This window comes from Baekduia sp. (genome assembly GCF_035685985.1).
GTDB lineage: Bacteria > Actinomycetota > Thermoleophilia > Solirubrobacterales > Solirubrobacteraceae > Baekduia.
Genome location: NZ_DASRZV010000008.1, coordinates 109,842 through 166,997, shown reverse-complemented (window position 1 = coordinate 166,997; position 57,156 = coordinate 109,842). Strand labels below are relative to the sequence as shown.

Genomic DNA, 57,156 nt, shown 5'->3' with positions numbered 1-57,156 from the left:
ATCGAGGTCTCCGACGCCATCGTCGGCGACGCCGCCATCGCGGCCAAGCTCCGCGAGGTCTGCCCCGTCGACATCTACGGCGACGCCGACGGCTCCGTCCAGGTCGTCCAGGGCAACGTCGACGAGTGCGTCCTCTGCCGCCTCTGCATCGACGCGACCTCGCCCGAGCAGGTGAAGGTCCTGAAGTTGTACGACAACGAGGCCTCGCTGGCCTAGCTGCGCATCCGTGTCGTCTCGTGGTGAGCAGCTCACCACGAGGCGACACGCGTCGTCCTGGCGTCGGCGCATCGACGTCCTAGGATCGACGGCCATGAACGCGCCGCGCTTCTTCCACCCCACGCCCGCCGGCTACAGCCACGCGGTGCGGATCCCCCGCGATCGCGAGATCGTGTGGACGAGCGGGCAGGTCGGGTTGACCGAGGACGGCGTGGCGCCGCGGACGGTCGAGGCGCAGACGCGGTTGGCGTTCGAGTCGGTCGGCCGGGCGCTGGACGCCGCGGGCGCCTCGTTCCACGACGTGGTCAAGTTGACGTTCTTCATCACCTCGACCGACGAGCTGGAGACGATCCGGCGCGTGCGCGACGAGTTCGTGGACACGATCGCGCCGCCGACGTCGTCGCTGGTCGTCGTCGCCGGGCTGTTCCGGCCCGACCTCTTCGTCGAGGTCGAGGCGGTGGCGGCGGTCGCCTAGGCGGTCGCCGCGACGCGGCCGCGCTCGGTCGCGAACATCTTCAGCGCGTGGCGCCCGGCGGGCGTCTCGCGGTGCTCGCGGACGACGTCGGCGGTCCGCGGCGGCAGGTCCTCCACGAGCGGCAGCGGCACCGCGTACTCGGCGGGCCCGATGAGCGGCGCGGCCAGCGCGGCGAACGTCAGGTCGGCGATCGAGAACGCGTCGCCGGCCAGGTAGGGACGGCCGTCGGCGAGGCGCTCGTCGACGTCGGCGAAGATCGCGCGGAACGTCCGCTCGGCCTCGACCGCCGTGGCGTCGTCGATCTTGAGGACCTTGGTCACGGCGAAGGCGATCGGCCGGTGGCCGAAGCGCCAGAGCGTCTTCTGCCAGTCGCTGACGCCGGCGGTGATCGCCCCGGTCGTCAGGCTCGGCCGGCCGAGCAGCGCGTGGTAGATCCACAGCCGGGTCGCGGGGCCGAGGCGGTCGTCGTAGGCGTCGGCCAGGCCGCGCGCCTCGGGGTCGTCGCAGACGATGCGCCCGCCGCGGGCGTCGGCGTACTCCACGATGTCGGCCGACTCGCGCAGCGTGCCGACCTCGTCGCCGATCAGCACCGGCGTGGTGAGCGCGCCGTGGCGGCGGATCATCGCCCGGTGGACCGCCGGCAGGTACCGGCGCTCGTCGTAGGCGATCCCGGCCCGGTCCAGCGCCCACCGCGCCTTCTCGCAGTAGTGGCTGACCGAGATCGTGAGAAGCACCGGCTGTCCGCTCATGAACACCATCATCTCCTACTCTGGAGATCTATGCCGGAGCTTCCCGAGGTCGAGTCCGCTCGCGCCCTGATCGCCGAGCACGGGCTCGGTCGAGAGATCGTCGCGGTCGACGACAGCGACAGCTACGTCTGCCGCCCGCACGCGCCCGGCGAGATCGCCGACGCGCTGGTCGGCCACAGGCTCACCGAGGCCCACCGCCAGGGCAAGGCGATGTGGATCGAGACCGACGGCGGGCCGGTGCTCGGCCTGCACCTCGGCATGGCCGGGCGGATCGTCATCGACGACGAGGCCGCGGGCGACTACTGGTCCGACGGCGGGCGCAAGCACGTGCCGGTGTGGGATCGCTTCACGCTGCGCTTCGCCGACGGCGGGTGGCTGGCGCTGCGCGACAAGCGCCGCCTCGGCCGCGCGGTGCTCGACCCCAAGCTCGACCGGCTCGGGCCGGACGCGGCGGAGGTCTCGCGCGACGCGTTCCGCGAGCGCGTCGGCCGCGGCGACGCGCCGCTGAAGGCCAGGATCATGGACCAGGCGGTGATCGCCGGCGTCGGCAACCTGCTGGCCGACGAGGCGCTGTGGCGCGCGAAGCTCGACCCGCGCCGCCCGGCGAAGGCGCTCGACGACGACGAGCTGGACCGCCTGCGGCGCGAGATCCGCGCCGCCACCCGCCGCGCGATCGAGCGCGGCGGGGTCCACACCGGCGACATCATCGACCACCGCACCCGCGACGGCGTCTGCCCGCGCTGCGGCGCCGACATGGCGCGGGCGACGATCGGCGGGCGCACCACGTATTGGTGCTCGGCGGAGCAGGGCGGCGCGGGCGCCTGAGCGCGTCGCGTCACAAACCACGGGCCTGACGACACCCTCATCCCCGAATGAGGGACGCCGACGCGTTCGCCGCGCTCTATGACCGGGAGGCCCGGACCGTGCTGGTCTTCATCGCCCGTCGCACGCTCGACCCCGAGGTCGCCCTGGACCTCACGGCCGAGACGTTCGCGCAGGCGTTCCGGGGCCGCCGCCGCTTCCGCGGGACGACCGCGATGGAGGAGCGGGCCTACCTGTTCACGATCGCCAAGCGGCAGATCGCGCGCTACCTCCAGCGCGGGACCGTCGAGCGGCGCGCGCTGGAGGCGCTGGGCGCCGAGCTGCCGGTCGCGCACGAGGACGACCTGCGCGAGATCGAGGAGGCGGCCGGGCTCGACGGGCTGCGCAGCGCGCTGGGCGACGAGCTGGCGCGGCTGAGCGCCGAGCAGCGCGCGGCGCTGCAGCTGCGCGTGGTCGAGGAGCGGCCCTACGAGGAGGTCGCGTCGGTCCTGGGCGTGTCCGAGCAGACCGCGCGGGCGCGCGTGTCGCGCGGGCTGCGCGCGCTGGCCGCGGCGCTCGAGCCCAAGCTGGCGGCGGGTGAGGACCGATGAGGATCCTCGACGAGCTGGGCGACGAGCTGGTCCGCGCGGCGCGGGCGGACGAGGCGCGCGAGGCCCGCGCGCCTGGACGCGCGCGGCGCCCGCGCCCGCGCCCGCGCCTGTCCGGCGCGCGCCGCCCCCTCCCCCGCGCGGTCGTCGTCGGCGTGGCGTCGGCCGTGCTCCTGGCGGCCGTCGCGGTCGCCGCGACGCTGGTGATCGGCCGCGGCGCCCCGATCCCCGCCGCGCCGCCCGGCGCGGTCCCGCGCGAGCTTCAGCCGGTCCCGGGCACCGCCCGCCTCAGCGGCCTGGACGTCGCCGACCCCGACGGCGGCCCGGCCTGGGACGTCCGCACCTCGCGATCGCGGACCGGCGCGATCTGCGCGACCGTCGGCCAGGTGCTCGACGGCCAACTCGGGATCGTCGGCCTCGACCACGACTTCCACGCGCTGCCCGCCGGCGCGGCCGACACGTGCGCGATCACGCTCGGCGGCGACGACGCGATCATCGCCGGGGCCCGCGCGTTCCGCGGCGGCGACGGGCTGACCGCGCTCACCGTCGTCTCCGGCGTCGTCGCGCCGGGCGTGCGCGGCGCGACCGCCACCGCGGGCGGCGCGACGACGACGCTGCGCCTGGCGTCCACCGGCGCGTTCCTCGCGGTCTTCCGCGGGTTGCCGCAGGACCTGCGCCCGCGCGTGACGCTGACGACCTCCACCGGCGCGCACCGGACGCTGCGCTTCGCCGACACCGGCGAGTACCTCGCCGACGACCCGTCCGGCGGCGCGCCGTGGACGCTGAAGCGCACGACCTACGCCACCCGGCACGGCCTGCGCTGCATCGCCGTCCAGCGCGAGCGCGGTCCCGACTCGCCGCAGCCGATCCCGCGGGGCATCATGCTGCCGCGCTTCCAGACCGCGTCGCCGCCGCCGCGGTGCGCGCCCGACGGGACGGCGTTCGCGGCCGTCCAGCGGTTCGTGCCGTCCGCACGCCAGTCGGTCCTCAACTCCTACTGGGGACCCAACCCGGCGCGGACGATCGCGTGGGGCGCGGTCGCGCGGCCGGGCGCGGTCGTCACGGTCAGCGCGCCGGGCCTCGCCGCGCGCCGCGTCGCGGTCGACGCCACGTCGCTCGGCTACGCCGTGATCCTCGACGGCCACGTCGACCCCGGCGCCGTGCGGATCACCGTCGACGGCCGGGCGATGGCCCCGTTCGCCGGCGTCACCAACCACGGCGGGCACGCGATCGCGCGCCCGGCGACGCCGCCGTGGCGGTCGGTGGCCTCGGCGCTGGCCGACGCCCCGCGCGTCTCGGACCTCGAGCGCCCGGGCCGCGACGTCGCGATCGTCGCCCGCGCCGCCGATCCCGCCGGCGGCCCGGCGTGGGCGCTGCGCACCTGGCGCTCGGTCCTGACGCGTGCGGCGCGCGCCCCGAAGGTCGACCACGACCTGCGCTGCGTGCAGGCCGGGATCGAGCGCGACGGCCGGCTCGTGCTGCCGCTGGCCGGCGGCCGGACCGAGACGCTCCTGCCCCGCGGGCCCGACGCGAGCCTCGGCGGCGGCTGCATCGACACGCGCTGGCTCTCGACCCACGCCGCGACGCCGACCGTCCGCACGACGCTCGCCGACCCGACCGCGCCCGCGCCGCGCGCCACGCGCGTCGTGGTCTCCGGCCTGGTCGGCCCCGGCGTCCGCTCCGCGCAGCTGCTCGGCGCGAGCGCGCGCCCCCAGCCGCTGACGCTGCACCGCGACGGCACCTACCTGACCGTGCTCCCCGCGCGCCTGGCGGGCCGCTCGCTGCGCGTCCGGATCGTGCGGTCCGACGGCCGCGCGCAGACGTCGCCCCCCAGCGACACCCACGCCGGCGGCGGCCAATGCCGGTTCGATCTCGCCAAGGGCATGAAGGTCGCCGACCCCGACGGCGCCGCGCCGTGGGCGGCCGTCGCCTCCCGCTCGGGCTCGCTCGTGTGCCGGACGCTCGACCAGGTCGTCGGCGGCCGCCTGGCGACGATCGACGCCGTCGAGGGCACGGTCCGCTACGGCACGGGCTGGCTGTCCTCGCACACCGCCGACCTCCCGGGCCGCGGCCCGCTGACGGTCGAGGTCGACGGCCCCGGCAACGAGTTCCTGCTCGGCGGCCCGGACGCGACGGCGCCCTCGGCCGCCTCCAACGTCCGCCGCACGCTGCCCGGCCGCACGCTCGTCACCGGCGAGGTCGCGCCCGAGGTGACGTCGATCACGCTGCGCACGCCGCGCGACATCCGGACGATCCGGCCGGTCGGCGGCACGTTCCTGGCGGTCTACGACGGCGCGTTCTACAGCGGCGAGATCGTCGCGACCGCGCACATCAAGAACGCCATGGACGTGACGGTGCGCACGCCCGCGGCGTTCCTGGCGCCGGTCGGCTAGGCATCAACCATCTAGACCGGGTAGAAGCGCTTCATCAACGGCAGCAGCACCGCGCGCGGCGTGTAGCGCCCGCTCAGCGTGACGCCCTTGATCGCCAGGCCGGGGACGACCACGCGCTTGTTCTTCTCCAGGCCCTCGATCGCCGCCTTGGCGCAGTCGGAGCTGGAGACGCGGGCGAACCTCGGCACGCCGTCGAAGGCGTCGGCCAGGCCGGCGCGGGCCGCGAACTCGGTGTCGACCGGGCCCGGGCACAGCGCGGAGACCGCGACGTCCAGGTGCGACAGCTCGGTGTGCAGCGCCTCGGCGAAGCTCAAGGCGAAGGCCTTGCTCGCCGCGTAGGTCGCCTGGCCCGGGATCGGCTGCATGCCCGCGCTGGAGGCCACGACGAGGATCGCCCCGCCGCCGTCGCGCGCGATCAGCTTCGGCACGTAGGCGCCGCTGAGCCGCACGACCGCCTCGCAGTTCAACCGCACCATGTCGGCCTCGCTCTGGACGTCGAGGTCCGAGAACTGGCCCGCCGATCCGTAGCCCGCGTTGTTGATCAACACGGACACCTCCAGCCCGAGCGCCTCGATCCGGCCGGGCAGCGCGTCGGTGGCGTCCGGGTCGGTCAGGTCGCAGGCCAGCGCCTCGGCGCGCACGCCGTGGGCGTCGCGCAGCTCGCCGGCCAGCGCCTCCAGGCGATCGGGGCGGCGGGCGACGAGCACGACGTTGTGACCGCGCGCCGCGAGCTGCCGCGCGAGGTCGGCGCCGATGCCCGACGACGCGCCGGTGACCAGCGCGGCCGTGGTCGACGAAGGTTCGGGAAGTGCCATGTGAGCAACCCTAACCGGTCGCGCCGCTCAGGACAGGCGCGCGCGGTACTTCACCATGAACCGCCGCGGCCAGTCGCCGTGCGTCTGGGTCCTCAGCCGCGCGACGTTCTCGTGGTGGTACGGGCTGCTCAGCGACTCGGCGTGACCGATGACGTTCTTGTCGCTGATCCCGTACTTGGCCTGCAGCCAGCGGGTGAGCTTCAGCGACGCGCCGATCATCTTCCTGTTGCTCAGCACGCCCGCCTCGCTGAAGCCGACGTGCTCGATCCCGATGGCCGTGTAGTTGAGCCCGACCGTGTGGCGGCAGATCCACTTCAGCGAGACCAGCTGGTGGATCTTGCCCGCCGGGTCGATGACGAAGTGCGAGCACGTCGCGGGCAGCTCGTGCAGCTCGCTGTCGGCGACGTCGGGCGCGAACGTGTTGAACGTCGCGCCGAACGACGCGTTCTCGGTCATGTGCTCGACGATCACCTTCGGCGCGATCAGCCGCGCGCGGTGCAGGCCGTAGTGGCGCGTCGCGTAGGCGCGCGTCTCGGCGATCCGGCGCGAGCCGAACGGGATCGGGTCGTGGACGATCGGGGGCATGGCGGCGAGGGGCATCGCCGCACACGTTTACCCCAACAGGTGCCTCCACGACAGCGCGACCTCGTCGACCGGCTCGATGCCGACCCGCTCGCCGTCCACGCTGACCCACGACGCGTCGGGCGCGACGTCGACCTCGGCGCGCACGTCGTTGCGCACCATGTCGGCTGCCGTGACGTCGCGGCAGCCGCGCACGACCGACCGCACGCGCTCGGTCGGCAGCTCCACGTGCGCGGAGGCCGCCGCCGTGAACGCCACCGACAGCCGCGCCGCCGCGCGCCCGTGCCCGCCGACCTGCGGCCGCACGACCACCGGCTCGCAGAGCATCGTGGTGGCGTTGGGATCCCCGGACGCGCCCCAGGCCGCGACGCCCATCTTGACCACCAGCTCGGGCCGGACCGCGAAGTTCTGCGGCAGCCACAGGACGCAGTCGGCGATCCGGCCGGGGGTGAGCGCGCCGACGTCGTGCGACAGGCCGTGGGCGATCGCCGGGTTGATCGTGACCTTGGCCAGGTGGCGCAGCACGCGCTCGTTGTCGGCGAGCGTGCCCGGCGCGTAGCCGGCGCCGCCCCGCGCGCGCTTCATCACGTCGGCGTTCTGGAACGCCCGGCGCACGACCTCGCCCGCGCGGCCCATCCCCTGCGAGTCGCTGCTCAGCATGTGGATGATCCCGAGGTCGTGCAGGACGCCCTCGGCCGCCATCGTCGCGGGCCGCACGCGCGCCTCGGCGGCCTGGCGGTCGCCCGCCACGACGCCGGGCTGCAGGACGTGCACGGCCGCGACCATCGACGTGTGCTCGGCCGCGGTGTCGACGCCGAACGGCACGGTCGGCGAGGTCGACGACGTCAGGATCCGCTCGCGCCCGGCGAGCTTCATCAGGTCCGGCGCGTGGCCGCCGCCGGCGCCCTCGATGTGGAACGCGTGCACGCTGCGGCCGCCGAACGCGGCGAGCGTGCCCTCGACGCTCAGCACCTCGTTGAGCCCGTCGGTGTGGATCGCCAGCTGGACGTCGTGGGCGTCGCAGACGTCCAGCGCCGTGCGGATCTGCACCGGCCCGGCGCCGACGTCCTCGTGGATCTTCAGCGCGGCGCCGCCGGCGCGCAGGCCGTCCTCGACGCGCTCGCGCCGCGACGACGAGCCGCGCACGAACAGCGCGGCGTTGATCGGCCAGTCCTCCAGCGCGGCCCACGTCGCGGCCAGGCCGGCCTCGGGGTTGGTGCCGAGGTTCCAGATCGGGCCGTAGTCCTGGGAGACCATCGTGGTGATGCCGCCGGCCAGCAGGGCGTCGGTCACCTGCGGCGAGAGCCAGTGGACGTGCGTGTCGATCCCGCCCGGCGTGACGATCATGCCGGTGGCGTCGAGGACCGCGGTGCCGACGTCGAGCACGACGTCGACGCCGTCCATCGTGTCCGGGTTGCCGGCGCGGCCGACCGACACGATGCGCCCGTCGGTGATCCCGATCGACGCGTAGCGGACGCCGAGGATCGGGTCGAGGATCAGCCCGCCGGTGATCGCGATGTCGACGCCGCCGCGCGTGGCGCGCACGCCGAGGCCGTCGCGCATCGTGTTGCCGAAGCCCGGGACGAGCTGGTCGGGGCCGTGGACGTCGTCGCGCTCGGCGACGACCTCCAGCGACGTGTCGCCGAGGCGCACGGGCGTGGTGTCGGGCTCAAGCACCGCGGTATCCCTTCTCGCGCGCGGCCGCCAGCGCGGCGTCGCGGGCGCCCGGCTCGTCCAGCGGACCGTCGACCAGGTCGCCGTGGCCGCGCACGATCCGCGCGCCGCCGATCGGCGCCAGCGCGACCTCGCGCGGCTCGCCCGGCGCGAAGAAGACCTTGGTCCGCGCGGGGATCGCCAGGCGCGTCCCCCACGCCGCGGCGCGGTCGAAGCTCAGCACGGGGTTGGTCTCGAAGAAGTGCAGGTGGCTGGTCACGCCGACCGGGACCGCGCCCTCGTTGACGACCGTGACGCGCGCGACCGCGAGGTCCTCCAGCCACGGCACGTCGGGCTCGTCCTCCGGCGCGGCGTCGGGCGCCGGGCCGAGCGGGTCCTCGACCACGACCAGGTGGCGTCCGTCGCGGAACACGGCCTCGACCTCGATCCGCGTCACCAGCGCGCGGACGCCGTCGAGCACGTCATCCTCGCCCAAGATCTCATAGGCCTTGTCGACGACCTCCGCGTAGCGGCGCCCGTCGCGGGCCAGCTCGCAGATCCCGTCGGCGACGATCGCCGTGGCCTCGGCCTGGTTGAGCTTCAGCCCGCGCGCGCGACGCGCGCGGGCCAGCTCGGCGGCGAGGAACAGCAGCAGCCGGTCCTGCTCCTGGGGCAACAACCTCATGTCGCCAGCCTAGTCCCCGGCCTGGGCGCCAGGACGGCGAACCCGGACGCGCGGCGTTCACCCGGTCGGCGGGAAGCGGCGCCCCAGCTCGGTCAGGAGGTCGTCGAGGTCGTCGATGACGAGGTCGGCGCCCCAGGCGCGGGCCAGCTCGACGACCGGGCCGCGGTAGAGCGTGCCGCCGACGGCGATCAGCGGGCGCGGCCGGACGCGGTGCAGCAGGCCGACGGCCTCCTCGGCACCGGGGAGCCGGCCGACGGTGGCGGTCGACAGCGCGACGACGTCCGGGCACTCGTCGGCCACCAGCTGGGCGAGCGCGTCGGCGGGCGCGGCCGCGCCGAGCGCGATGACCTCCCAGCCCGCGCGCTCCAGCAGGTCGGCGAGCATCCGGGAGCCGAGCGCGTGCAGCTCGTCGGGCGAGGCGGTGACGACGGCCAGGCGCCCGCGCGTCGGCGGCAGGCGGCGGTCGGGCGCCAGGACGCCGAGCAGCCGCGTGGTCAGCTCGGTGGCGTAGTGCTCGTCGGCGACCGTCAGCCGCTCCAGCGACCAGAGGTCGCCGATCTCCGCCAGCGCGGGCGCGAGCACCAAGGTGTAGATGTCGACGATGCGCGCACCGCGGCCCGCGAGGTCCTCGACGATCGCGCGCGCCCGCCGCTCGTCGCGCCCCACGAGCGCGGCGCGGAAGCCCTCGCAGGCGGCGCGCAGCTCCTCGGGACCGGTCGGCTCGGGGACGAGGCGCAGCGTCCGCGCGTCGTCGCCGTGCAGCGCCCGGTCGACCGCGACGTTGACGAAGTGCGACAGGTCGCCGTCGGGGCCGAGCCGCGTCTCGACCTCCTCGAGCAGGCCATCCTGGAACCTGATCGGCCGCACTTTCGTCCCCATGGGCGGGATCTTAGGTGGCATCCTCCGGCCCTCTGATGACCGAGACGCCCACGCCCGCCGCCGAAGGACTGTCGATGCCGCCCGAGTGGACGGCGCACGAGCGCACGCTGATGGCGTGGCCGTGCCGCCGCGAGCTCTGGGGCGGGCAGCTGGGAGCCGCCAAGGCCGAGAGCGCGGGCGTGGCCAACGCGATCGCGGCCTTCGAGCCCGTGACGATGGTCGCGCGCGACGCGGCCGACGCCCAGGAGGCGCGCGCGGCGCTGGACGCCGACGTCGAGATCCTGACCGCGCCGGTCGACGACTCGTGGCTGCGCGACAGCGGCCCGATCTTCGTCGTCGACCACCACGACGAGCCGTCGCGGCGCGTCGGCGTGCACTTCGGCTTCAACTCGTGGGGCGACAAGTTCGAGGGCTATGAGAACGACGCGGCGATCGGCCGGCGGCTGACCGAGCACGTCGGCTCGGAGGTCGTGCGCGCGCCGCTGATCCTCGAGGGCGGCTCGATCGGCGTCGACGGCACGGGCACGCTGGTGACCACCGAGCAGTGCCTGCTGCACCCCAATCGCAACCCGGATCTGTCCAAGGACGAGATCGAGCGCCACCTGAAGGACTACCTCGGCGTGACGCGCGTGGTCTGGCTGGAGCAGGGCCTGGTCGAGGACCGCGACACCGACGGCCACGTCGATCTCATCGCCGCGTTCCTGGGGCCCGACCGGATGCTGCTGCAGCGCTGCGCGCCGGACAACCCCAACCACGACAACATGGCCCGCAACCGCGAGATCGCCGTGGCCGCGGGCATCGAGGTGGTGGACTTCGACCCGTTGGCCTACACCTCGGTCGACGGCGAGGAGATCGTCGCGTCCTACATGAACTTCTACGTCGGCTCGCGCTTCGTGATCGTCCCGACCGCCGGGCAGCCGGACCTCGACGCCGAGGCGCTGGCCGCCATCGACGCGGCCTTCGGCGGGACCAAGGAGATCGTCGGCGTGCCCGGCGTCGTCCACGCCTTCGGCGGCGGCGGCCCCCACTGCATCACGCAGCAGGTGCCGGCGCTGGGCTAGCGCCGGCGCCGCCGGGCTCGCGCGCCGGCGCTCAGCCGTGCGCGCGGCGCAGGCGCGCCCGCTCCCGCTGCTTCTCGACCACGCGGCCGATGAGCTGCAGGTACTGCTGGACGCCGGTGGCCTTCGCGCGGCCCTCGTGGAAGGCCTGCGCCCAGTCGTCGACCTTGGCGCCGTGCTCGACCATCAGGTTGAAGAAGTCGCGGCGCATCTCGACGCGGACGCGCGCGTCGGCGGCGATGTCCTTGGTGACCTTCAGCTCGGGCAGCTCCAGGCGGAACTGCTGGACGTCGCCCCGACCGTGGAGGTCGACGCCGACGACGAGCTTCATCGGCTTCAGCGCGGGGACCTCTTCGAGGACCCCGCGGACGGCGGCTTCGATCAACTGCGGTGCGTCGCTGCTCATCGAGCGAGACGTTATCGATTCCGGCGTCTACGTAGATCTAGGTAGCGAGGGAGGAACTCCACCCGCCACGGACTGCGCGCGCAAGTAGCTTCGCGCGCCATGCCGCGCCGCGTCCTCGTCTTCGCCCTCTCCCTGCTGGCCTTCGCGGCCTGCGCCGCCCCGGCCCGCGCCGACTACGTCGAGTTCCAACGCCCCAACGGCTACGTGGAGCCGCAGGGCGTCAACCGCGACGGCACCGTGCTGGCGATGGCCTCCTACGACCTCGGCAACCCGAACGAGACGCACGTGCCGTTCCTCTGGAACGGGACCTACACGCGGCTGTACGGCTCGCCGCCGGACTCGATCCGGACCAGCGCGTTCGACATCAACGACCAGGGCCGCAGCATCGGGATCAGCGCCTACAACAACCCGGCCTCGAACTGCTCCTACTGGCAGCCGCTGGTCCAGCGCGGGACCGTCTGGGCCGGCGCCGGCGTCCTGACCGAGCTGGGTGGGCTGCCCAAGAGCGACACCGGCTCGTGCGTGTGGACGCCGATCACGCAGCCCGTGGCCATCAACAACGCGGGCACCGTCCTCGGGATCTCCGAGGGCAGGACGGTCATCGCCGCGGCCGGGTCGACGAGCGTCTCCGAGGTCCCCGCGCCGTGCGCGGGCAACGGGATCTCCCAGCCGCCGTTGGACATCAACGACGGCGGCACGGTGCTGCTGCAGTGCAGTGGCGGCGCGCGGCTGGTGTCGCCGGTCGGCGCGATCACCGACATCCCGGGCTTCAGCGCCTCGATGCACGGCCTGACCGCCGCCGGCGTCGTGCTCGGCCGCAGCGCCAACGGCCTGCCGGCCAAGGCGATCGGGTCGACGATCGTCGAGCTTCAGCCGCTGCCGGGCTACCAGAGCGCCTACGCCAACGCGATCGCCGATGACGGCACGGTCGTGGGCCAGTCCAACGCCGCCGGCGGCTCGCGCGCCACGCTGTGGCGCCCCGACGGCACGCCGGTCGACCTCAACACGATGGCGCCGGGCGCCTCCGGCACGCTGGTGGTCGCGAACGCCATCTCCTCCGACGGCGCCTACATCGCCGGCCGCGTCGGCGCCGTCGGCGGGCAGACCGACGTGCCCGTCTTCCGCCTCGGCCAGGGCCAGGACACGCTCGACGTCGACATCACCGCCAACGCCGCCGACGGCCGCGCGCTCGGCGAGGGCGACCTGACCGAGGCGGACACCTTCGACGTCCACGTGACGCTCAAGAACACCAGCACGACCCAGGCGATCAAGGACCTGGACTACGCGGGCGGCTCGCCGCTGACGATCGACGGCCGCTCGATCGCGCACATCGGCGTCCCGGGCCGCCCGGCCGGCGCGGCGCCGACGACGCTCGGCCCGGGCGAGAGCAGGACCTTCGACTACCAGCTGGCCGCGCTCACCGACGGCGTGGCGGCGGCGACCGTCAAGGTCACCGGCAAGGCCGCCGACGGCGCGCCGCAGGAGGCCAAGGGCTCCCTGAAGCTGACGGTCACCCAGGCCGCGCGGCTGAACGCCGCGCTGGCGCAGTGGGCCCGCTTGCAGGGCATGGACCAGCTGATGCTGACGCTGGCGCGCAAGGTCTACAAGGGCTGGGACAAGCGCGGGGCCGCGATGCAGAAGCAGCTGCGCAAGGTGCTCAGCCCGGCGCAGCGCAAGCGCTGGTTCGGCACCGCGAAGAAGGACGTCATCGGCCAGATCGACGTCGCCCGCGCGCTGCTGATGGGCCGCGCGCCGAGCGCGACCGCCGCGCAGTTCCCGAAGGGGTCGATCGGCGGCGTCTCCGCCGACCAGATGTATGACGCCTACAACAAGGCGTTCAAGGAGCAGGTCGGCAAGGGTGCCGCCAAGTACGTCAAGAAGTGGGGCGACCTCGGCGAAGGCGCCAAGGACCAGGTCCGGCAGGCCTGGGGCGAGAGCGCCCTGGCGGTCAACTACATCATGAATTCGGCCTCGCAGGACCAGCGCCAGCAGGCCGAGGCGATGGTCATGACCTTCTCCGACGGCGTGGTCAAGGACACCGGCTCCTACGCGAGCTGGACCATGAACGAGGCGTCGAACCTGATGAACGACGGCCAGGCGGTCATCTACGCCCTGGCGAACATGGACCAGGGCGCCAAGGACTTCGCCGGCGCGGTCGCGCTGCCGTTCGAGCGCGACGCGGCCAAGCGGGCCTCGCTGGCCAAGCTGGCCGACACCCAGCCGCTGCTGTGGGAGCGCGAGATGGCCAAGCTCGACGCCGAGTGGCTCAACGGCGGCGCGGAGATCATCGCCGACACGTTCGTGGGCGGCGCGGTGGCCAAGGTGGTCACCTCGCCGGGCAAGGTGGTGGAGCTCACCAAGAAGGGCGCGGCCCTGATCAACTTCGCCAAGGCGACCGAGATCCTCGACGAGACCGGCAAGCTCTCAAAGGGCGTCAAGGCGTTCAACGGCGCCAAGAACGGGCTCGGCGTCGGGCTCTCCGGCGAGGAGTCCGCGGCGTTGTTGGAGGAGAACGCGCTGAAGAGCACCGAGGGCGCGACGCTCGTGCAGTCCTCCGACTACGGCAACGTGTACAAGCTGCCCAACGTCGGCGGCGTGCCCGAGGTGACGCTCGACGCCAAGGCGGCGATCCTGGAGGGCGTCGAGAGCGACTTCGCCCAGACCTTCGGCCGCGACATCGAGCTGGCCGAGGTGCTCAAGCCGTCGACCGAGCTGCGCAAGCCGGGGTCGGTCGCCAAGCTGGAGATGACCGGCCAGAAGACCGGCAAGCCCGCGATGGTCGACGCCGGCATGCCCGCCGACGCGCTCGGCGAGGCGGTGCTCTGGAAGCCGAAGGTCCCGCCGAGCAAGATCCCGGGCTTCAAGAACCTGTCCAAGGCGCGCCAGGCCGCGGCGGTCGAGGAGTACGAGAACGCGCTGAAGGCCAACGCCGACTGGAAGGCCCCCAAGCCCGACTCCAAGACCGCCAAGTTGAAGAAGCTGATCGGCAAGGAGGGCGAGGTCCCGCTGGACGACAAGCCGTGGCCCGGCGGCCCGAGCGACGTTCCCGGCCAGCCCGCGCCCGGCCTGCAGCGCTTCGTCAAGGCGGAGTTCGAGCTGGTGAAGGTCGAGGGCGAGTACGCCGACGCCTACCTCATCCGCGTCAAGAAGTACCAGATCGTCGTCAAGGACATGGGCCGCGGCGGCAAGGTCGTCAACACCAAGACGGTGGTCAACTCGACCAAGGCGTTGGCCCAGGGCGTCGACGCCGACGCGGTCGGCATGGCCAAGGTCATCGGCCGCGACGCCGCCGGCAAGCCGGTCCTCGGCCCGCTGACGGCCGCCGAGCGCGAGTTCGTCATGAAGCGCTACGTGGCCCGCAACGTCAAGGCCCGCGCCGCGGGCGTGACGACCGACCTCGCCGAGCACGGCGCGACCCTGGTCATGGACGACGCGGACGCCGCCCATGCCGGGTTCCTGCTGCCGAAGTTCGGCGTGCCGTTCCTGGCCTCCGAGGTCGGCATCCCGTTCCTGCAGCGCATCGCCAAGTTCGTCGCGCCCAAGGGCACGAGCCCCGAGCTGATGTTCCTGAACATGTGGGAGGCCGTCCACAAGGAGGGCGGCTTCGGCCAGCACGCGGTCGTGCTGACCAAGGACGTCCGCTACCTCGGCGAGGTGCCGATCGCCCAGTGGTAGGCGCTACACGCGGCGGTAGCGGACGTGCGTCGCGCCCGGCGACGTGGTCGCCTCGACGACCTCCATCCGCGGATCGCCCACGTCCACGAACAACCGCTCGCCGGCGCCGAGCACGACCGGCACCACGTGCAGGGTCAGCTCGTCGAGCACGCCGGCCGCCAGCGCCTGGTTGATCGTCGAGGCGCCACCGGCGATCGAGACGTTCCTGTCCGGCCCGGCCGCCTCCCGCGCACGGGCGAGCGCCGCGTCGAAGCCGTCCGTGACGAACGAGAACGTCGTCCCGCCCTCCATCACGACGTCCTCGCGGGGATGGTGCGTCAGGACGAACACCGGCGCGTGGTACGGCGGCTCCGGCCCCCACCACCCGCGCCAGTCCCCGGACCACTCGCCGCGGATCGGGCCGAACATGTTGCGGCCCATCACGTAGGCGCCGTTGCCCTCCAGGATCGCCTTCGCGGCCTCCTCGTCGACCGGATGGTGCTCACGGCCGGGCAGGTGCCACTCGTGCAGGCGCGGCCCGCCGAGGCCCAGCGGGTGCTCTTCGCTCTGGTCGGGGCCGGCGACGAACCCGTCGATCGACACCGCGACATGACCTGTGACCTTGCTCATGTGAGGGGGTCGGAGCGCGGGCGCCCGGTTCGACATCCGGGCGCCCGACTCGCTCAGATCTTGTGGCGCTGGAGCAGCTTCTTGCCGATGACCATGCGCTGGATCTCCGAGGTGCCCTCGCCGATCAGCAGCAGCGGCGCGTCGCGGTAGATCCGCTCGATCTCGTACTCCTTGGAGTAGCCGTAGCCGCCGTGGATGCGCAGGCACTCCTCGGCGCAGAAGCGCGCGGCCTCGCTCGCGAACAGCTTCGCCATGCCCGCCTCCATGTCGGAGCGCAGGCCCGCGTCCTTCATCATCGCCGCGCGGCGGGTCAGCAGGCGGGCGGCGTCCAGCTGCGTCGCCATGTCGGCGAGCTTGAACTGGATGGCCTGGTGCTGGGCGATCGGCTTGCCGAACGTCTTGCGCTCCTGGCTGTACTTCAGCGCCAGCTCCAGCGCGCGCTGGGCGAGGCCGACGCCGCGGGCGGCGACGTTGGCGCGGCCGACCTCCAGCGCGTCCATCATCTGCGCGAACCCGGCGTTCAGGCCGGCGTCCTCGCCGCCGAGGATCTGGCCGGCCGGGCACGTGTACCCGTCGTAGACCAACTCGGTGGACTCGACGCCCTTGTACCCCATCTTCTTGATCTTCGGGGGCACGGTCAGGCCGGCGTAGGCGCCGGTGTTCTCGCTGACGCCCGGCTCCTTCTCGGTGATGAAGCAGGTGAAGCCCTTGTGGCGGGGCTCGGCGTCGGGGTCGGTCTTGACCAGCAGGAAGACCAAGGACGACATCAAGCCGTTGGTCACCCACATCTTCTGGCCGTTGATCTCGTACGAGCCGTCGTCGATCTTCTTGGCCGTCGTCTTGATCGCCTGGACGTCGGAGCCCAGCTCGGGCTCGCTCAGCGAGAACGCGGCGCGGATCTCGCCGGTGGCCATCCGCGGCAGGTACTTCTGCTTCTGCTCGTCGTTGCCGTACTTCAGCAACAGGTACGAGCCGATGAAGTGCGTGTTGATCACGCCGGAGATGGAGATCCAGCCGCGCGACAGCTCCTCGACGACCATGACGTAGGTCGTCAGGTCGAGGCCGAGGCCGCCGTACTCCTCCGGGATCGTGATGCCGAAGAGGCCGAGCTCCTTGAGCTGCTCGACGATCGGCTCGGGGTATTCGTCCTTGCCGTCGTAGTGCTCGGCGTTCGGGATGATCTGCTCGTCGACGAACTGGCGGACCATCTCGATGATGGCCTTCTGCTCGTCGGTCGTGTCCGCGTAGACACTGGTGGTCTCAACAGCCATGTCGCTGCTCCAAGGGATCCGTCTGGTCAGGTCGGGGGCGGAACGTTACCTGTCGGGCACCGAACGTTCGTCCGCGCCACGCCCCTTCGATCCGACACACCGGCTTCCGGGGTCGATGAGTCGTGGGAGTTGACCGACGGATCGCCCCCGAATCCCAGTCAAGGCGCCGCCCAGCGCCTCGGACCTCTCGCCGACGCCCTGCAGGAAGCGACGCTTCCCGCCTGCGTGCGCGACGCGGCCGGCCGCTACGTGGCCGTCAACCCGACGTTCGCGGACCTCGTCGGCCTGGAGGCCTCGCGCCTGGTCGGCAAGACCGACAACGCGCTGCAGCCCGCCGACGTCGCCCATCGCGTCGCCGAGCTGGACGCCCTGGTCCTGGAGGCCCACGGCCACCTCGACGCCCGCGAGACCGTCCTGGCCCGCGACGGCCGCCGCACGATGCGCGCCTGCCGTTTCCCCGTCTACGACGACGGCGAGCCGTGGGCGATCTGCGTCGTCATGGCGCCCGGCGACGAGCGCGAGGCCGGCCGCCAGCAGCGCGAGAAGCTGCAGGCGTCGGTCGGGCAGGTCGCGACCGCGGGCCTGACCGCGCCGTCGGAGGAGCTGCTGGCCGAGCGCCAGGCGCGCGAGGCCGCCGACGCCGAGGCGTTCGCCGCCCGCGAGGCGCTGGCCGTCGAGCGCGAGGCGCGCCTGGAGGCGGAGATCGCCCAGCGCACCGCCGCCGAGCAGCTGGAGCGCGCCGGCGAGGAGCTGGAGCGCCTGCGCGACGAGGCGGCGCGCGCCGCCGACGAGCGCGAGGACGCCGCCGCGCGCGTCGAGGAGCTGAGCGCGCGGCTGGCCTCGGTCCACGACCACTCCGCGTCGCTGGACGCCGAGCTGGAGGAGGCGCGGCGCCGCGCCGCCGAGGCCGAGGCGCGGCTGTCGGACGCCAACGGGCGCTTCGAGACCGTCGCGATCGAGCTGGCCGACGCCCAGGACCGCGCCGGGATGCTGTCCGGCGAGCTGGAGGCCGCGCGCTCCGGCGACGCCGAGCTGCAGCGCCAGGTCGCCGACCTCGGCGGCCGCTGCGAGGTCCTCCAGAACGAGCTGGCCGCCGCCGCGGCGCGCCGCGACGAGCTGGACGCCGAGCTGGCCGGGATCCGCGAGGGCGAGGCGCGGCTCTCCGAGCTGGTCGCCACGCGCGACGCGCTGGCCGCCGAGCTGGACGAGGTCAAGGCCTCGCGCAAGGAGCTGAAGGCGCGCGCCAAGGAGGCCGAGGCCGAGCTGGAGCGCCTGCGCGGCGAGGACGCCGCGTCGCCCGAGGAGCTGGCCGCCGCGGTCGCCGCGCGCGAGGGCTTCGCCGAGGAGCTGGCGCGAACCCACCGCGAGAACGACGACCTGAAGCGGCTGCTCGACGAGACGATCGCCTCGCGCGCCGACCTCGACGCCGAGCTGGCCGCGCTGCGCGACCGCTTCGACGTCGCGTCGCGCGAGCTGGAGCAGGAGCGCGGCCGGGCCGAGTGGCTCGGCGGCGAGCTGACCGCCGCGCAGGACGCCGCGCGCGGGGCGACCGACGCGGCGGCCGCCGCCGACGCGCGTCGCGAGGACCTGGAGCGCGCGCTGCACGGCGCGCACGAGCGCACCGAGCAGCTGCTGCGCGAGCTGGAGGAGGCCCGCTCCGGCGGCGCCGACGCCGAGCGCCTGGGCGCCGCGCTGGAGGCCGAGCGCGAGTCGCGCGCGGCCGCCGAGGCCGCCGTCGCGGATGCCCGCGAGCGGGCCGAGTCGCTGGCCCGCGAGCTGGGCGTCGCGCAGGACGCGCTGGCCGCCGCCGACGCGCGGCTGGCCGCCGAGCACGAGCGCGTCGCCGCGCTGGCCGAGGAGGCCGACCGCCGCGTCGCCGCCGAGCGCGAGCGCGCCGCCGCGCTGGAGGAGGAGGCGCTGGGCGCCGCCGCCGGCGGCGAGGCCGCGGTCGCCGAGCTGGCCGCCGAGCGCGAGGCGCGCCGGACCGCCGAGCTGGAGCGCGACCGCGTCCGCGACGCCCACGCCCGCACCCGCGAGGCGCTGGACCACCACCGCGCCGTGGCCGAGGAGGCCGCGGCCCGGCTGGCCGAGCTGGAAGCCGCGCGGGCCGAGGCCGACGCGCGCCTGACCGCCGCCGAGGCCGCCCGCGAGGAGCTGCTGGCGCGGGCGCAGGCCGCCGAGTCGCGGACCGGCGACGCCGGCGAGGCGCTGCGCGCCGCCGAAGCCGCGCGCGACGAGGCGCTGGCGCGGGTCGAGACGCTCACCGCCGAGGTCGAGGCCGGCCGCCACGCCCTGGAGCAGGCCGAGCAGCGCCGCGGCGCCGCCGAGCAGACGCGCACGCAGGCGATCGAGGCGCTGGCCGCCGCCGAGGCCGCGCGCGACGAGCTGGCCGCGCGGGTCGCCGAGGTCGAGGGATCGGTCGCTGCCGACCGCGACGACCTCGCGGCGCGCCTCGCCGAGGCCCAGGAGCGCGCCGAGCGCGCCGAGGAGGCCGACGCCGCCCGCGAGCAGGCCGAGGCCGCGCTGTGGCAGGCCCACGCCGACCGCGACGCGCTCGCCGATCGCCTGTCGGCGGCCGAGACGCAGCTCGCGCGCCTGGAGGCGCTGGAGGCCGCGGTCGAGGACGCCGAGGCGCGCTTCGCCGCCGCCGAGGTGCAGGCCCGCGAGGCCGTCGCCGCGCAGGCGCGGGCCGCCGAGGCGCTCGGCAGCTCCGACGCGCAGGTCGCCCACGCGCTGGGCCAGGCGCAGGCCGCCGAGGCCGCGCGCCTGGCGGCGGCCGAGGACCTCGGCGCCGCGCAGGCCGTCGCCGCGCAGGCGCAGGCCGCGGCCGAGGAGGCGCACCGCCGCGCCGAGGACGCGCTGCTGCGCGCCGCCGACGCCGAGCGCGAGCGCGACGCCGCGCTGGCCGAGGCGTCCCGCGTCCGCTCGGCCGCCGACGAGGCGACCGCGGGCGCCGGCGACGAGCTGGACCAGGCGGTGGCGCGCGCCGACGCCGCCGACCACGCGGCCGCCGAGGCGCACCGCCGCGCCGAGGTCGCCGAGCTGCGCGCCGACGACGCCGAGCACCGCCTGGCCGAGGCGCAGGACGCCCGCGACGAGGCGCGCTCCGCCCTGGCCCGCGCCGAGGCGCAGGTCGACGACGAGGTCAGCACGCTGCGTCGCGACCTCGACCTCGCGCTCGCCGCCCGCGACGAGCTGCAGGCCAAGCTCGACGCCGAGCGCGAGGCCCGCGAGCTGGCCGAGCGCCGCCTGGCCGACGTCCCGCCGGCGCAGGTCGTCGCGCAGGTCCCGGCGATCATGACCTCGCCCTACGCCAACGGCCGGCCCGCGCTGCCGCCGCTGGAGGTCGCCGCCGCCCAGGCCAAGGCCTTCGCCTACGCGGCGCCCGCCGAGCCCGACGGCCCGCCGCCGGGCTTCACGCCCGCCGCGCTGGACGAGCTGGACCGCACGCTGGCCAAGGCGTCCTCCCCACGCGCCGCGGGCCGCGCCGCGCTGCAGGCGCTGGCGACCGCGACCGGCTGGAAGGGCGGCGCGCTGTGGGTCGACGAGTCCGGCATCGGGACGTTCTCCTGCGCCGAGACCTGGAGCGCCTACATGAGCGGGCTGGAGGCCTGGGAGACCATGGCCTGGCGCGCGCATCTGGAGGACGGCCTGGTGCCCGCCGCGGCGGGCTCCGGCGAGGCCCACTGGGCCGACACCGAGGAGATGCTCGCCTGCCCGCGCTCCCGCTCCGCCGGCTGGGCCGAGCTGGGCACGCTGGCCACCGTCCCGGTCGTCCACCCCGACGGCCGCACGCTCGCGGTGCTCGAGCTGGTCCGCGAGGCCCGCGACCCCGCCGACCCGGAGCTGCTGGCGACGCTCACCGGCGTCGCCGTCCGCCTCGCCGAGCGCCTCGGGGCGATCGAGGTCGAGCTGGCCTCGGCGGCGGGACGCTTCTAGTGTCGTGATTCATTAATGAATCACGACACCAGCTACAGCGCGTGGTACGTCACGCCGAGCCGCGCGTAGGTGTCGCGCGCGCGTTGGTCGAGCGTGACGAGCGTGAGCCCGTGCGCGTGGGCCTCCAGCGCGACGAGGCCGTCGTAGCTCGCGCCGCCCTGGACGCCCGCGGTGGCGAGCGTCGACAGGATCTTGCGCCGGTACGGCGCGGGGAGCTGGAGCGGCGCGCGGTCGAAGCGCGCCTCCAGCGTGCGGGCGGCGTCGGCCGCCGGAACCGCCAGGCCGCCGGGCAGCCGCGTCAGCACGGAGTAGGCCTCCAACATGACGTGCGCGGGCAGGACCCGGACGTTCGCCAGGACCTCGGCCACCACCTCGTGGCGCTCGTGCCACGACGCCAACGCGGCGACGACCGCGCTGGTGTCGGCGGTCGCCTTCAGCGCCGTCCCGCCTCGGTGAGCTCGCGCACCTGCTCGGCGGTCAGCGACGCGTCGCCGGGCGCGGTGAACCGCGGGCCGTGAGGCCCGTCCTCGACGACGACCCGCGACGGGACGACGACCTCCAGCCGTCCGTCGACCGCCGACAGCTCCAGCTCCGTGCCGGGCGTGAAGCCGAGCTGCTCGCGCAGCGGCTTGGGCACCACCAGCCGCCCGGCACTGTCGATGGAAGCCTTCATGCCATCAAAATACCATTCCTCCTGCCATCGATCACGTCGCCAGCGACAGCCCGAGGCCGACGATGACCAGCGAGAGCAGGAAGACGAGGCCTTCGAGGGCGTGGGCCTGCGGGCGCTTGGTGTGCAGCAGGATCAGGCCGATCGTGATGACGACGAGCGTCAGCTTGACGTGGAGGGTCGCGGAGGACCAGAGGTGGTCGTCGGAGGCCATCGCCGAGCCGGTGACGACGAGGACGGCGAGGGCGACGAGCGAGCCCTGGCCGAAGCGGCGGGCGATGTCCCGGATCGGCTCACGGTCCTCGGCGCCGCGCAGCGCGGGCACGACGGCGGCCACCAGGAAGATCTGGCCGCCGACGAAGAAGGCCATCGCGATGAGGTGCAGGTACAGGTAGACGTCGTGCATCGCCGATGAAGCATGATGCGTGGCGATGAACTTCGCCGTGGAGGTCGTGGAGCGCGCCGATCCGAACGCGCTCGCGCTGGTCGAGCTGGCGCGGGACGGCGCGCGGCGCGAGCACCGGTTCGGCGCGGTCGCGCGGGCCGTCCGGACGATGGCCGCGCACCTGCACGAGCGCGGCGTGCGGCGAGGCGACGTGGTGCTGACGCTGGTCGGCAACCAACCCGATTGGGTCGTCGCGATGTGCGCGTGCTTCCGCCAGGGCTACGTCGTCCTGCCGTGCACCGAGCAGCTGCGGGCCAAGGACCTCATGTTGCGCCTGGAGGTCACCCGGCCGCGCGCGGTCGTCGCCGACGGGCGCAACGAGGAGGTCCTGCGCGAGGCGGGCTGGGACGGGCCGACGATCTGGGCGCCGGGCGTCATGGACTGGCCGGACGCCACCGCGCACGCCGTCCCCGAGCCGGCCGCGCTGGAGCCGCTGGACCCCTGCCTGATCACCTTCACCTCGGGAACGGCGGGCGAGCCGAAGGCCGTCCTGCACGGGCAGCGTTACCTGGACGGCCAGCGCCTCCAGGCCGAGCACTGGCTGAGCGCGCGCCCCGGCGACCTCGTGTGGTGCACGGCCGCGTCGGGCTGGTCGAAGTCGGCGCGCAACGTGTTCATCGCGCCGTGGCTGCGGGGCGCCGCGTCGCTGCTGCACGACGCGCGCTTCGACCCCGCCGAGCGCCTGGAGATCCTGGAGCGCGAGGACGTCACCGTGCTCTGCATGGCGCCGACCGAGTACCGCGTGATCGCCAAGCGCGTCGCGTTGAAGGCCTTCCCGCAGCTGCGCGCGCTGGTCGCCGCCGGCGAGGCGCTCAACCCGGAGGTGTTGGACGTCTGGCGCGCGGCGACCGGCCTGGAGATCCGCGACGGCTACGGCCAGACCGAGACCGGCCAGATGACCGGCAACCTCGACGGCGCGCCCGCGCGGCCCGGCTCGATGGGCCGCGCGCTGCCCGGCGTGAGGCTGTGGATCGAGGACGGCGAGCTGGTCGCCGACCCGGAGACCGTGCCCACGTTCTTCCTGCGCTACCTCGGCGACGAGCCGCCGACCGGCATCTGGCGCACCGGCGACCGCGTGATCCAGGACGACGACGGCTACCTGTTCTTCGAGGGCCGCACCGACGACGTCATCATCTCGGCCGGCTACCGCATCGGCCCCTTCGAGGTCGAGTCCGCCCTGGTCGCCCACCCCGCCGTCGCCGAGGCCGCCGTCGTCGCCGCGCCCGACGACGAGCGCGGCTCGATCGTCCGCGCGATCGTCGTCCTGCGCGACGGCCACACCCCGTCCGACGCGCTGGCCCGCGCGCTCCAAGACCATGTGAAGGACTTGACCGCGCCCTACAAGTACCCACGCGTCGTCGAGTTCGCCGACGACCTGCCCAAGACGACCTCGGGCAAGATCCGCCGCGCGCTGCTGCGCGGCGAGTGACGCTCAGCGCGACAGCGCGCGCACGACGGCGGCCGCCGGCTTGGGGTCGCCGTCGTAGGTGAACAGGCCCTTCTGGTTGAGGCCGGGCACGAGCCGCAGCGAGGGCAGTCGGTGGCGGACCGAGCCGCCGCCGAAGGTCGGCGTCAGCGCGAAGTCCTGCAGCGCCCAGACCAACCACCCTGACAACCGGGGGTCGGCGCGCAGGACGCGGATCTGGTCGCCGATCAGGCGGGCCTGGTAGTCCTCGGAGCCGGGGGCGCCGGATGGGTTGGACCGATTGGCCTCGGCCCCGAACTCGGTGACGACCAGAACGCGGTCGCGGAAGATCGCGTGGGCGACGGCTAGACGGCGGCGGAGGTTGGCGATGACGTCGCCTCGAGGCTCCCCCGGGCGCTCGTACCAGCCCTCGTACATCGTCACGCCGAAGACGTCGATGTCCTCGTACATGGGCCCGCGATCGTTCGCGGGGAGGCCGCGGCCCCAGACGTCGAGCGCGACGGGGCGACCGGGATCGAGTTGGTGCACAAGTCGCGCGGCGGCCCGCGTGTAGGCGGCCTGCCCGCCGTCGTGGCCCTGGTGGGCGGCCTCGTTGGCGAGGTTCCAGGCCAGGATCGACGGGTGCGTGCGTTCCTGCTCGACGGCGATCCGGTCGCGACGCAGCGCCGCTCGCCGCAGCGCGGGCGTCGTCGACGTCCAGTTGCCCGGCCCCTCCATCGGGCCGATCTCCTGCCACACCAGGATGCCCGCGGCGTCCAACCGCTCCAACAACGCCGGCGACAGCGGATGCTGCGCGCGCGTCGCGTTGGCGCCGATCGCCTTCAGCCGCGAAACCAACCGGTCCATGTCGCTCGGCCGCAGCGCGGTGCCGCGCCCCGGCGCGTCCTCCTGCAGCGACGCCCCGTGCAGCGTCAGCGCGCGCCCGTTGACCCGCAGCTTCCCACCGTCCCAGCGCAGCTCGCGCAGCCCGACGCGCTCGGTCCACCCGGACCCGCCCGCTTCGACATGAAGCACGTGCAGCGCCGGGTGGCCGGGCGACCACAACGCCGGATGCGCGATCCGCAGCCGCGCCCGCGCGACGCCGTCGGGCCCGACCGCGCCGAACGAGAGCGGCGTGCCGCCGAGGCTGCCGGCCACGCGCGTCGCGCGGCCCCCGCGCACGCGCGCCGCCACGTCCACCACCGCCGTGTCGCCGCGCTCCAGCCGCGTCACGATCGACGGCGCCTCGACCTCCACCCCGCCCACGCGCCGGATCGTCACCTCGCGGTCGATCCCGCCGAAGTTGAACCACGCGCGATGCCACCCGGTCGCCTTCATCGCGTCCGGGTCGCGCCAGTCGGCCCGCACCTCGACCCGGTGGTGCCCGCGCGCCAGCCGCACGCGCGCCTCGAACGGCAGCGCGTCGCCGACGTGCCGCGCGACGACGCGCCCGTCCACCCACACCGTCGCGCGGTGGTTGACGCTCTCGAAGCGCAAGGCGTACACCCCGCCCCGCACGCCGACGACCGTGCGGTACCAGGCGACCGCGCCCGCGTAGGACGACAACGTGAGCGACCGCGCGTTGGGTGAGTACGGGAGATGCGCTCGGCGGCCGGGACCGCCGCGTCGCGACGACACCACCCAGGCGCCGTCCAGCGCCCGCCGCCCGTCCGGCCCGCCGAACGCGACCGGCGGATGCGCCGGGTCGACGCGCGGCGAGGCCGCCGCCGGGACGTCGGGCCGGGCCCGAGCGCCGGCCGCCAACCCCGCGGCCAGCGCGACGAGCGCAAGGGCGACCAGGCCCGACAACCATCGCGTCATGTCCTCCGAACGACCCCGGGCCGCTGAAGGTTGCGCACCGCTTTCCGGGTGACCGTACGCTGACACCCACTATGGCCACGCTCTCGTCGCTGCACGACCTGGCCGCAACGGCCACGCCCGGGCCCACGGTCTCGATCTTCCTCGACACCGATCCCCGCGATCCCGCCAACACCGCGCAGACGCCCGCCTGGCTGACCGCCGCGCGCAACGGCCTGCGGGACGTCACCGACCAGCTGGAGGCCGGCGACGACCGCGACGCCCGCCTGCGCTGGCGCGATCTGCGCGTGGAGATCGAGAGCGAGCTGGAGGCGATCGCCCCCGCCGAGCGCGGCCGCGCGCTGGTCCGGATCGTCGCCCTCGACGGCTCGCTCGACCACCGCGACGTCCTCCAGGTCCGCCTGCGCGGGACGACCGTGGCGCTCGCCGACCGCCCGATCGTCGCGCCGCTGGCCGAGGCGCTGGACCACTCGCGCCCGATCGGCGTCGTGCTCGTCTCCGGCGAGCGCGTGCGGCTCGTGCACTGGGCCCACGGCGTGATCGACGAGGCCGGCGAGGAGGCCTTCGACCTCGACGACGAGCACTGGCGCCCCTACCGCGGACCTTCGCGCGGCACCCGCGACGCCGGCGGCGCCACGCACGCCGAGCACCTGGAGGCCCGCGTCGAGGAGCACCGCGACCGCTTCCTGGCGGCCGCCGCGCGCGCCACCGCCGAGCGCCTGGAAGAGCGCCGCTGGGAGCGCGTCGTGATCGCCGGCGAGGGCCCGATCGTCGCCCGCTTCCGCCACGTGCTGCCCGACGCCGTCGCCGAGCGCGTGGTCGCTGAGCTGCCGATCAACGCCGTCGACGCGCCCGAGGGCGAGATCGCCGCCCGCCTGGAGCCCGCCGTCGAGGAGCTGCACCGCCGCGACGCGATCGCCGCCGCCGACCGGCTCAACGGCGCCGACCGCGCCGCCGTCGGCCCGGCCGCCGTGCTCGCGGCGCTCGCCCAGCGCCAGGTCGAGCACCTGCTGATCGACCCCTACCACCGACCCGCCGACGGCCCGCTGCCCGACGTCGCGCGCGATCTGATCGACGGCTCCGGCGTCCCGCTGCCCGAGCGCGCGATCGAGGAGGCCGTCGCCGCCGACGCGCGCGTCACGACGCTCGACCTGACGGCGTCGGCCGCCCTGGAGGCGGCCGACGGGATGCTTGCTGCGTTGCGCTGGTAGCGCGGAGGCCTTCTAGGCCGTCAGATCGGCCGCCATCTCGTCGAACACCGCGACGTACTGGTCGACGGACTCGTCGGTGTGCGTCACCGACAGCGTCCACTCCTCCTCGCGGCCCGGCGTCATGAAGATGCCGCGGTTCATGTTGTACAACCACGCCAGCTCGGCGATCGCGGCGTCCTGCTGGGCCTTGAACGTCTCGTAGTCGATGACCTTGGTCGTCGCGAACGTGACGCAGCCCTTGGAGCCGATGCCGACGGCGTAGCCGGGCAGGTTGTACTTCTCGATCACGCCCTCGCAGCCGGCGAGCAGGCGGTCGTTGAGGTGGTCGAGGTGCGCGTAGGCCGCCGGCGTCATGACGTCCAGCAGGTTCGCGCGCGCCGCGGCCATGCCGAGCGGGTTGCCGTTGTAGGTGCCCACCTGGTAGACGGTGCCGTCCTCGACGACCTTGGCCAGCTCCTCGCTCATGCCGATCGAGCCCGACGGCAGGCCGCCGCCCAGCGCCTTGGCCAACGTCACCATGTCGGGCAGCACGCCGTACTTCTCGGTGGCGCCGCCGGCGGCGACGGTCAGGCCGGTCTTGACCTCGTCGAAGATCAGGACGATGCCGTGCTTGGCGGTGATCTCGCGGACGGCCTGCAGGTAGCCCTCCTCCGGGAGGACGACGCCGAGGTTCATCATCGCCGCCTCCATGATCACGCAGGCGGGCTTGCGGCCCTCCTTGTCCAGCTCCACGATGCGGCGCTCCATCGAGTCCGCGTCGTTGAAGTGGACGGCGAAGACGTGGTCGACGGTCGACTGCGGGATGCCGCCGCCGTAGGCCAGCGACACCGGGTGGTCGTGATCGCCGATCTTGTCGTACTCGACGCCGATGGACACCATGACGGTGTCGTGGTGGCCGTGGTAGCTGCCGAAGATCTTCAGCACGTCGTCGCGGCCGGTGGCGGCGCGGGCGATGCGGATGGCGTCCATCGTCGACTCCGAGCCGGAGTTCGTGTAGCGCCACTTCGGCAGGCCCCAGCGACGGGCCAGCTCGTCGCCGACGACGATCGCGTCCTCGGTCGGCGCGGCGAAGTGCGTGCCCAGGTCGTAGCGGTCCTTGATGGCCTGGCCGATCGCCGGGTGCGCGTGGCCCTGGACCATCGAGCCGAAGCCGTTGTGGAAGTCCCACATCTCGTTGCCGTCGACGTCCCAGACCTTGGGGCCGTCGCCGCGCTCGAGGTAGATCGGCCAGGGCTCGCGGACCTGGTACGACGACGCGACGCCGGAGGCCAGGTGCTCGTTCGCGCGGGCGAACGTCTCGCCGCTGCCCTTCGTCGCCTCGTTCAGGCGCTCGGTCTCGCGCTCGGTGAGCTCGGCGATCCGGGTGCGGTCGATCGTGATGGGGTCAGCGTTTGCAGCCATGGTGCCTCCGATGGTAGGGCCGGGCGGGCCGCCTGTCTGGAGTTCCTTGGTAGCAGCGGACGCCGGCTCGTACAACGGCTCCGGCCGCCGATCGCGGTTTGCGATGAATGGTGCGCTGCGTATACCTTCGCCGTTCATGACCCTTGACGAGCTGCGTACCGAGGTTGAGGCGGGACGGATCGACACGGTGCTGCTGTGTCTGACCGACATGCAGGGACGGCTTCAGGGCAAGCGCATGCATGCCCGGTTCTTCGTCGACGAGGTCGCGGCGCACGGCGCCGAGGCCTGCAACTACCTGCTGGCCGTCGACGTTGAGATGAACACGGTCGACGGCTACGAGATGTCGTCGTGGGCCCAGGGCTACGGCGACTTCGTGATGGCGCCGGACCTCTCGACGCTGATGGTCGTGCCGTGGCTGGAGGCGACCGCGCTGTGCCTCGTCGACCTGCGCTGGGAGGACGGCGGCGACGTCGTCGCCTCGCCGCGCCAGATCCTGCGCGCGCAGCTCGACCGCCTGGCCGAGCGCGGGTGGACGGCCAACGCCGGGTCCGAGCTGGAGTTCATCGTCTTCGAGAACTCCTACGAGGACGCGTGGGACCGCCGCTACACCGGGCTGACCCCGGCCAACCGCTACAACGTGGACTACTCGATGCTCGGGACCGCGCGCGTCGAGCCACTGATCCGGGCGATCCGCAACGCGATGGCCGGCGCGGGCATGCGGGTCGAGGACTCCAAGGGCGAGTGCAACCTCGGCCAGCACGAGATCAACTTCCGCTACGCCGACGCCCTGACGACCTGCGACCGCCACGTGGTGTTCAAGAACGGGGCCAAGGAGATCGCGGCCCAGCACGGCTCGTCGATCACGTTCATGGCCAAGTGGGACGAGCGGGAGGGCAACTCGTGCCACCTGCACCTCTCGCTGGCCGAGGCCGAGGGCGGCGCCAACGTCTTCGCGACCGACGACGCGCTGTTCTCCTCGTTCCTGGCGGGCGCGATCGCGGGCCTGCGCGAGCTGACGCTGCTGCTCGCGCCCAACGTCAACTCCTACAAGCGCTTCGCGGCGGGGTCGTTCGCGCCGACCGCGGTGGCGTGGGGCAACGACAACCGCACGTGCGCGTTCCGCGTGGTCGGCCACGGGCCGGGCAGGCGCTTCGAGTGCCGCCTCCCGGGCGGCGACGTCAACCCGTACCTGGCGGTCGCGGGCCTGGTCGCGGCGGGCCTGCACGGCGTCGAGCAGGGCCTGGAGCTGCCGGAGCCGTGCACGGGCAACGCGTACGCCGCCGAGGACGTCGAGCACGTCCCGACGACGCTGCGCGAGGCCCGCGACCTGTTCGCGGCAAGCGAGATCGCGCGTACCGCTTTCGGCGAGGAGGTCGTTCGGCACTACGTCAACATGGCCGACGTCGAGCTGGCCGCATACGATGCGGCCGTCACCGATTGGGAACGCGTGCGCGGTTTCGAGCGCCTGTGAGATGAGCCTTTCGACGCCCCCCGACCTGCCGTCCTTCGAGACCGTCTTCGCGCCGGTGCGCTCCCAGACGGCGTTCGAGGAGACGCTGGAGCGGCTCGGGACGGCGATCAAGTTGGGGCTCTTGGCGCCGGGCGCGCGGCTGCCGGCCGAGCGCGAGCTGTGCACGCGGCTGGAGATCTCGCGGTCGACGCTGCGCCAGGCGCTGACCGCGCTGGCGCAGTCCGGCCACCTGCACGCCGTCCGCGGCCGCGGCGGCGGGACGTTCGTGGCCGAGCGCCCGCCGCCCGCCGACCCGCCGACCCGCAGCGTGCTGGAGTCCTGGCAGGGCGCCTGCGACGTCCGGCTCGCCGTCGAGCTGGGCGTCGCCGCGCTGGCCGCCGGGCGGGCGACCGAGGACGAGCTGCAGCCCCTCGACGAGCTCGTCACCGCGATGGACGACATGGCCGACGACTTCGCCGGCTACCGCCAGGCCGACGTGCGCTTCCACATCGCGCTGGCCGAGGCGACGCACTCGCCGCGCCTGGTCGCGCTGTCGACCGAGGCCCAGGGCCAGATGACCGACCTCATCTCCTACATCGCGCACCCGCCGGAGATCCTGGAGCACTCCAACGCCCAGCACGCCCAGCTGCTGAAGCGGATCCGGGCCCACGACGCCGACGGCGCGGTGCGGACCATGGCCGAGCACCTGCGCGGCACCGAGCTGGTCCTGGCGGGCCTGCTGCCGGGCGCGAGCGGCGAGTAGCGAGACGCCGCCGCGATGGCCGCCGACCCGCAGGAGATGCTCGACGCCTTCTTCGGCGACTTCTACCTGCGGGTGTACGGCAGCCGCCAGGCGGGCGACGAGGCGCGCGACCAGGCGTCGGCCGCCGCGCGCCTGGCCGGCTGCCCGGAGGGCGGCGCGCTGCTGGACGTCGCCTGCGGCTTCGGGCGCCACGCGGTGCCGCTGGCCGCCGCGGGCTTCCGCGTGACCGGCGTCGACCGCTCGGCGACGCTGCTCGACGAGGCGCGGCGCCGCGCCGGCGACGCCTCCCCCACGTTCGTCGCCGCCGACTACCGCGAGCTGCCGTTCGCCGACGCGTCCTTCGACGCCGCGATCAACCTGTACACCTCGATCGGCTTCCTCGGCGACGAGGAGGACACCAAGGTCCTGGCCGAGGTCGCGCGCGTCCTGCGGCCCGGCGGCCGGCTGGTCGTCGAGTCGATGCACCGCGACCTGATGATCCGCATCTTCCAGGAGCGCGGCTGGCGGCTGTTGGGCGCGGGCCGCCTGCTGCTGGAGCAGCGCGCGTTCGACCCCGTGACCGGCGTCGTGCAGGAGACCCAGACGCTGATCGGCTCCGACGGCGCCCGCGAGTCGCAGGCGTTCTCCACCCGCGTCTACACGGCCACCGAGTTGATGGCCATGCTCCGCGCCGCGGGCTTCGACAAGGTCACCGCCTACGGCGACCTCGACGGCGCGCCGTTCGACGTCGGCACGCGCCTGGTGCTCGTCGCGCGGACGCCCGTCTAGACGAGCCCGCCGGGATCGGCCGGCACGTCGACCGCGTGCTCGCGCAGCGCCTCCAGCGGCACGAGCTCCAGCGCGCGCTCGTGGGTGGAGGCCAGCACGACGTAGGCCGCCGCGCCGTCCTCGTAGGCCCGCAGCCAGTTGACCGCGGTGACGCACCAGCGGTCGCCCGGGATCAGCCCGGGGAAGCGGTACTGCGGCATCGGCGTGACGAGGTCGTTGCCGATCGAGCGCTGATGGTCGAGGAAGTCCGCCGTGACGACCGCGCAGATCGTGTGGCTGCCCAGGTCCTCGGGGCCCGTGTTGCAGCAGCCGTCCCGGTAGAAGCCGGTCAGCGGGTCGGTCCCGCACGGCTCCAGCGGGCCGCCCAGCACGTTGCGCTCCGAGGTCACGCCAGGGAAGTATGACCGGCCTGAAGCGACGCAGGTGGGAGCGTGCCAAGCACGTTCTCGTCGGTCGCGGTCGTACACCAGTCCACCGACCACGTGCAACGTGACCCACGCACGCTCAGGCGAGATGGGGGCAGAGGCTGAGTGGACAACCGTCCTATGGATTTGCCTCGGCGCCACGAGCACGATGCCGCGGCCATTCGCGCCGAGTGGTGACGATCACCGAACCGAGGAGTCCCGTGGCCGCAGCAGCAACCGCCAACCGCATGCCGTACGTTCAGCGTCTCGCGCGATTGGGACTCGGCTTCTTGACGACGTTGGCGATGGCGCTTGCCTTCAGCGTGCCGGCCCACGCGCTGACGCAGTTCGACGGGATCGCCGATCAGCACCTCGGAGATGTCGGCGGACCTTGGGCGCATGCGGTGGCCAACAACGCGAACACCGGCGAGACGCTGACCAGCCTGTTCGAGAACACCTGGGTCGCGAGCGGCAGGGTCAAGTACGCGCGGATGATCACCCACTGGAACGCCGCCTCCATCGGGGGCGCCTGCCTCGACAACGCCAAGCGCTTTTACAAGTACGCGGTCGATCACGGCATCACCCCGGTCATCTCGGTCTGGTCCAACTGGTCGCCGGGTTGTGGCGACCCGGCGGTCACCGGTGCGCTCCCGGCCACCCCGGGCGATTACTCCGTCGCGCTGTCGAGCCTCATCGACGCCTTGGCCGGCGCCGCGGGCGGCACGGCGCCCACGGTCATCGAGGCGTGGAACGAGCCTAACCTCAAGACCGACTTGACCGCGGCGCTCGCCGCTCAGTTCTGGGTGAAAGCCAACGTGCTCTGCCACGGGTCGTGCACGACGCTCGCCGGGGACTTCACCGACCGACGCAACAGCGGCACCTCGTGCGCGTCCTCGAACTTCACCAGCGTCAAGAACTACGAGCAGGACTACCTCGCCTACTTCACCACGCACGGCATCGCCGCGCCAACGCAGTGGGGCTTCCACCCCTACAACGCCGGCCTGTGCCTGACCAACTCGACGGTGACCGACCTCAACAGCGTCGTCTCCGGCATCCCGGGATACGGGCTCTGGTACACCGAGACCGGGGCCTACACCTGCCAGGACAGCAGTGGGACCTACCGCACGGAGGCGCAGCAAAGCGCCATCGCCGCGCACCTCAACGACCTGCTCGCTCCGGCGTACCACGTCGCCCATGCCTTCTACTACGGCATGGCGTCCGGCGCCACGGGGCCGATCAACACGCCCGTGGGCACCTGCGGAACCCATGCCCAGGGCTACACCCAGGACAGCACGCTGTACTCCGGTGACCCCAACGACGGGCAGTATCACGCCCGCCTCGCTGCCCGAACGATCTACGGGCCCAGCGCGCTCGCGGCGTCCACCGGCGAGACCACGGGCATTGACACGAGGTCGGCCACCGTGCACGGCACGGTCACGCCCGGCGGGATCACGGACGCCTCCTACCACTTCGACTACGGGCTGACGAACGCTTATGGCGGCTCGACGCCGTCGGTGCCGGTGGGTCCCGGGCTCTCCGCGAAGGCCGGCAGCGCCGGGCTCAGCGGACTGAGCTCCGACGTCACCTACCACTACCGGATCGTCGCGACCAACGCCGACGGCGCGACGGAGGCCGGCACCGACCACACCTTCCGCACCAAGGCCGCCAGTAGACCTAGTGTGGCGTTGGTGGGGACCACCGGTCAGGACGTGTTCTTCACCGGGTCGAGCGGCCAGCTGGGCGATCTGACCTACGCCAACAGCGCCTGGAGCCTGACCGACGTCGGCGGCGCGATCATGACCGGACGCCCGAGCGTGATCACCGAAAGCGCAAGCATCCAAGACGTCTTCTTCACCGGCACCGACGGCGACATCCACCTCAAGCGCCGCAACGCCGGAACCTGGACCACCACCACCCTCGGCACCGTCGCCGGCATCACCGCCACCGGCAGCCCCGCCGCCATCAAGCTCAACAACGGCGCCATCGACGTCTTCTTCCGCGACGCCACCGGCCACCTCTTCGCCTGGTACGCCACCACCGGCACCGGACCCTGGACCCTGGTCCCCCTCGACAACACCGCCACCCAAGGCCTGACCGCCGGCGACCCGCTCCCACTCTACGACCCCAACACCGGCGAGCTCGACCTCTACTACGCCGCCACCGACGGCCACCTCTGGTCGCTCTGGTCGGCCAACGGCAGCACCCCCTTCACCCAAACCACCATCGGCGGCAACAACCTCACCGGCACCCCCACCGGCGTCGTCCACACCAACCGCTCCGAGAACGTCTGGTTCCGCACCACCACCGGCCAGCTCTGGGAGGCCTACCGCACCCCCAGCCTCACCTGGTCCATCAACCAATTCACCACCGCCCCCACCACCGCCGGCGACCCCACCAGCACCGCCAAGCCCAACGGCGACCAAGACATCTTCTACCGCGGCACCGACAACCTCATCAAACACCTCGCCTACAACGCAACCACCGGCACCTGGACCCCCACCAGCATGACCGGCGCCCAAGCCCAAGGCGACCCCACCGCCATCCTCCAATCCGACAACTCCATCGACATCTATTTCACCACCCCCAACGCCACCATCCAATCCTGGCAACAGAACAGCCCCACCGGCTACACCCTCGCCAACATCACCCCGATGATCTCGGCCGCCGTGTGAGCGCGGGCGGTCGTCGCCCGAGGATCAACGGGCGGGCAGCGCCAACACCGCGAAGTGCATGGTGATGAGCCGCTCGCCCAGCGGCGGCACCGCCGCGGCGCCCGCGCGCAGCGCCCACTTGGCCTCGCCCCGCACGCGCTGCCGGACGTCCTGGGCGCCGAACGTGTGGACGGCGCGCGGCAGCGGGTCCAGCAGCTCGGCGGCGACGCGCCCGCCCGCGCCGGCGATCAGCGCGCGGATCGCGCGCCGGTCGAAGCGGTGCAGGTGCCCGACGCCCTCCGACGCGGCCCGCGCCGCCGGGCGCCGCGCGCTGAGGTTGCGCTCCAACGGCACCTCGACGACCACGGCCCGCCCCACGCGCAGCAGCTCGCGCGTCAGCGGCGCGGGGTCGGGCACGTGCTCCAGCACGTGCGTGGCGAAGACCAGGTCATAGGCCTGGTCGGGCTCGGGCAGCGCCGCGCCGTCGAAGACCTGTGCGCGATCGACCTCCGGACGCTCGGCCGCCAGCCGCACGCCCGACGAGGAGATCTCGTAGCCGACCCGTCGCGCGCCGAAGCCGCGCCGGCCGAGCACGCCGAGCACCGCGCCGTCGCCGCAGCCGACCTCGCAGACCGCTCGCGGCGCCGCGAGCCCCGCGCGGCGCGCCAGCTCGATCACGTGGTCGGCCTTGCCCTCGGCGCCCAGCTCGCGCCAGCGACGGTGTTTCTCGCCGTCGACGCCGGGCGTGTAGCAGTCCTCGTAGAAGTCCTGGATCTGGTCGTCGGCAAGGCGGGCCATGGGCGCGCCCGATCCTGTCAGATGGCGCCGACCGTCAGGCTCGCGGCTGGGGCGGCTGGTCGGTGGCCACCGCGCCGAGCGCCGTCCGCAGCCACGCGCGCTCGGCCTCGTCGGCGACGCGCATGCGGCGCTCGATCCAGCCGGTGACCTGGCGGCGCGCGCCGACGACGACGATCTGCCCGCACAGCGCGTAGCGGCCGTCGGCGAGCACGACCAGCGAGCCGGGCTCGTCGCGGCGCAGGCGCAGCAGGTCGATGACCTCCTGGCCGGCGACCGCGCTGGGCCGCGTCGCGTCGCCGTCGGCCTCGGTCCACGGGCGCGCGCTGAAGATCGACGTCGCGCTGCGCACCGCGCGCTTGGGCCGCGGGCGCGGGCCGATCGGGCCGGTCCGCCACGACGAGGTCAGGGACACCAACTGCCGCGACGTCTCCTCGCGGTAGAGCACGTGCAGGCGGTCGCCGGCCTCCACGCGCGTCGAGCCGCGCGGCGGGATCGCCTGGCCCTCGCGCACGATCACGTTGATCGTGGCCTCGCGCGGCAGGCCGAGGTCGCGGACGGCCAGGCCGACGATCGCGTCGTCGGGCGCGACCGGGAACTCCAGCACCTCGGCGCCCAGCCGCCGGATCGTCCCCGACTCGGCCAGCGGCCGCGGCAGCGCGGGGTCGTCGGTCGTCACGCCCAGGCGCTTGGCCAGCGGCTCGAACGTCGTGCCCTGCAGGATCGTGGAGAGCAGCACCACGAAGAACACGATGTTGAAGAACTCCAGCGAGCGCGGGATGTGGTCCAGCACCGGGAACGTCGCCAGCACGACCGGGACCGCCCCGCGCAGGCCCGCCCAGCCGAGCACGACCTGCTCGCGCGGGCTGAACCCGAACGGCGTCGTGCACAGCACGGTCGCCACCGGCCGCGCGACGAACACGAGCACCAGCGCCAGCACCGTGCCCTCGAACCAGACGCCGCCGAGGTTCGACGGGAACAGCAGCAGGCCCAGGACCAGGAACATCGACAGCTGCGCCACCCAGGCCATGCCCTCGTGGAAGGCGGCGATCGTCTGCTTGGCCGGGATCGTCGCCGTCCCGAGCATCAACCCCACCAGGTACACCGCCAGGAAGCCCGAGCCGTGGGCGACGTCGGCGACGCCGTAGGCCAGCGCCACCGAGGCGAGCGTCGCGACCGGGTAGAGGCCGGCGGTCGCCAGCCGCGCCTCGCGTAGCGCGAACGTGAACACGTAGCCGACGGCGACGCCGACCACGGCGCCGATCGCCAGCTGCTGGGCGAACAGCCCGAGGAAGCTCAAGAAGCCGTAGTCGGGGTTCTGCAGGTGGTGGATGAACCCGAGCACGAGCAGGATCGCGACCGGGTCGTTGAGCCCGGACTCGCCCTCCAGCGTGCGCGCCAGCCGACGGCGCAGCGTCGAGCCGCGCAGCAGCGCGAAGATCGCCGCGCCGTCGGTGCCCGCCACGATCGCGCCGACCAGCAGGCCCTCGGTCGTCGAGAAGTCGAACAGCCACGCCGCGACCAGGCCGGTGACGACCGCGGTGATGACCGTGCCCGCTATGGCCAGCGCCAGCGACGGCCCGAGCACCGGCCGGATCTCCGGCAATCCCGCGGCCATGCCGCCCTCGAAGAGGATCAGCGTCAGCGCGACGATCCCGACCGTGCGCGCCGTGGCGTAGTCGTTGAAGTCGATCCAGCCGAAGCCGTCGCTGCCGACGGCCATCCCGACGCCGAGGAAGAACACGAGGCCGGGGACGCGGACGCGGCTGGCGACCAGCGAGGCCAGGAGGCCCGCGGACAGCAGCGCACCCACGATGAGGATGCGCTGGCCGTCGTGCATCACGACACCCTATGACACGCGCCCGCCGGCTCGATCGCGCGGCGGATCGATCCCCGGACCCATCGTGCCGATCCACACTTGACTTCCGTCGGACGGCAGGCGTAGATTCGCGCCGCCGTCTCTAAGGACGGTCGACCACACCTTTTCGGAGAGGGAACTGCACGCATGGCCAACGTGGACGCCGCCGCGACCGCCTCGAGCGACGAGCAGCGCCTGGCGGAGCTGGGGTACAAGCAGGAGCTGGATCGCACCTGGACCGGGTTCCAGAACTTCGCGATCTCGTTCACCATCATCTCGATCCTCGCCGGGTGCTTCACGACCTACGGCCAGGCATGGAACAACGGCGGGCCGATCGCGATCTCGTGGGGCTGGCCGCTGATCTCGATCCCGATCCTGATCATCGGCTTCTGCATGTCGGAGCTGGTGTCGGCCTACCCCACCGCGGGCGGCATCTACTGGTGGGCGGCGCGGCTGGGCGGCGCGGGCTGGGGCTGGTTCACCGGCTGGTTCAACCTGATCGGGTTGATCGCGGTCACCGCGTCGGTCGACTTCGGCGCGGCCACGTTCCTGAACACCGTCTTCGGGCTGTACCACTTCAACCTGTTCAACGGGGCCGGCAGCGCGAGCTCGTTCCAGCACGGGACGTTCTGGCTGTTCGTGGTGATCCTCGCGGTCCACTCGACGGTCAACATCCTCGGCAGCCACCTCGTGGCCATGTTCAACTCGATCTCGGTGTGGTGGCACGTCGTGGGCGTCGCGATCATCATCGGCGTCCTGGTCTTCGTGCCCGCGCACCACGCGTCGGCCGACTTCGTCTTCACCCACCGCATCAACAACTCGGGCTTCAGCCACGGGATGTACTGGTTCTACATCCTGCCGCTGGGCTTCCTGCTGACGCAGTACACGATCACGGGCTTCGACTCCTGCGCCCACATCTCCGAGGAGACGCACGGCGCCGCCGACGCGGCCGCCAAGGGCGTGTGGCGGTCGATCTTCTACAGCGCGCTGATCGGCTGGTTCCTGCTGCTGGCCTTCACGTTCGCGGCCGCCGACGAGCATGCGGTCACGGCGGCGGGCGGCAGCTCGATCGCGGTCTTCGAGTCGGCGATGTCGACGGCGTGGGTCAAGCTCATCCTGATCATCGCGACCGTCGGCCAGATCTTCTGCGGCAACGCGTGCCTGACCAGCTCGTCGCGCATGTGCTACGCCTTCTCGCGCGACGGCGCGATCCCGGGCTGGCGGATCTGGAGCAGGGTCAACGCCAAGCGCATGCCGGTCAACGCGGTGCTGTTCATGGCGGTGTGCGCGGCGATCCTGACGATCCCGGCCTACTTCCCCAACAGCCAGGGCATCCCGGTCGCGTTCTACGCCGTGGTCTCGATCGCGGTCATCGGCCTCTACATCGCCTACGTGATCCCGATCTACCTGCGCTGGCGGATGGGCGACGCGTTCGAGACCGGGCCCTGGACGCTCGGCCGCAAGTACAAGTGGATGAACCCGCTGGCGACCGTGTGGGTCGGGATCATCACGATCATCTTCATCCTGCCGACGACGCCCGCGGGCGTGCCGTTCCGCAGCGAGTTCGACTGGAGCGCGGTCAACTACGCGCCGCTGGTCACCGGCGGCCTGATCCTGGCCGTCGGCCTGTGGTGGCTGCTCGGCGCGCGCAAGACGTTCACCGGCCCGCGGCACACGATCGCGCAGCTCGACGCGGAGTTGGGCGAGGAGCACGGCGGCGGTGACCTCGACGGGCCGGGCGGCTCCACGACCGCCCCCGCCGGAGCCTGACGGGTGACCGTGACCGAGACCCTCGACGTCCTGGAGCCCGCCACCGAGGAGATCCTCGACACCATCCCGCGCGGCGGCGTCGACGAGGTCGACGCCGCCGTCGCGGCGGCCAAGGCCGCGTTCCCGGCGTGGCGGGCGGTCGCCCCGGGCGACCGCGCGCGGCTGCTCCGGCGCCTGGTCGCGATGATGGAGGACCACCACGAGGAGCTGGCGGTGCTCGAGGCCCGCAACGCCGGCAAGCCGATCGGCAGCGCGCGCGGCGAGATCGGGATGGCGATCGAGACGTTCCGCTACTTCAGCGGCGCGCCGGAGCGGCCGCACGGCGAGACGATCCCGGTCGCGGGCGGCATGGTCCTCACCGTCCGCGAGCCGATGGGCGTCGTCGGGCTGATCACGCCGTGGAACTTCCCGCTGGCGATCGCGTCGTGGAAGATGGCGCCCGCGCTGGCGGCGGGCAACACGGTGGTGTTGAAGCCCGCCGAGCTGACGCCGCTGACCGCGCTGCGCTTCGCCCGGCTGGCGCTGGAGGCCGGGCTGCCCGAGGGCGTCGTCAACGTCGTCGCGGGCCCGGGGCGCGAGTGCGGGGCGCGGCTGGTCGCCCATCCCGACGTGGCGAAGATCGCGTTCACGGGCTCGACGGCCGTGGGCCGGTCGATCGCCGCGGGCGCGTCGGAGACGATCAAGCGCGTGACGCTGGAGCTGGGCGGCAAGTCGGCCAACGTCGTGTTCGCCGACGCCGACGTCGAGGCGGCGGCCAAGGCGGCGCCGTGGGCGGTGTTCGACAACGCGGGCCAGGACTGCTGCGCGCGGTCGCGGATCCTCGTGCAGCGGTCGGCGGTGGACGAGTTCCTGTCGGTGCTCAAGGGCGCGGTCGAGGCGATCCGCGTCGGCGATCCGCTGGACGAGGCCACCGAGATGGGGCCGTTGATCAGCGCGGGGCAGCGCGAGGCCGTGGCCTCGTTCGTGAACGGCGACGCGGAGGTCGCGATCCGCGGCCGCGTGCCGGACGGGCCGGGCTTCTGGTTCCCGCCGACCGTGCTGTGGCCGGTGCCCGAGGACCATCCGGCGGCCGTCGACGAGATCTTCGGGCCGGTCGCGGTGGTCGTCCCCTTCGACTCCGAGGCGGACGCCATCGCCAAGGCCAACGACACCATCTACGGGTTGAGCGGGTCGGTGTGGACGCGCGACGGTGCCAAGGCGCTGCGCGTCGCCCGCGCCCTGGAATCCGGCAACCTGTCGATCAACTCCAACAGCTCGGTGCGGGTGACGACGCCGTTCGGCGGGTTCAAGCAGTCGGGGTACGGGCGCGAGCTGGGCCCCCACGCGACCGACGCCTACACCGAGGTCAAGACCATCTTCATGAACACGGAAGGGAACTGAGTGCCGGGTCGTTTGGAAGGGAAGGTCGCCGTGGTGACGGGCGCGGCGGGCGGGATCGGCGCCGCGACCGTCGAGGTCTTCCAGCGGGAGGGCGCGAAGGTCGTGGGCGTCGACCTGCTGGAGGGCGCCCCGGGCGACCTGTCGCTGGCCGTCGACGTGACCGACGAGGACGCGGTCAAGGCCATGTACGACCGCGCGGCCGAGGAGTACGGGCACGTCGACGTGCTGTTCAACAACGCCGGCATCTCGCCCGACGACGACACGTCCGTGCTGGAGACGACCTACGAGGCGTGGCAGCGCGTGCAGGACGTCAACCTCAAGTCGGTGTTCTTCTGCTGCAAGCACGGCATCCCCCACCTGCTGAACGCCGGCGGCGGCTCGGTCATCAACACCGCGTCGTTCGTGGCGATCCTCGGCGCGGCGACGTCGCAGATCAGCTACACGGCGTCCAAGGGCGGCGTGCTGGCGCTCTCGCGCGAGCTGGGCGTGGAGCTCGCGCGCCAGGGCGTGCGCGTCAACGCGCTCTGCCCCGGCCCGGTCGACACGCCGCTGCTGCGGGAGCTGTTCGCCAAGGACCCCGAGCGCGCCGCCCGGCGCCTCGTCCACGTGCCCATGGGCCGTTTCGGCAAGGCCGAGGAGATCGCCAACGGCGTGCTCTTCCTGGCCTCCGACGAGTCCTCGTTCATGACCGCCTCGACGTTCCTGGTCGACGGCGGCATCTCCGGCGCTTACGTGACGCCGGAGTAGGGCACGCTGCTCGGTGCGCTCTCCGCGGCCGCCTCGGGGGCGGCCGCGGAGAGCGCGAGCGTGCGCGGGCGGGCGGGCGCTAGGCGGCCAGCACCGACCGCAGCGGCTTGGGCGGCAGCGGGTCGGCGGCGAGGATCTCGGCGGACAGCGCGCGGAGGATCTCCAGGCGGCGCTCGGGGTGCAGCGAGAAGGCGTACTCCTGGGTGGCCTCGTGGCCGCCCTCGACGCCGAGGTGCTCGCGGTGGGCGGCGGTGGCCACGCGGGAGAGCACGAGGCCCAGGATGTAGGCGTCGAGGTCCTCGACGGCGACCTCGATCGGGCCGTCGCCGCCGGCGCTCCGCTCGCTGCCCGGGCCGTAGGTCGCGACGATCCGCGGCTCGCTGCTCAGCAGCTCCGAGGCGTCGCGGATCGGGCCGCCCTGCGATCCGTTGGCCCCGCCCCCGCTCGACGACGAGTCCCAGTCGCGCTGCTCGGCGTCCTGGTCCTTGCCCAGGCCCTTCTCCCGGTTGGCCGCCCAGCGGGCCTCGTCGAGCTTCTTCGACTCCTCCTCGTAGTTCTTGGGCTTGGGCGGCACGTAGCCGACGCCGAGCTTCAGGGCACCGCCGGAGATCTCCCCGGCCGCGTGCTGCTCGACCAGCTCGGAGGCCTCCTCGGCGGACACGTCGCCGCGCGCGATCCCGCGCCGGACGATGTCGGCGACCGTGAAGCTCAGGTCGCCCTCCTCCACGCGCTGGACGACGTTCTCGGGCAGGTCCAGGAGCTTCAGCGACTTGCGCGTCCAGGCCAGCGGCGCGCCGACCATCCGCGAGACCTCGGCCGCCGTCAGCGACGGGTCCTCGGCCATGATCGCCCGGGCGGCGCGCGCGAACTGCACCGGCTCCGGCTTGGACTGGTGGAAGTTCTCGGCGAACTGCATCGTCAGCGCCTCGCGCTTGCTGATCCCGTCGATCAGCGTGAAGCGCCAGCCGCCCTCGCGCGGGCCCTCGGCCTCGTCGAGCAGCGTCATCGCCCCGAAGCGCCGGCGCCCGGCCAGCAGCTCGTAGGGGACGTCGTCCTCGCCCGTGGCGCGCACCAGCGGCGGGTGCAGCAGGCCGGTCTCCTTGATCGAGACCGCCAGGTCGTGCAGGTCCGGCAGCTGGCCGACGCGCATGTTGACCATCGTGCGCACCTGCGACAGCGGCGCCTCGACCGTCTTGTGCGCCTTGGTCGCGGTGTCGCTCAGCGGCGACCTCTGGAGGTCGGCCGTGGCCTCCTCCTTGGCGGACCGCGCCGCCTCCTCGCGCATCTGCGCGACCTGCTCTTCGGCTTCCTGCAGCTGATCGACCTGTGCCATGGACCGCCGGATGCAAGCACACCCGCCGGAGGTCACGCACGCGGCGTCCCGCAAAGAGCGGGAACCGCGTGGGAAGCCGTCTCAGACCTCTTCCGTGTGGCGCGTGACGCCGTAGCCCGCCTCGCGCACGGCGGTCACCACGCCGTCGGCGTGCTCGCGCGAGCGCGTCTCGATCGTCAGCTGCACCGCGGTCTCGCGCACGTGCAGGTCGATCCCCTCGCGCAGGTGCGAGACCTCCACGAGGTTGGCGCCCGTCGCCGCCACGCAGTCCAGCAGGCGCGCCAGCGCGCCCGGGCGGTCCGGCACGCGCGTCAGCAGCACCAGCCGGCGCCCCATCTCGGTCTCGTGTCGGCGCGCGACCGTCGCCAGCAGCCCGGCGTCGACGTTGCCGCCGCTCAGGACGACGCACGTCGTGCCGTGCGAGGCCGCGGGCACCTCGCCGCCCAGCAGCGCCGCGACGCCGACCGCGCCCGCGCCCTCGACCACGAGCTTGGCCTTCTCCATCAACAGCACCATCGCCTCGGCGACCTCGTCCTCGGGCACCGTCACGACGTCGTCCAGCCACTGGCCGATGAGCTTCAGCGTCAGCTCGCCCGGCCGCTTGACCGCGATCCCGTCGGCGATCGTCAGCGCGCCGTGCACCGCGATCGGACGTCCGGCCTCCAGCGACGCCGGATACGCGGCCACCGTGTCGACCTGCACGCCCACCACCCGGACCTCCGGCCGCACCGACTTGACCGCGATCGCGATGCCCGAGGCCAGCCCGCCGCCGCCGACCGGGACGACGACCGTCGACAGCGCCGGGACGTCGGCCAGCAGCTCCAGCCCGAGCGTCCCCTGCCCCGCGACGACGTCCGGGTCGTCGAACGGATGCACGAACGCCATCCCGGACTCCTCGGCGCGCGCCTGGGCCGCCGCGATGCAGTCGTCGACCGACGCGCCGCCGACCACCACGCGGGCGCCCAGCTCCGACGCCGCCTCGAGCTTGGCGATCGGCGCGCCGTCGGGCATGAAGACCTCGCACGGCACGCCGCGCGCCCGCGCCGCGTGGGCCAGCGCCTGCGCGTGGTTGCCCGCGCTGCCGCAGACCACCCCGCGCGCGCAGCCGTCGCCGAGCGCCGCGAGCCGGTTCAGCGCGCCGCGGATCTTGAAGCTGCCGGTGCGCTGCAGCGACTCGGCCTTCAGCACCACGTCGCCCCCGCAGCGCTCGCTCAGCGTCGCCGACGGGAGCACCGGCGTGTGGCGCGCGACGTCGGCGACCGCGGCCTGGGCGCGGGCGATGTCGTCGGCGGTGACCACGGTCCGGTCCGCTCGCCTAGGAGGCCAGCGCGACGATCGCGTCGATCTCGACCTGCGCGCCGACCGGCAGCGACGCGACGCCGATCGTCGAGCGCGCGGGCTTGTGGTCGGAGAAGAACTCCGAGTAGGCGTCGTTGACCGCGCCGAAGGTGGACATGTCGGTCACGTAGATGCCGCAGCGCACGACGTCGCCCAGCGAGGCGCCCGCCGCCGCGCAGACCGCCTCCATGTTGCGCAGGCACTGGCGCGTCTGCTCGCCGATGTCGCCCTCGACCAGCGTGCCGGTGGCCGGGTCCAGCGGGATCTGCCCGGAAAGGAACAGGAAGCCGCCCGAGCGGACGGCGTGGCTGTAGGGACCGACCGCCGCGGGAGCGTTCTCGGCGGTGACGGGCTGGCGATCGGCAGACATCTTGAGCATTCTCCTTCGACGTGGGGCGGCCACGGACGCTACCGTCCGCGCCTCATGCTCGCCCGACGCCCGTTCCGCTCCGTCGTGTTGACCGGTGCGCTCGCCGCCTTCGCGTGCGCGCTCGCCCCCACCGGAGCGTCCGCCGCGCTGCCCTGGGCGGCGTGTCAGCCCGCGGGCTACGAGTGCTCGACGCTCCCCGTCCCGCTGGACCGCGCCAACCCCGCGGGCGCCAACGTCACGCTCTCGGTCGCGCGCGTGAGGGCCGCGAGCAACCCCAACAACGTCGCGGTCGTCCCGCTGGCCGGCGGCCCCGGCCAGGCGGCGCTGCCGCTCAAGTCGACGTTCGCCTCGGTGCTCGCCCCGGCGATCGCCGACCGCGACCTGCTCGTCTTCGACCAGCGCGGCACCGGCGCCTCGGGCGCGCTCAACTGCCCGGCGCTGAGCCAGCGCGGGTCGATCGTGAAGATCGCCGCGAGCTGCGCCAACCAGATCGGGCCGCAGCGCGGGTTCTACCGGACCGCCGACAGCGTCCAGGACATCGAGGCGCTGCGCGTCGCCAACGGCTACTCCAAGCTCGTGCTGTTCGGCGTCTCCTACGGCACGAAGGTCGCCGAGGACTACGCGGCCGCCTACCCGCAGAACGTCGAGGCGCTCGTGCTCGACTCGGTCGTCCTGCCCGAGGGCCCGGACCCGTTCCAGCGCTCGACGATGTCCAGCGCGCCCCGCGTGCTGCGCGACCTGTGCGCCGGCAAGGCGTGCCGCGGCGCGACCGACAGCGTCACCCGCGACCTGTCGTCGCTGACGTCCAAGCTGCGCAAGAAGTCGCTGAAGGGCAAGGTCGTCCTGTCGTCGGGCAAGCGCACGTCGCTGTCGATGGGCCAGGACGACCTGCTGGCGATCCTGCTGGCCGGCGACCTGAACCCGACGCTGCGCGCCGAGCTGCCCGGGTCGATGCGCGCCGCGCTGCGCGACGACGCGTCGCCGCTGCTGCGCCTGGCGGTGCGCTCGGAGGGCCTGACGACGGGCCTGAAGCTCACCGGCCACCAGAGCGAGGGCGGCGACTCCGACGCCCTGTTCCTGGCGACGACCTGCGAGGAGGCGCCGTTCGCGTGGACGCGCGCCGCGGGCGCCGAGCAGCGCTACGCCGAGATCACCGCCGCCGCCAAGCAGATCCCCAAGGCGCAGCTCGGGCCGTTCTCCCCCGCCGCCGCCGTGGGGGGCGGGCCGGTCCCGTACTGCCTGGGCTGGCCGGACGCGTCGCCCGCGCCGGTGGCCTCGGCGCCGCTGCCGCCCGTCCGCACGCTCGTGCTCGACGGCCAGATGGACCTGCGCACGCCCTACGAGGACGCCGCGCAGATCGCGCAGCGGATCCCCGGCGCCTCGGTCGTCGAAGTGCCCAACACCGGCCACTCGACGGTCAGCAGCGACCTGACCGAGGACAGCGCCTGCACGAAGACCGCGCTGTCGACGTTCTTCGCCGGCGGCGCGCCGACGCCGTGCGCGGCGTCGAGCAACCCGTACGCGCCGACCCCGCGGCCGCCGACGGGTCTCAAGGCGATCAAGGCGTCGAGCGCGTCCAAGCGGACGATCATCGCCGCCGAGGCGACCGTGACCGACGCGGCACGCCAGATCATCGGCGACGCGCTGGCGCTCGGCGCCCTGCCGCACCACGTCGGCGGCCTGCGCGCCGGCAACGCGACCATCAACAAGAGCGGGTCGTTCCGGCTCAACGCCTACCAGTACGTCAAGGGCGTGGTGGTGAGCGGGACGGTCGACGAGAACCGCAACGCGAAGGTGACGATCCACGGCGGCGGCGCGTTGCGCGGCACGCTGAAGATCAGCGCGTCCGGCGCGGTCAACGGCACGCTGGGCGGCAAGAAGGTCACGCTCGCCGCCTCGGCGTCGCTGCGCTCGTCGCTGCCGTCGATCAGGTCCGTGCTGGCGAAGCCCGAGCTTCTGGCCAAGCGATAGGCGGGTAGTGTCGGACGCCATGGCGAACGCCCTGGCGTCCGAGACCTCGCCCTATCTGCTGCAGCACAAGGACAACCCGGTCGACTGGCGGCCGTGGGGGCCGGAGGCGCTCGCGGCCGCGCGCGAGCTGGACCGTCCGCTGCTCGTCTCGATCGGCTACTCGTCGTGCCACTGGTGCCACGTGATGGAGCGCGAGTCGTTCGAGGATCCGGCGATCGCGCGGGTCATGAACGACCACTTCGTCTGCGTCAAGGTCGACCGCGAGGAGCGGCCGGACGTCGACGCGCTCGCCATGGAGGCCGTGCAGCTGATGACGGGTTCCGGCGGGTGGCCGCTGAACGTGTTCCTGACGCCCGACCAGGTGCCGTTCTACGGCGGCACGTACTTCCCGCCGGACGTCCGGCAGGGCATGCCCGCGTGGCCGGCCGTGCTGGCCGCGGTCGCCGAGGCGTGGCGGACGCAGCGCGACGAGATCGTCGCCCAGGGCGCGCGCATGGCCGAGGCGCTGGGGCGGTCGGCCGCGCTGGCCCCGGCCCCGGGGCTGCCGGACGACGCCGTGGACGAGGCGGTGCGCGCGCTGCGGGGCTCGTTCGACGCGACCGACGGCGGCTTCGGGGGCGCGCCGAAGTTCCCGCCGTCGTCGGTGCTGCGGCTGCTGTGGATCGTCGCCGCGCGCGGGACGTCGCCGCTCGCGACCAAGGCCGGCGACATGGCCGGCGCGACGCTGCGGGCGATGGCGCGCGGCGGGCTGTGGGACCAGGTCGGCGGCGGCTTCTCGCGCTACGCGGTCGACGCCGACTGGACGGTCCCGCACTTCGAGAAGATGTTGTACGACAACGCGCTGCTGGCGCGGGCCTACCTGCACGGCTGGCTGATGACCGGCGAGCCGCTGTTCCGGCGCGTGTGCGAGGAGACGCTGGAGTTCGTCGCGCGCGAGCTGCGCGGGCCCGAGGGCGGGTTCCTGTCGGCGCTGGACGCGGACTCCGAGGGCGTCGAGGGCAAGTTCTACGTGTGGACGGTCGACGAGGTCCGCGCGGCGGTCGGCGTCGAGGACTTCGAGGCCGCGGTCGCGTGGCTGGGCGTGACCGAGGACGGGAACTTCGTGGACCCGCACCACCCCGTGGCGGGCCTGAACGTGCTGACCGCGCGCGGGCCCGAGCCGCCGGCCGAGGTGCGCGGGCGCGTGCGCCGGGCGCTCTTCGGCGCCCGCTCGGCGCGGGTGCGGCCGGGGTTGGACGACAAGCGGCTGGCGGCGTGGAACGGCCTGGCCATCCACGCGTTCGCCGAGGCGGGCGCGGTCCTGTCGCGCCCCGATCTGGTGGCGTGCGCGGCCGACGCCGCGGAGTTCGTGCTGGGATCGATGCGCGACGCCGACGGGCGGCTGCTGCGCACGTGGAAGGACGGGGAAGGCAAGTTGAACGCCTACCTCGAGGACCACGCGTTCATGGTCGAGGCGCTGCTGGCGCTGTACGAGGCGACGTTCGACCCGCGCTGGTTCGGCGAGGCGCGGGCGCTGGCCGACACGATGCTGGCGCGGTTCGGCGGGGGCGGCGCCGGCGCCGGCGGGTTCTTCTCGACGTCCGCCGACCACGAGGAGCTGCTGGTCCGGCGCCGGGAGATCGAGGACGCGCCGATCCCGTCGGGGGCCTCGTCGGCGGCGGTCGGGCTGCTGCGGCTGGCGGCGCTGACGGGCGAGGCGCGGTACGCGGAGGCCGCGGAGTCGCATCTGCGGTTGGTGGCGCCGTACCTCGGCAAGCACCCGCAGGCGTTCGCGCAGGCGCTGATCGCGCTGGAGTGGGTGCTCGGCGAGCGGCACGAGGTGGCGCTGGCGGGCGAGGACGTCGCGTCGCTCGCCGCGGTCGTTCGCGAGGCGCTGCGGCCGGGCGTGGTGGTCGCCGGACCGCCGGGCGACGGCGTGCCGCTGATGGAGGGCCGGACGCCGGTGGACGGCCGCGCCGCGGCCTACGTGTGTCAGGGCTTCGCGTGCCGGCTGCCGGTGACGGAGCCGGAGGCGCTGCGCGAGCTGCTCGGCGGGTAGCCGGCCGCGCCCAGCCCCGGTGCCGGCAGTTTGCATGCACTGCATGCACACCGCTAGCATCGCCCGCGTGGCCACCGTCCAGATTCGCAACGTGCCGGAGGAGGTCCACCGGCGATTGAAGGTCGAGGCCGCCGAGTCGGGGCAGTCGCTGAACGAATACCTCCTATGGCGCCTGATGGAGCTCGCCGACCGGCCCACGTTCGCCGAGCTGGCGCGCAGGATCCACGAGCGCGAGGAGCCCTACACGGGCCCGTCGAGCGTCGAGCTCATCCGCGCCGAACGCGATCGCCGCGGGTGAGGATCGCCGACGCGTCGGTGCTCACCGACTTCCTCCTCGACGTTCCCGAGGCCGTCGAAGCGGTGACGAACGGCGCGCGGAGCAGAGCCGATCCGCTGTACTGCCCCTCGTTCACGGAGATGGAGGTCCTCAGCGCGCTCCGCGGCCTGGAACGCGGCAAGCGCTTGACCCCCGCGCGAGCAGAGCGGGCGGTCCGAGACCTCGGGAACATGCGCCTCGTCCTGAGCACCGTCGGCTCCCTGCAACAGCGGATCTGGGAGCTGCGCCACAACCTGAACACCTACGACGCCGCCTACGTCGCGCTCACCGAGCAGGTCCGCGACGGCATCCTCCTCACGCGCGACCGCGGGCTGGCGGTCGTCGCGCGCGCGTCGCTGGGCGACGCGCGCGTGCGGTTGGTCTAGAGGACCGGCAGGTAGCGGTCGAGCTCCCACTGCGTGACCTGCACGCGGTAGTCCTCCCACTCCTGGCGCTTGATCTCGATGAAGCGGTTGAACATGTGCTCGCCGAGCGTGCGCAGGACCAGCTCGGACTCGGCGGTCAGCTCGACGGCCTCGCCGAGCGTCTCGGGCAGCTGCTCGATCCCGAGGCGCTTGCGCTCGTCGGGCGACAGGTGGTACAGGTTCTTCTCCATCGGCTCGGGCAGCTCGTAGCCCTTCTCGATGCCCTCGAGGCCGGCCTGCAGCAGCGCGGCGAACGTGAGGTAGGGGTTGCACGCGGGGTCCGGGCAGCGCAGCTCCATGCGCGTGCCCTTCTCCTTGCCGGGGTGGTAGAGCGGCACGCGGACGAGCGCGGAGCGGTTGCGCCGCGACCAGGCGACGTAGACCGGCGCCTCGTAGCCGGGGACGAGCCGCTTGTAGGAGTTGACCCACTGGGCGAAGATCGAGGACAGCTCGCGCGCGTGCTTGAGCTGGCCGGCGATGAAGGCCTTGCCGACGTCGCTGAGGAAGTACGGGTCGTCGGCGTCGAACATCGCGTTCTTGCCGTCCTTGAAGAGCGACATGTGCGTGTGCATGCCGGACCCGTTCTCGCCGAAGAGCGGCTTGGGCATGAACGTGGCATGCCAGCCGTACTTCATGGCGTACTCCTTGACCGTGATCCTGTAGGTCATGCAGTCGTCGGCCATCTTGAGGGCGGGCGCGTAGCGCATGTCAACCTCGTGCTGGCTCGGCCCGACCTCGTGGTGGGAGTACTCGACGTGGATGCCGAGCTGCTCCAGCGCGATGACGGTCTCGCGGCGCACGTCGGAGCCGGCGTCCAGCGTGGTGAGGTCGAAGTAGCCGCCCTCGTCGAGGACCTCGGTGCCGTTCTTGTCCTTGAACAGGAAGTACTCCAGCTCGGGACCGACGTTGAAGGTGTCGAAGCCCATCTGCTGCATCCGCTCCAGCGCGCGGCGCAGCACGTGGCGCGGGTCGCCCTCGTAGGGCGTGCGCTCCGGGGTCAGGATGTCGCAGAAGACGCGCCCGACGCCCTGCTCCTCCGGGCGCCACGGGAGGATCGCGAAGGTCGACGGGTCCGGCATGGCCACCATGTCGGACTCCTCGATGGCGTTGAAGCCGGTGATCGAGGAGCCGTCGAAGCCCATGCCGTTCTCGAACGCGTCGTCGAGCTCGGCCGAGTTGATGCTGAACGACTTCAGCTGCCCGAGGACGTCGGTGAACCAGAAGCGGATGAACCGCAGCCGATGCTCGTCGACGAGCGCCTTGACGTCCTCCACGGTCCGGGGCGAGTCACTCATTGCCGGGACCCTAGAGGATCGCGGGTGTCACGCCGGTCGGAAGCCGACCGCCCTCGTGTCGAGGTGCGGCGCGGTGCCGGGACCGTGATGTGGGCAGCCGGACACGACCGCCGAGGCGATCGTGTCGGGCGTCCTGCGTGGTGCTGCGGCGCGCGCCGGGTGGCCGAACGACGGCGTGCGCGGGCAGTTCGTGGCCGCGGCGCGCTAGCGGTGCGGGCGCACCGTCGAGGCCGGCGACACGTGCGTGGCCGTGTGGGCGACCTTCGCGGTGACGGCGGCGGGCGCGGCGGCCTTGGCGTGGCGGACCGCGGCCTGCGAGGAGGACGTCATCGCGGCCAGGAGGATGAGGATCGCGCCGAGCGCGACGGCCCAGAGCGCGATGCGGTCGGGGCGGTGGCCGACGCGGTCGGAGGCCGACCGGCCGCGATGGCGCTGGGCCATCGAGCGCTGGGCGATCGTCGCGAGGCGACCGGCCTCGGTCGGGCGGCCCTTGATCTGGACGGTGCGACGGACGCCGACGGGCGGCGGCGGGGACGCGAACGGGTCGTCGGCGGCGCTGAGGTGCGCCGGGTCGTGGTCGACCGCGCCGGTGGGCGCCGGGCCCTCGGCGGGCGCGTCGTCGGTCAGCAGCTCGATCGTGCGCGCGGTCGCGGTGCCGGTCCCGGTGCCGGAGGCGGTCGTGGCGACGCGGCGGCGGGACGCGCGCGGGTCGTCGTAGGCGTAGGCGTCATCGTCGGCGACCAGCTCGACGGTGCGGGTCGTCGCGGCGTCGGCGCCGGGGGCCGGGACGAAGACGCCGTGCAGGTTGTGGGCGGCGCCGAGGTCGGCGTCGTCGGACGCGGAGGAGGCGGCGGCGAGGCGGTCGTCGAGCGGCGCGGCGCCAGGTGCGGCGGAGGCGGGTGCGGCGGCGCGCTCACGCGTCATGCGGCGGCGCGGGACGAAGTCGATGTCCTCGCCGAGCCAGTCATCGGCCGGGCGACGGCCAGAGCCGGCGAGATCCTCGCGCTCCTGCTGCACATCGGCCCACCAGTTGGGCGCGTCCGTCGATGGCATGACGTGTTCTCGGTCCTCTTCCTTGGGCTTACGGGGTTAGCTGACGGGCTCGCGCCGAAAGAGCGGCGCTACGCGAAGGCGATTCGCCCCAAACCAACATGGGTCCCCCGCTCCACGACAGGTCACCCTGGCGAGGATTCAGCGGTTGTGAACGGCGGCATCGTAGCAACGTCGAAATTCCCTGCTAGTTCGCAGAGTTATGGCAAACGCCAACTGACGGGATAGTCAGGCACGCGTCGGACGGAATGACGCCGCAACCTGCGGGAAACCGTCGCTTGACTTCGCCAAACCGATGCTCCGACGACTTCCCAACCTCGTGCGAATCCGCTCTTGACAAGCCGCGGCCGCGACGCCCCGTCGAGCGACGACGCCTCGCATCGCCCGCCCCTTGGGCCCCCCGGCGCCCTCCGGCCCGGGCCCGGTCGCTGATCTGAGCCCCGAATCGTCGTGCCTGGCGGTGCGCGGCGTGCGCAGGCGGGCGCCAGCCCGTCAAGCACCGCCGCGTGCCGCCAGGCGCGGCGAGGCGGCGCTCAGATCAGCGACCGGCGACGGTGCTGACGTATTCGGCGACGTCCTTCGCCTCGTTGCCGAACAGCAGGTCGGCGGGCATCTGGCCGTTGCCGCGAGCGCGGCCGTTCTGGATGGCGTCGAGGACGAAGGCGGGCTTGAGGTCGCCGCCGTTGAGCGTGTCGAGGTCCGGGCCGACGCGACCCACCGCGCCGGAGCCGGCGAGCGAGTGGCAGGTCGCGCAGTTCTTGGCGAACAGCGCGCGGCCGTTGGTCTGCGCGCTCGTGAGCTCGACGCCGCCGATGCCCTGGCTGGCGTGGTCGTCGCCGTTGGTGATGAGGACCACCGCCGGAACGGCGATGCCGAGCAGGACGATGACGACCCCCAGGCCGACGCCCCATGCGCGGCGCGTCGCGCGCGTTTCGGTCTTTGAGCCGGCGGGAGGCCGGCCACTGCGCATCGCCGCCAGCACGACCGAAAGGCCGATCGCCAGGAACGCGAGGACGAACACCAGGGTCCCGATCACGAGCGTGACCCTATCCGGAGACCCGGGGCACAAATCAAGTCCGGACCGTGGAACCGGACTGCCGAACCGGCGGATCGAGGGCGCCGGCCGCGGTCGGTGGAGGCGGTCGAAGTGCTCAACGGCGGCGCCCGGACGCGAAGCTCTGGACGGCAGGCGCGACGGCGCGGAAGTCGTCGGTGCCGGTCGCGGCGAGGTCGTCGTCGTCCTCGACGGCCGCGGGGCGCAAGGGCGTGGGCGCAGCCCTGGGCGTGGACGCCGGCGCCGTGGCGTCGTCGGCCTCGGCGGCGCCGCGGGCGTCCTGGCGCGCGCGCTCGATGGCGTCGAGCATCGAGAAGTCCTTGACCGTGACCACGTCGGCGGCGAGCGGGTCGGTGGAGCCGCCGGTGACCGAGGTGAGGTGCGGCGTCGCGACGTCGGCGGCCGGACGGGCGCTGAGGTGGCCGGTCGCGTCGAGGCGGGCGAGGCGGTGGCAGACGACGTTGATCGCGCCGCCCGCCGAGGCGTGCCGCTCCAGGACGCCCTCGGCGACGACCAGCGGCTCGGCCCGCACGATGGTGCGGTCGCGCTCGTAGACGTTGGGCGGGACGACGAGGTTGACGGTCCCGGTCTCGTCCTCCAGCAACATGAAGCAGACGCCCTTGGCGGTCCCCGGCCGCTGACGGGCGACGACGAGGCCGCCGATGCGGACCGGCGACCCGTGGCGCAGGCGGCTGAGATCGCCGCTGGTGACCATGCCCTTGGCCTGCAGCTCGTCGCGCAGCAGGCCGAGCGGGTGCGTCGAGGTCGTCAGCCCGGTCGTCGTGTAGTCGGCGATCATCGCCTCCCAGCCGGTGAGCGCCGCCAGCGCCGGGGCCGCCCCCACGTCCAGCGGCAGCGCGAGCTGCGTCCCGTGGTCGGTCCGGAGGCGTCGCCCGGAGGCGCCGACCACCGACGTCAGCAGGCGCTTGCCGGGCGCGGCCACGCCCAGCTCCCACAGCGCGCGGCGTCGCGCGCCGTCCGCCAGCGCGTCGCAGGCGCCCGACCACGCCAGCTGCTCCAGCGCCGCCCGCCCCGCCCCCGCGCGCGACGCGAGGTCCTCGATCGTCCGGAACGCCCCCGCCTCCTCGCGCGCGGCGACCAGCGCCGTCACGTCGTCCTCGCGCACGCCCATCACGTAGCCCAGGCCGATCCGCACGCCGGGCGTGCCGGCCTCGTCGGCGTCGACGACCGTGCACTCCACCGCGCTGGCGTTGACGTCCGGCGGCAGCACGACGATCCCGCGCCGCTGGGCCTCGTGGACGAGCGAGTCGGGCGGGTAGAAGCCCATCGGCTGCTCGTCCAGCAGCGAGGCCAGGAACTCGGTGCCGTAGTGGACCCGCAGCCACGTCGACTGGTAGGCCAGCAGCCCGAACGCCGCGCCGTGGGCCTTGGGGAAGCCGAAGCCCGAGAAGCCCTTGACCATGTCCCAGATGCGCTGGGCGAGGTCCTCGTCGACGTCGTCCCATCGCGTCATCGCGCGGCGGACGAAGCGGTCACGGTAGGCCTCGATCGCCGCGTCCGACCGCTTGCGCGACATCGCCCGCCGCAGGCCCTCCGCCTCGCCGGGCGAGAACCCCGCGAATGACATCGCGACCTCGATGACCTGGTCCTGGAAGATGATCGTCCCGAGCGTGTCGGCGAGGATCTCCTTCAGCGACGGGTGCTCGTAGGGCACCTCGTAGGTGGGATCGGCGCGCAGGCGCTGCAGACGCTCGATGTAGGGGTTGATCGCCCCACCGACGATCGGTCCCGGGCGGACGATCGCGACCTGGATCGTGAGATCCTGCAGCGTCTCCGGGCGCGTGCGCCGCAGCGATCCCATCTGGGCGCGCGACTCGATCTGGAAGACGCCGGTGGTCTCGGCGTTCTGGATGCACTCGAACGTCGCCTTGTCGTCCATCGGGATCCGCGACAGGTCGATCCGCTCCCCGCGGCGGGCGTGGACCATCTCCACGCAGCGCTCGACCGCCGACAGCATCCCGAGGCCGAGCAGGTCGATCTTCAGGAAGCCCGCGTCCGAGCAGGAGTCCTTGTCCCACATGACCATCTGGCGGCCCTCCATCGCGGCGGGCACGACCGGGCAGCAGTCGATCAGCGGCCGCGTCGCGACGACCATCCCGCCCGAGTGCTGGCTGAGGTGGCGCGGCAGGCCGTGCGCCTCGCTCGACAGATCGGCCAGCCACCGCCAGCGGGTGGGTGGGTCCGCCTTCACGCGCCCCTCGCCGAGGGCGACCGCGATGTCGTGGTCCACCGTCTGCGCCGAGTACGCCTCCGAGGACCGTGCGACGCGCTCGATCTCCCCCGGCGGCAACCCCAAGGCCTTGCCCAGCTCGCGGATCGCGCCGCGCGCGCGGTAGGTCGGGAACGCCGCGACGAGCGCCGACTTCTCCGGCCCGAAGCGCTCGTGGACGCGCGGGATCAGCACCGCGCGCACGTCGCGCGGGAAGTCGAGGTCGATGTCGGGCAGCGCGGTGATCTCCTCGTTGAGGAAGCGCCCGAGGAAGAGGTCGTTGGCGATCGGGTCGATGTGCGAGAGGCCGGTGAGGTAGCAGACGATCGAGGAGACCGAGGACCCGCGCCCGCGGCCCGGCGGCATCAGCCCGCGCGCGGCCCCGCCCCCGCGGACCTCGGCGGCGACCTCGCGCGCCAGCTCGAGCATCTCGTGGTGCAGCAGGAAGAACCCCGACAGGTCGAGGGTCCGGATCAGCTTCAGCTCCTGCTCCAGCCGGGCGGTCGCCTCGGCGCGCAGCGCGGATCCGGACGGATAGCGGCCGTCGAACAGCGACGCGCAGACCTTCGCGAGCTTGCGGTCGGCGGCGGCGTCCTCGGCGCCGGGATAGCGGTAGCCGAGGTCGGCGGTGAGGTCGAACCGCAGCGTGGCCGCCAGGCGCGCGCTCTCGGCGACGGCGTCCGGATGGTCCTCGAAGCGCGCGGCCATCGCGGCCGGCGACGCGAGCACGTGCGTGTGGTTGCCGCGCCGCAGCGGCTCGGACGCGTCGAGCGTCGTGTGCTGGGCGATCGCCACGAACGCGTCCTGCAGGCGCGCCCGCGCGGGCTCGTGCGCGTGGACGTTGCCGGTCGCCACGCACGGCACGCCCAGACGCCCGGCGAGGTCGGCCAGCTCGCGGTTGCGGGCGCGGTCGTCGCGATGGAACGGCCGCTGCAGCTCGACCCGGAACGCGTCGCGCCCGAAGACGGCCAGCAGCGCGCGGGCGGTCGGCTCGTCGTGGACCCCGTGGTCGGCGCACCCCGACAGGCAGACCAGGCCCTCGGCATGCTCGGCGAGGTCGTCGATCGTCAGCAGCGGCCCGAGCACGCGCCGTCGCCCGGGCGTGTCGCGCGTGTGCGCGTGGGCCCGCGTGAGCAGGCGGCAGAGGTTGCGCCAGCCCGTGGCGTCGCGGACCAGCAGCGTGACGTGGCGCGACCAGCACGCCTCCCGCTCCTCGTCGCGCAGGATCGCGCCCTCGCGCCGCTCGCGCGCGGTGTGGGCGTCGACGAGATCGATCTCCGCCCCGTGGACCGCCCGCAGCCCCAGCGACGACGCGGCCTGCGCGAACTCCATCGACCCCGAGACGGTGTTGTGGTCGGTCAGCGCGAGCGTCTCGTGGCCGCGATCCAGCGCCGCCGCGACCAGCTCCTCGGGCAGCGAGGCGCCGTCCAGGAACGAGAAGGCCGAATGGCAATGGAGCTCGACGTACGACACGAACACATGTTCGCACAGGTCGTGGACGGAGTCACCCCGCACGGCCAGTCGGCGGAGCTCATGAAGGCGGCACCGCCGGACGCGCGCTGAGCGGCCCATCAGACGCAGTCCTCCCGGGCGATCCACTGGCCGTCGAGGCCGCGGGAGGCGGCGGCGAGGAGCCGCTGCCCATGATGCTCGCTCTCGTGGCTGACGTCGACGATGCGGGTGCCCAGGTCGAAGCCGGCGCCGTATTCGCCGCCGGTGGCGTCGCTGGTCGAGAACATCCGCGCCTCGACGGTCCCGCTCGACTCCACGAGCCGGCGCAGCTCCGCGGACGGCTTCGCGCGACCCCGCTTGCGCGCGATGTCATCGAGCAGCTCGATGGTCGCGTCGAGCGCCGAGGGGTCGCCGAGATCGAGCGTCGCGGTGACCTCGTAGCGCTCGGCGCCCGGCACCTCGAGGCGACCGGCGATCGACTGGACGACCGACGGCAGGTCGCGCGAGCCCGCGAACGAGCCGGTCGCGGTGATCCGCAGCGCCAACGGGCGACCGTCCGGGGCGCGCTCGACGGCGTAGACCTCGTTCGCGTCACCGGTGGCGGAGCCCAGGACCCCCTCGAGCACGCTCAGCGAGGCCGACAGCTTGGCGTCGACGTAGGTCGTCTGCCGTCCGGTTCGGTGGTCGGTGACCGTCCCCGCGTGCTGGCCCCAGCTCGCCGCGGCATCGAGGATCTTGAGCTTGGCGTCCATGAGCCCGCGCACGCCGCCTTCGACCGACGCTCCCGCCGACGGCAACCAGGCGCGATCGCTGCTGGTGCGATCCGGCGCGCGCGAGGCGCCACCGGCCTTGAGAATCGCTTGCGCCTCGGATTTCGATCCCACGATCCAGGTGCGAGAGTCCTCCAGGCGGCCGAGCAACGTCGCGGTCACGGCCCCACCGAACGACGCGTTCAGCTTGCCGAGGTTCACGCTGCCACCGAACCCGGCTTCGCCTTCCGCGCCGCCGGAGCTCGCGTGCCCGACGGTGACCGCGTAGGTCCCGTCGGACTGCTGCTCGAGCATCCCGATGCCATCGTGGCTGTAGCGGAAGATCAGGATCCCCGCCGTCCATGTGGAGCGATCCGCCTCCGACGACGTCACGCACGGCTCCTGGTCCCGCCGGCAGTCGCCCCCGCGGACGAGGCACAGGGCCCGCGCCATCTCGCGCGTGACGCGGCGCCCGACGGCGTCGGCCTGCGCCAGGCCGGCGCCCAGCGCCATCAAGGAGGCGACCAGCGCGACGACGGCCAGCCATTCGAGCGAGGCCTGACCCCGATCGCGGAGGAGACGGCGTTGCGGACGTGAAGGCACCAAGCCCCCACGGTCTCGGAGAACCTGTGCCGGAACAGCATGCGTTCGTCACGGATCAGCGCTGCCGGTACCAGCCCCCGACCTGGTCGAGCTCGCGGAACAGCACGACGAGGTCGCCGTGCGTCGTGACGACCTCCCAGTAGCGGCGGCGCAGCGGCGCGTCGGTCCACCAGCGGTCCTCGACCAGCCAGGACTCGCGGACCGCGTCGACCGCGCGGCCGTCGACCGCGAGCGGGCGGCCGCGGCCGTCGGCGCGGACGGTCGCGGGCAGCGGGACGTTGATGCGGCGCGGACCGGTCACGACCCCGCGGCCTTACAGCTCATAGGGCGCCAGAACCGCCTGGCGCTCGGGAACCCTCGAGTCGGGGTCGACGGCCAGGACGCGCAGGGCGGCCTCGGGGCCGGCGACCGCGCGGGCCTGGCGGATCGCCTCGCGCATGCGGGCGGTGCGCGCGGCGGAGCCGTCGTCGAACAGCGCGTGGGCGCCGGCGCCGGAGGGCCCGAAGCGCTCGACGGTCAGCCGCAGCGACTCGGCCGGCGCGGGCAGCAGCACCAGCTTCTGCCCGAGCGCGAGGCGCATCC

Annotated in this window: 48 protein-coding genes and 1 riboswitch (2 of these 49 running past the window's edge); of the genes, 21 read left to right on the top strand and 27 right to left on the bottom strand. The window is 73.4% G+C overall.

The genetic code is table 11. The features are described from left to right. Together VFG42_RS03145 and VFG42_RS03140 are read left to right on the top strand one after the other, a co-directional pair. Positions 1-216, top strand: the 3' portion of a protein-coding gene (locus VFG42_RS03145) for a hypothetical protein (protein ID WP_324905162.1). The gene continues 27 nt to the left of window position 1, outside the view; the window shows 216 of its 243 coding nt (coding positions 28-243); its start codon lies off the left edge, out of view; it ends in the stop codon at positions 214-216. A 94-nt stretch (positions 217-310) separates the two neighbouring features. Then, the gene (locus VFG42_RS03140) at positions 311-691 is read left to right on the top strand and encodes a RidA family protein (protein ID WP_324905160.1); all 381 of its coding nucleotides are present in this window, start codon (positions 311-313) and stop codon (positions 689-691) included. On the opposite strand, the gene VFG42_RS03135 is transcribed toward VFG42_RS03140, so the two are convergent. Further along, the gene (locus tag VFG42_RS03135; RefSeq protein ID WP_324905158.1) at positions 688-1,440 is read right to left on the bottom strand and encodes a glutathione S-transferase family protein; all 753 of its coding nucleotides are present in this window, start codon (positions 1,438-1,440) and stop codon (positions 688-690) included. The genes VFG42_RS03140 and VFG42_RS03135 overlap by 4 nt on opposite strands. Before the next feature lie 30 nt (positions 1,441-1,470). Here VFG42_RS03135 and VFG42_RS03130 point away from each other — a divergent pair, with 30 nt between their 5' ends. The 3 genes from VFG42_RS03130 to VFG42_RS03120 are packed head-to-tail and all read left to right on the top strand — an operon-like array spanning position 1,471 to position 5,242. Beyond that, on the top strand, positions 1,471-2,265 hold the full coding sequence (locus VFG42_RS03130) for an Fpg/Nei family DNA glycosylase (RefSeq protein WP_324905156.1): 795 nt from the start codon (positions 1,471-1,473) through the stop codon (positions 2,263-2,265). 47 nt (positions 2,266-2,312) lie between these two features. Continuing rightward, positions 2,313-2,852, top strand: coding sequence for an RNA polymerase sigma factor (locus VFG42_RS03125; protein WP_324905153.1), 540 nt, complete (start codon positions 2,313-2,315; stop codon positions 2,850-2,852). Next, positions 2,849-5,242: a hypothetical protein gene (locus VFG42_RS03120; RefSeq protein WP_324905151.1), complete on the top strand. Its 2,394-nt coding sequence runs from the start codon at positions 2,849-2,851 to the stop codon at positions 5,240-5,242. The genes VFG42_RS03125 and VFG42_RS03120 overlap by 4 nt, the downstream gene beginning before the upstream one ends. Positions 5,243-5,253: 11 nt before the next feature. On the opposite strand, the gene VFG42_RS03115 is transcribed toward VFG42_RS03120, so the two are convergent. From VFG42_RS03115 to VFG42_RS03095, 5 genes are read right to left on the bottom strand one after another with little or no spacing between them, the layout of a single operon-like run. Continuing rightward, positions 5,254-6,057: an SDR family oxidoreductase gene (locus tag VFG42_RS03115; protein ID WP_324905149.1), complete on the bottom strand. Its 804-nt coding sequence runs from the start codon at positions 6,055-6,057 to the stop codon at positions 5,254-5,256. Positions 6,058-6,084: 27 nt separating this feature from the next. Continuing rightward, positions 6,085-6,657, bottom strand: coding sequence for a peptidoglycan recognition family protein (locus tag VFG42_RS03110; RefSeq protein WP_324905146.1), 573 nt, complete (start codon positions 6,655-6,657; stop codon positions 6,085-6,087). Between the two features lie 12 nt (positions 6,658-6,669). Next, positions 6,670-8,316, bottom strand: a complete 1,647-nt coding sequence (locus tag VFG42_RS03105; RefSeq protein ID WP_324905144.1) for an urease subunit alpha — start codon at positions 8,314-8,316, stop codon at positions 6,670-6,672. After that, a complete protein-coding gene (ureA, locus tag VFG42_RS03100) occupies positions 8,309-8,977 on the bottom strand; it encodes an urease subunit gamma (protein ID WP_324905142.1) in 669 nt (222 codons plus the stop codon). Before ureA ends, VFG42_RS03105 begins: the two co-directional genes overlap by 8 nt. A gap of 57 nt (positions 8,978-9,034) precedes the next feature. Beyond that, complete coding sequence (locus VFG42_RS03095; RefSeq protein WP_324905140.1) at positions 9,035-9,856, bottom strand: cobalamin B12-binding domain-containing protein; 822 nt, start codon at positions 9,854-9,856, stop codon at positions 9,035-9,037. Positions 9,857-9,891: 35 nt separating this feature from the next. Here VFG42_RS03095 and VFG42_RS03090 point away from each other — a divergent pair, with 35 nt between their 5' ends. Then, positions 9,892-10,917, top strand: coding sequence for an agmatine deiminase family protein (locus VFG42_RS03090; protein ID WP_324905138.1), 1,026 nt, complete (start codon positions 9,892-9,894; stop codon positions 10,915-10,917). Between the two features lie 31 nt (positions 10,918-10,948). Here the strand turns inward: VFG42_RS03090 and VFG42_RS03085 are convergent, their stop codons facing one another. Beyond that, positions 10,949-11,320 carry a hypothetical protein gene (locus tag VFG42_RS03085; RefSeq protein WP_324905136.1) on the bottom strand — a complete coding sequence of 124 codons (372 nt, stop codon included), beginning with the start codon at positions 11,318-11,320 and terminating at the stop codon, positions 10,949-10,951. A 99-nt stretch (positions 11,321-11,419) separates the two neighbouring features. Between VFG42_RS03085 and VFG42_RS03080 the strand changes: the two genes are divergently transcribed. Beyond that, positions 11,420-14,995: a hypothetical protein gene (locus VFG42_RS03080; RefSeq protein ID WP_324905133.1), complete on the top strand. Its 3,576-nt coding sequence runs from the start codon at positions 11,420-11,422 to the stop codon at positions 14,993-14,995. 3 nt (positions 14,996-14,998) lie between these two features. Here VFG42_RS03080 and VFG42_RS03075 read toward each other — a convergent pair whose 3' ends face one another. Together VFG42_RS03075 and VFG42_RS03070 are read right to left on the bottom strand one after the other, a co-directional pair. Next, complete coding sequence (locus VFG42_RS03075; protein ID WP_324905132.1) at positions 14,999-15,604, bottom strand: dihydrofolate reductase family protein; 606 nt, start codon at positions 15,602-15,604, stop codon at positions 14,999-15,001. Between the two features lie 53 nt (positions 15,605-15,657). Then, positions 15,658-16,875 (bottom strand): acyl-CoA dehydrogenase family protein, encoded by a 1,218-nt coding sequence (locus tag VFG42_RS03070; protein ID WP_324905130.1) that lies wholly within the window; start codon positions 16,873-16,875, stop codon positions 15,658-15,660. A 225-nt stretch (positions 16,876-17,100) separates the two neighbouring features. Between VFG42_RS03070 and VFG42_RS03065 the strand changes: the two genes are divergently transcribed. Beyond that, positions 17,101-20,814 (top strand): PAS domain-containing protein, encoded by a 3,714-nt coding sequence (locus tag VFG42_RS03065; protein ID WP_324905128.1) that lies wholly within the window; start codon positions 17,101-17,103, stop codon positions 20,812-20,814. Between the two features lie 32 nt (positions 20,815-20,846). Here VFG42_RS03065 and VFG42_RS03060 read toward each other — a convergent pair whose 3' ends face one another. The 3 genes from VFG42_RS03060 to VFG42_RS03050 are packed head-to-tail and all read right to left on the bottom strand — an operon-like array spanning position 20,847 to position 21,890. Continuing rightward, positions 20,847-21,251 carry a PIN domain-containing protein gene (locus tag VFG42_RS03060; protein ID WP_324905332.1) on the bottom strand — a complete coding sequence of 135 codons (405 nt, stop codon included), beginning with the start codon at positions 21,249-21,251 and terminating at the stop codon, positions 20,847-20,849. Next, positions 21,248-21,487, bottom strand: a complete 240-nt coding sequence (locus tag VFG42_RS03055; RefSeq protein ID WP_324905126.1) for an AbrB/MazE/SpoVT family DNA-binding domain-containing protein — start codon at positions 21,485-21,487, stop codon at positions 21,248-21,250. Before VFG42_RS03055 ends, VFG42_RS03060 begins: the two co-directional genes overlap by 4 nt. A 31-nt stretch (positions 21,488-21,518) precedes the next feature. Further along, positions 21,519-21,890 carry a hypothetical protein gene (locus VFG42_RS03050; RefSeq protein ID WP_324905124.1) on the bottom strand — a complete coding sequence of 124 codons (372 nt, stop codon included), beginning with the start codon at positions 21,888-21,890 and terminating at the stop codon, positions 21,519-21,521. A gap of 25 nt (positions 21,891-21,915) precedes the next feature. Here VFG42_RS03050 and VFG42_RS03045 point away from each other — a divergent pair, with 25 nt between their 5' ends. Next, positions 21,916-23,358, top strand: coding sequence for an acyl-CoA synthetase (locus tag VFG42_RS03045; RefSeq protein WP_324905123.1), 1,443 nt, complete (start codon positions 21,916-21,918; stop codon positions 23,356-23,358). Positions 23,359-23,361: 3 nt separating this feature from the next. Here VFG42_RS03045 and VFG42_RS03040 read toward each other — a convergent pair whose 3' ends face one another. Beyond that, positions 23,362-25,155, bottom strand: coding sequence for a glycoside hydrolase family 2 protein (locus VFG42_RS03040; protein ID WP_324905121.1), 1,794 nt, complete (start codon positions 25,153-25,155; stop codon positions 23,362-23,364). 71 nt (positions 25,156-25,226) lie between these two features. Here VFG42_RS03040 and VFG42_RS03035 point away from each other — a divergent pair, with 71 nt between their 5' ends. After that, the gene (locus VFG42_RS03035) at positions 25,227-26,363 is read left to right on the top strand and encodes a VLRF1 family aeRF1-type release factor (RefSeq protein ID WP_324905119.1); all 1,137 of its coding nucleotides are present in this window, start codon (positions 25,227-25,229) and stop codon (positions 26,361-26,363) included. 12 nt (positions 26,364-26,375) lie between these two features. Here the strand turns inward: VFG42_RS03035 and VFG42_RS03030 are convergent, their stop codons facing one another. Then, positions 26,376-27,764 carry an aspartate aminotransferase family protein gene (locus VFG42_RS03030; protein WP_324905117.1) on the bottom strand — a complete coding sequence of 463 codons (1,389 nt, stop codon included), beginning with the start codon at positions 27,762-27,764 and terminating at the stop codon, positions 26,376-26,378. Between the two features lie 103 nt (positions 27,765-27,867). On the opposite strand from VFG42_RS03030, the gene VFG42_RS03025 reads away from it, so the two are divergent. The 3 genes from VFG42_RS03025 to VFG42_RS03015 are packed head-to-tail and all read left to right on the top strand — an operon-like array spanning position 27,868 to position 30,745. Then, entirely contained in the window at positions 27,868-29,235 is a 1,368-nt protein-coding gene (locus VFG42_RS03025) for a glutamine synthetase family protein (RefSeq protein WP_349260374.1), read from the top strand. Between the two features lies 1 nt (position 29,236). Next, positions 29,237-29,977, top strand: a complete 741-nt coding sequence (locus VFG42_RS03020) for a FadR/GntR family transcriptional regulator (RefSeq protein WP_324905113.1) — start codon at positions 29,237-29,239, stop codon at positions 29,975-29,977. 15 nt (positions 29,978-29,992) lie between these two features. Beyond that, entirely contained in the window at positions 29,993-30,745 is a 753-nt protein-coding gene (locus tag VFG42_RS03015; RefSeq protein WP_324905111.1) for a class I SAM-dependent methyltransferase, read from the top strand. Here the strand turns inward: VFG42_RS03015 and VFG42_RS03010 are convergent. Beyond that, entirely contained in the window at positions 30,742-31,134 is a 393-nt protein-coding gene (locus VFG42_RS03010; protein WP_324905109.1) for a DUF2237 domain-containing protein, read from the bottom strand. The two genes, VFG42_RS03015 and VFG42_RS03010, sit on opposite strands and share 4 nt — an antisense overlap. A 206-nt stretch (positions 31,135-31,340) precedes the next feature. On the opposite strand from VFG42_RS03010, the gene VFG42_RS03005 reads away from it, so the two are divergent. Beyond that, entirely contained in the window at positions 31,341-33,821 is a 2,481-nt protein-coding gene (locus VFG42_RS03005; RefSeq protein ID WP_324905107.1) for a hypothetical protein, read from the top strand. A 24-nt stretch (positions 33,822-33,845) separates the two neighbouring features. Here the strand turns inward: VFG42_RS03005 and VFG42_RS03000 are convergent, their stop codons facing one another. Both VFG42_RS03000 and VFG42_RS02995 read right to left on the bottom strand, forming a co-directional pair. Then, positions 33,846-34,598 carry a class I SAM-dependent methyltransferase gene (locus VFG42_RS03000; RefSeq protein ID WP_324905105.1) on the bottom strand — a complete coding sequence of 251 codons (753 nt, stop codon included), beginning with the start codon at positions 34,596-34,598 and terminating at the stop codon, positions 33,846-33,848. Between the two features lie 34 nt (positions 34,599-34,632). Then, positions 34,633-36,435: a potassium/proton antiporter gene (locus VFG42_RS02995; RefSeq protein WP_324905103.1), complete on the bottom strand. Its 1,803-nt coding sequence runs from the start codon at positions 36,433-36,435 to the stop codon at positions 34,633-34,635. A gap of 165 nt (positions 36,436-36,600) precedes the next feature. On the opposite strand from VFG42_RS02995, the gene VFG42_RS02990 reads away from it, so the two are divergent. From VFG42_RS02990 to VFG42_RS02980, 3 genes are read left to right on the top strand one after another with little or no spacing between them, the layout of a single operon-like run. Beyond that, the gene (locus tag VFG42_RS02990) at positions 36,601-38,223 is read left to right on the top strand and encodes an amino acid permease (protein ID WP_324905101.1); all 1,623 of its coding nucleotides are present in this window, start codon (positions 36,601-36,603) and stop codon (positions 38,221-38,223) included. 9 nt (positions 38,224-38,232) lie between these two features. After that, the gene (locus tag VFG42_RS02985) at positions 38,233-39,603 is read left to right on the top strand and encodes an aldehyde dehydrogenase family protein (protein WP_324905099.1); all 1,371 of its coding nucleotides are present in this window, start codon (positions 38,233-38,235) and stop codon (positions 39,601-39,603) included. Further along, complete coding sequence (locus VFG42_RS02980) at positions 39,604-40,350, top strand: 3-oxoacyl-ACP reductase (RefSeq protein WP_324905097.1); 747 nt, start codon at positions 39,604-39,606, stop codon at positions 40,348-40,350. It begins immediately after the preceding gene. 79 nt (positions 40,351-40,429) lie between these two features. On the opposite strand, the gene VFG42_RS02975 is transcribed toward VFG42_RS02980, so the two are convergent. The 3 genes from VFG42_RS02975 to VFG42_RS02965 form a co-directional block, all read right to left on the bottom strand. Continuing rightward, positions 40,430-41,683, bottom strand: a complete 1,254-nt coding sequence (locus VFG42_RS02975; RefSeq protein WP_324905095.1) for a ParB/RepB/Spo0J family partition protein — start codon at positions 41,681-41,683, stop codon at positions 40,430-40,432. An 81-nt stretch (positions 41,684-41,764) separates the two neighbouring features. Beyond that, positions 41,765-42,982, bottom strand: coding sequence for a threonine ammonia-lyase (gene ilvA, locus VFG42_RS02970; RefSeq protein ID WP_324905093.1), 1,218 nt, complete (start codon positions 42,980-42,982; stop codon positions 41,765-41,767). Positions 42,983-42,998: 16 nt separating this feature from the next. Continuing rightward, positions 42,999-43,391, bottom strand: coding sequence for a RidA family protein (locus tag VFG42_RS02965; RefSeq protein ID WP_324905091.1), 393 nt, complete (start codon positions 43,389-43,391; stop codon positions 42,999-43,001). Positions 43,392-43,445: 54 nt separating this feature from the next. Here VFG42_RS02965 and VFG42_RS02960 point away from each other — a divergent pair, with 54 nt between their 5' ends. From VFG42_RS02960 to VFG42_RS02945, 4 genes are all read left to right on the top strand, one after another. Next, a complete protein-coding gene (locus tag VFG42_RS02960; protein ID WP_324905089.1) occupies positions 43,446-45,362 on the top strand; it encodes an alpha/beta fold hydrolase in 1,917 nt (638 codons plus the stop codon). A 19-nt stretch (positions 45,363-45,381) separates the two neighbouring features. Next, a complete protein-coding gene (locus tag VFG42_RS02955; RefSeq protein WP_324905087.1) occupies positions 45,382-47,400 on the top strand; it encodes a thioredoxin domain-containing protein in 2,019 nt (672 codons plus the stop codon). A gap of 67 nt (positions 47,401-47,467) precedes the next feature. Beyond that, positions 47,468-47,698, top strand: a complete 231-nt coding sequence (locus VFG42_RS02950; RefSeq protein WP_324905085.1) for a FitA-like ribbon-helix-helix domain-containing protein — start codon at positions 47,468-47,470, stop codon at positions 47,696-47,698. Further along, positions 47,695-48,102 (top strand): type II toxin-antitoxin system VapC family toxin, encoded by a 408-nt coding sequence (locus VFG42_RS02945; protein ID WP_324905083.1) that lies wholly within the window; start codon positions 47,695-47,697, stop codon positions 48,100-48,102. The genes VFG42_RS02950 and VFG42_RS02945 overlap by 4 nt, the downstream gene beginning before the upstream one ends. Here the strand turns inward: VFG42_RS02945 and VFG42_RS02940 are convergent. The 7 genes from VFG42_RS02940 to VFG42_RS02910 form a co-directional block, all read right to left on the bottom strand. Next, complete coding sequence (locus VFG42_RS02940) at positions 48,099-49,436, bottom strand: glutamine synthetase family protein (protein ID WP_324905081.1); 1,338 nt, start codon at positions 49,434-49,436, stop codon at positions 48,099-48,101. The two genes, VFG42_RS02945 and VFG42_RS02940, sit on opposite strands and share 4 nt — an antisense overlap. Before the next feature lie 204 nt (positions 49,437-49,640). Beyond that, positions 49,641-50,489, bottom strand: coding sequence for a hypothetical protein (locus VFG42_RS02935; protein ID WP_324905079.1), 849 nt, complete (start codon positions 50,487-50,489; stop codon positions 49,641-49,643). Between the two features lie 10 nt (positions 50,490-50,499). Then, a riboswitch (cyclic di-AMP (ydaO/yuaA leader) is annotated at positions 50,500-50,643 on the bottom strand. Positions 50,644-51,024: 381 nt separating this feature from the next. Next, complete coding sequence (locus VFG42_RS02930; RefSeq protein ID WP_324905077.1) at positions 51,025-51,522, bottom strand: cytochrome c; 498 nt, start codon at positions 51,520-51,522, stop codon at positions 51,025-51,027. A gap of 115 nt (positions 51,523-51,637) precedes the next feature. Beyond that, positions 51,638-55,243 carry a DNA polymerase III subunit alpha gene (locus VFG42_RS02925; protein WP_324905075.1) on the bottom strand — a complete coding sequence of 1,202 codons (3,606 nt, stop codon included), beginning with the start codon at positions 55,241-55,243 and terminating at the stop codon, positions 51,638-51,640. Between the two features lie 98 nt (positions 55,244-55,341). Continuing rightward, complete coding sequence (locus tag VFG42_RS02920) at positions 55,342-56,574, bottom strand: hypothetical protein (protein WP_324905073.1); 1,233 nt, start codon at positions 56,572-56,574, stop codon at positions 55,342-55,344. Between the two features lie 55 nt (positions 56,575-56,629). Further along, positions 56,630-56,875 carry a hypothetical protein gene (locus VFG42_RS02915; RefSeq protein ID WP_324905071.1) on the bottom strand — a complete coding sequence of 82 codons (246 nt, stop codon included), beginning with the start codon at positions 56,873-56,875 and terminating at the stop codon, positions 56,630-56,632. Positions 56,876-56,887: 12 nt separating this feature from the next. Next, positions 56,888-57,156, bottom strand: the 3' end of a protein-coding gene (locus tag VFG42_RS02910; protein WP_324905069.1) for a hypothetical protein. 961 nt of this gene lie beyond the right edge of the window; only the last 269 of its 1,230 coding nucleotides appear in the window; its start codon lies off the right edge, out of view; it ends in the stop codon at positions 56,888-56,890.

Excerpts from the sequence above, each read along its gene's own strand:
- VFG42_RS03140 (WP_324905160.1), top strand. The coding sequence starts at position 311 with ATGAACGCGCCGCGCTTCTTCCACCCCACGCCCGCCGGCTACAGCCAC.
- VFG42_RS03135 (WP_324905158.1), bottom strand. The coding sequence starts at position 1,440 with ATGAGCGGACAGCCGGTGCTTCTCACGATCTCGGTCAGCCACTACTGC.
- VFG42_RS03130 (WP_324905156.1), top strand. The coding sequence starts at position 1,471 with ATGCCGGAGCTTCCCGAGGTCGAGTCCGCTCGCGCCCTGATCGCCGAG.
- VFG42_RS03125 (WP_324905153.1), top strand. The coding sequence starts at position 2,313 with ATGAGGGACGCCGACGCGTTCGCCGCGCTCTATGACCGGGAGGCCCGG.
- VFG42_RS03120 (WP_324905151.1), top strand. The coding sequence starts at position 2,849 with ATGAGGATCCTCGACGAGCTGGGCGACGAGCTGGTCCGCGCGGCGCGG.
- VFG42_RS03115 (WP_324905149.1), bottom strand. The coding sequence starts at position 6,057 with ATGGCACTTCCCGAACCTTCGTCGACCACGGCCGCGCTGGTCACCGGC.
- VFG42_RS03110 (WP_324905146.1), bottom strand. The coding sequence starts at position 6,657 with ATGCCCCTCGCCGCCATGCCCCCGATCGTCCACGACCCGATCCCGTTC.
- ureA (WP_324905142.1), bottom strand. The coding sequence starts at position 8,977 with ATGAGGTTGTTGCCCCAGGAGCAGGACCGGCTGCTGCTGTTCCTCGCC.
- VFG42_RS03095 (WP_324905140.1), bottom strand. The coding sequence starts at position 9,856 with ATGGGGACGAAAGTGCGGCCGATCAGGTTCCAGGATGGCCTGCTCGAG.
- VFG42_RS03090 (WP_324905138.1), top strand. The coding sequence starts at position 9,892 with ATGACCGAGACGCCCACGCCCGCCGCCGAAGGACTGTCGATGCCGCCC.
- VFG42_RS03085 (WP_324905136.1), bottom strand. The coding sequence starts at position 11,320 with ATGAGCAGCGACGCACCGCAGTTGATCGAAGCCGCCGTCCGCGGGGTC.
- VFG42_RS03080 (WP_324905133.1), top strand. The coding sequence starts at position 11,420 with ATGCCGCGCCGCGTCCTCGTCTTCGCCCTCTCCCTGCTGGCCTTCGCG.
- VFG42_RS03075 (WP_324905132.1), bottom strand. The coding sequence starts at position 15,604 with ATGAGCAAGGTCACAGGTCATGTCGCGGTGTCGATCGACGGGTTCGTC.
- VFG42_RS03070 (WP_324905130.1), bottom strand. The coding sequence starts at position 16,875 with ATGGCTGTTGAGACCACCAGTGTCTACGCGGACACGACCGACGAGCAG.
- VFG42_RS03055 (WP_324905126.1), bottom strand. The coding sequence starts at position 21,487 with ATGAAGGCTTCCATCGACAGTGCCGGGCGGCTGGTGGTGCCCAAGCCG.
- VFG42_RS03050 (WP_324905124.1), bottom strand. The coding sequence starts at position 21,890 with ATGCACGACGTCTACCTGTACCTGCACCTCATCGCGATGGCCTTCTTC.
- VFG42_RS03045 (WP_324905123.1), top strand. The coding sequence starts at position 21,916 with ATGAACTTCGCCGTGGAGGTCGTGGAGCGCGCCGATCCGAACGCGCTC.
- VFG42_RS03040 (WP_324905121.1), bottom strand. The coding sequence starts at position 25,155 with ATGACGCGATGGTTGTCGGGCCTGGTCGCCCTTGCGCTCGTCGCGCTG.
- VFG42_RS03035 (WP_324905119.1), top strand. The coding sequence starts at position 25,227 with ATGGCCACGCTCTCGTCGCTGCACGACCTGGCCGCAACGGCCACGCCC.
- VFG42_RS03030 (WP_324905117.1), bottom strand. The coding sequence starts at position 27,764 with ATGGCTGCAAACGCTGACCCCATCACGATCGACCGCACCCGGATCGCC.
- VFG42_RS03025 (WP_349260374.1), top strand. The coding sequence starts at position 27,868 with ATGAATGGTGCGCTGCGTATACCTTCGCCGTTCATGACCCTTGACGAG.
- VFG42_RS03020 (WP_324905113.1), top strand. The coding sequence starts at position 29,237 with ATGAGCCTTTCGACGCCCCCCGACCTGCCGTCCTTCGAGACCGTCTTC.
- VFG42_RS03015 (WP_324905111.1), top strand. The coding sequence starts at position 29,993 with ATGGCCGCCGACCCGCAGGAGATGCTCGACGCCTTCTTCGGCGACTTC.
- VFG42_RS03000 (WP_324905105.1), bottom strand. The coding sequence starts at position 34,598 with ATGGCCCGCCTTGCCGACGACCAGATCCAGGACTTCTACGAGGACTGC.
- VFG42_RS02995 (WP_324905103.1), bottom strand. The coding sequence starts at position 36,435 with ATGCACGACGGCCAGCGCATCCTCATCGTGGGTGCGCTGCTGTCCGCG.
- VFG42_RS02990 (WP_324905101.1), top strand. The coding sequence starts at position 36,601 with ATGGCCAACGTGGACGCCGCCGCGACCGCCTCGAGCGACGAGCAGCGC.
- VFG42_RS02975 (WP_324905095.1), bottom strand. The coding sequence starts at position 41,683 with ATGGCACAGGTCGATCAGCTGCAGGAAGCCGAAGAGCAGGTCGCGCAG.
- VFG42_RS02965 (WP_324905091.1), bottom strand. The coding sequence starts at position 43,391 with ATGTCTGCCGATCGCCAGCCCGTCACCGCCGAGAACGCTCCCGCGGCG.
- VFG42_RS02960 (WP_324905089.1), top strand. The coding sequence starts at position 43,446 with ATGCTCGCCCGACGCCCGTTCCGCTCCGTCGTGTTGACCGGTGCGCTC.
- VFG42_RS02955 (WP_324905087.1), top strand. The coding sequence starts at position 45,382 with ATGGCGAACGCCCTGGCGTCCGAGACCTCGCCCTATCTGCTGCAGCAC.
- VFG42_RS02940 (WP_324905081.1), bottom strand. The coding sequence starts at position 49,436 with ATGAGTGACTCGCCCCGGACCGTGGAGGACGTCAAGGCGCTCGTCGAC.
- VFG42_RS02935 (WP_324905079.1), bottom strand. The coding sequence starts at position 50,489 with ATGCCATCGACGGACGCGCCCAACTGGTGGGCCGATGTGCAGCAGGAG.